The sequence below is a fragment of the Bartonella sp. AP3QHHD genome (assembly GCF_042195765.1).
In the GTDB taxonomy this organism is placed as follows: domain Bacteria; phylum Pseudomonadota; class Alphaproteobacteria; order Rhizobiales; family Rhizobiaceae; genus Bartonella.
The window spans coordinates 288,358-332,073 of record NZ_JBHIPC010000085.1 but is presented as its reverse complement, the minus strand read 5'-3'; the positions used below and the strand labels follow the sequence as shown (position 1 = coordinate 332,073).

Below are 43,716 nucleotides of genomic sequence, written 5' to 3'. Positions count from 1 at the left end.
TATTTTCGGTCCATCAGTAATTACCAGACCTGTTGCATCTAGGGCAGTTGTGCCTGCCTTTAAGCTCGTTAATGTAACATCTTGAGCTAAATCAAATTTTACCTTATTATCCTTATCGCCTTTTGTAATGTTAAGATTTTTACTTCCAGTGGAAAAATCTACTCCACTATCCATAATGACTGTTTTAGCATTTTTACCGTCAACAGACAGTTTCCAACCATTTTTTCTTACGACATCTTCTAAGTCTTGCAATTGTCTTAGATTCACTGCGTCTGCATCTTCACTACCAGCCGCTACACCTGTAATTTGTCGTGTTTTGCCACCATCAACATCACCAACACTAACAGCACCTAATGTAGATTTCCAATAAGATACCTCATTTTTTGCAGGTCCCTGCAGCACAGAAGTATAACCCGGAACACCAGCAGCCCTATTGGCTACAGAATTGCTTCCTATAGCAACACCCCCTACTACCTTCACTTGCGATTTAAAGCCTAAAGCTGTACCGCTGTCCACCTCCACCCGTACAAAACGACCAACAGCAACCGCGTCATTCTTTAGTGCCACTATATCTGCACCAACAGCAACGGATCCACCTCTATGGATCTCAGATTTAGAACCTATGATAACAGATGCCGCTAGCTTTTTATCTCCTTCAGCTAATACCGCCTTCGCTTTATAACCAATAACAACACTGTCCACGGTTTTCGCATCAACATTTTCACCAAAGATGACATTACTTCCCGATACATCACGTTGCATTCCCTCTGTTGAACCACTCCGTAAGATATTAGACACATTAATAATATCTGTATTTTCATCATCCTGTACAAGCTGTTGGTTTAAAGAGCTATCAACCACAAATGACCGTGGACTGACGAGAGACTTTTTATATTGCCCTCCTGCATCTAGGGTTCTTGCCAATACATTTTTGCTATCCGCCATCAAAACATTCACGACAGGACTATAATCACTTACACCAGAGAGGGTTTTAGTTAAAAAATTTGCATAGTCATCGACAGCATTAATCTTTTCTAATCCCGCTTGATTGAGTGCTGTTAAATAATTGTCTTTTGAAACAGAAGAAGCATTCAAACCAGCAACAGAGAGAAGGCTTTGTGGATAAGACACACCGGCACTTTTTATACCTTCAAGAAATGTGTTTTTAAAATCAGGATTTGCTGAAAAAACAGGTGTAACATTCGATAAAAATGTAGCCGCTGTAGCCAATGAAAGAACTTTAACAAAAGAAAAACGAGAAAATTTTAAATCGCTCCCTACTAATTTTGTATATAATTTTTTCATAATGAACTCCCCAATGAAAAAATAACTATAACCACAAAAAAACACATTTAAACGCTACAAAGTTCTCTGAAATTGGTTTTTCTAAATATATTCAAAAGATTAAGGACTGATTGAAAAGATAGAGAAGTTGATGTTTTGTAGTTAACGTGCTTTGTTCTCTTACCTTTCCTAAAAAGGTAAGTTTTCTTGTGGTGGTTGGTTTTTTTAATCTTTAAACCTGTTGGTTGTTTTTTGCAAGGGGTAGAATTGGTTTAGTATATTGTTTTTATAACTTCCTCCAGTAAAATTGAAATACATTTAAATATATACCTTTGTATTACTAGAAAGTTTTTTAATAGATTTTTAGAGAGTGGAAGATTTTTTAGATTTAAAAGTTAAAGCAGAAAATAATGGACTTATAATTTATGAAAAAACTCATTATCTTATTTTGAAATAAGAAGTTCATTTTGTTGAAATCGTCCGGTTTTTCTGTTTTTTAAACCTGTATTTATCGTTATAGCGCTTATCAATTTATATATATATATATATTTTTACATACGTAACAACAATTCACCCCTGCCTCATGAGACAGGGGTGAAAAGGAATTTTTTATGTATTTTGTTTATTATCAATTCAATGTCATATTGAATCCCGCACCTACACCCCAGTGACCTCCAGAAGTTGTTGCGGATATGTTAGAGCGGTATTTTCCATTTTCTGAGGTGTAACCTGCACCAAAGGCAAATGCAGACTGACTACGCCATAAACCAGTACCAAATCCAACGCTTAATTTTCCAGGTGTATCATTGTAGCGTAAGTTAGACACCGCAAGACCAATAGCCGCTGCTTGTCTTGCCTCTTTTTTCACACTCTCAATACTATAGTTTAAAACATCAAACTTCATATCTGTATATTGCTTAGCCCGATCAACAGCATCATCAATCGCATCAATCACAATATTATTAACCCGTTGATCTGTATACTGCTTGGATTCATCAAGAATAATCTTCATCTGTTCTTTAGTATAATCATGAAGTTGACCACCATTTACAGCCTCTTTCGAACCTTTTTCAATTTTACCATCAGCGACATTATCAATCAGAACAGGTTCACTGGCATCCCCCCCCGCTAATGTGATTTTATTGGTTTTTTTGCCGTTTTCATCTCTATCATAACGAACAGCATCCTCTTCAATGCCGTCAACTCTATTATTGATGTTATCAACTTTGGCATCAATATTGATAACTGTATCACCAATATCAGCAATCGTATTGGAAATGGTATCAACTCTGTTGGTAAGATGCTTAACATCTTTTTCAACACCAGTGATACGTTCATTGGTTTCCCAAAGTTGTCCACCATTAACCGCATCTTTCGAACCTTTTTCAACTTTACCATCAGCTACATTGATAATTTTATTCGGCTTTCCATCGCGACCGGCATCATAGGCTTTTTCTTTATCATTCCACTTTAAAACATCTGAATCGACCTTGTTGATAACATCATTAATACGGTTATTTATGTTTACCATACCGCCATTAACACCACCAATCGCCTCAGCAACATTATGGTGCTCTTTCTCAACAGTTGTACCATCAGCATTGACTTGAACAATCTTAAAAGTAGGATCTGTCCATTTGCCATTCTCATATTTGGCACCGCCACCGAAATAATTAGCAAGCTGGTTGCTCATGAAATAAAGCTGGTTACCCGTAATAGCATCTGTTGAACCATCCGCAATCTCACCATCCAAAAGATACTTCAATTTGCTGTTTGTTTTCTTGCCATCTTTTTCATGACGTGCAACAAATGCTTCTTCATCATCATCCCACAGTAAAGCATCTTTAGAGAAATTTTCAATTTTCTGATTAAACTCATTGGATACATTCGTTAAGCGTTGATTCACATCTTGAACATTATTATCAAGACCTGTTAAAGCATCACCAACATTGTAAAAATTAGCCTTCCCTACTTCACCACCTACAATAGCGGATAAAGTATATTTCAGCCCTTCAAAAGCACCGTTAATGAACTTTGCACCACCGCCAAAAAACTTTGCAATATCTGCTGATATTTTATTAATCTGACTACCATTGATTGCATCGTTGGAATTTTCAGAAATGCTACCATCTTTCACGTTACGAAGAGCAACTGGTCCGTTGTTCTTATCGCCGCCCAAAGTTACACTACCATAATTAACACTATTATCGTCATTCTTATCATAGAGAACCGCAGCAGCAGTTACTGTCTCAATATCTTTCGTAATATCCTTTATGCTTTTATCAAGTTGGTCTTTGTTAACAGCTTCATCCCCCTTCTCTGCTGCCTTAACACCAGAAATGGAACGCGCTACACCAGCATATCCCGCAATATTGATCTCAGTACCAGCTGTATCCTTACCTATGGTAATAACATCTGTATTTTTTTCTTGCTTAACAAGACTATTTTTTACCACTTCGGAAATCTTATTATCAATATTTGTGATAGAAGTATTAACACCTGTAAACGCTTCCGTAACATTATGATAGGTCTCCCCCTGAATAAGGAAAGCTGGTTCTATACCGTTCAATACATCTGTACTACCACCAAAATATTTTGATGTATTTTGAGCAACTTTTGATAAATTATCAGTCACAGCAGTAACATTCTTATTCGTAGCAAACAACTGTGAACCATTTACCGCTTCCGTTGATGTTTGAGAAAGTTCTCCATCTTCTACACCGGAAAGTGTACGATCCATACCACTTTTATTTACAATGCTGATTTCAGTACCACCTGTTGCCTTACCGATAGTGATAAGACCTGACCCATTTTCTTGCTTCACAAGACTATTTTTTGTCACATTATTAATCTGATTATAAATATCTGTGATAGAATTATCGACACCTTCAAAAGCATCAGCGACATTATGGTGTTTTTTCTGAGTAATGGTACCATTCGCTTCACGCTGAGAAATTTTGAACGTAGGATCTATCCACTCTCCATTCTCATAGCTCGCACCACCACCAAAATAATTCGCAATCTGATCACCCATCGTATAAAGTTGGGAACCATTTATTGCATCTGTTGAATCTTCTGAAACATCACCATCTAAAAGATACTTCAGCTTGCTATTTGTTTTCTGTCCATCTGTTCCATGACGTGCAACAAATGCTTGATCCTTTTCACTCCACAGTAAAGCATTTTGAGACAATTTATCAAACTCATTGGTTACATGCTGTATATTTTTATTTACATTTTTAACATTTGCATCGAGCCCTGTCAAAGCTTCGCCAACGTTGTAAAAGGTCTTCTGTTCTACTTTACCATCTGTAGAAACTCTAGATAAGTTATATTGTGGACCTGAAAAAACTCCGTTATTAAATTCTGTACCACCACCGAAAAATTCTGCAATATCCTTGGATATTTTATTAATCTGGCTACCATTTATCGCGTCTGTTGACTCTTCTGAAATATCACCATTTAAAAGGTGGGTAATCTTACTATCTGTTTTACGTCCATCTTTTTCATGACGTGCAGCAAATGCTTGTTTACCATCATCCCATAATAAGGCATCTTGAGAGAACTTATCAAATTTATTATCTACATATTTTATACGACTATTCACATTTTTGACATTCGCATCAAGCTTTGTTAAAGCATCACCAACATTTTCAGCTATATACTGAGCTACTTCACCATCTGTAGAAACTGTAGATACGTTATATTGTGGACCTACAAAAGCACCATCCTGAAATGCTGCATCCCCACCAAAGAATTTTGCAATATCTCCAGAAATTGTATTAATCTGGCTACCATTTATAGCTTCTTTCGAGGACTTTCCGATATTACCATCCGCAATACCAGAGATAACTCGATTTTCACTATTAGAATTGGCAACATTGATTTTGGTACCATCTTTTTGCGCACCAATTGTAATGAGCTTTTGCCCTTCATCCCATTTAACAAGACTATTTGCTGTTACATTGTTAATCTGTGTATAAATATCTGTTATAGAATTATCGACATCTTTAAAAGCATCCGTTACATTATGGTGTTCGTTACCCTGAACAGTAAAAGTTGGCTTGAAACCATCAATCACATCTGTACTACCACCAAAATATTTTGATATATTATCAGCATAATTGAAAAGCTGATGACCATTTATTGCTTCTGTTGAATCAGAACTGACTTTTCCAACTGCAACGCCAGAAATAATTCGATCCTTGCCTTCAGAGTTGGCAATATTGATTTCGATACCTTCTTTTTCAGCACCAATGGTAATATTTTTTTTACTTTTACTCCATTTAACAAGACTATTGTCTTCTATCTCAAACTTCATTTTATATAATTGTGAAAGATTAACAGCATCATGCTCATTGCTACCATCTGCGACTCCTGTAATTTTTGTATTGGCGGCATGAATACCACCCTTGGTCATTCTTGGTCCATCTTTGATCATGAAACCGGCATTACTCATTCTGCTATCCCCTGTTTCTACACGACCAACTTTAATATATTCGCTTAAATCAAACTTTACTTCATTGTTATCACCTCTGGTAATTTTTATATTTGTGTTCTCACTCTCATTATTATCATCGTCTTTCTGCTTAACTGCAACAAAATTCACCGTACTATCAGCTTTAACATCTGTAGCATTATCACCATCAACAGAAAGCTTCCAGCCTGTTTTAATTCCTGCTGTAAAATCTTGTAACTGTTTATAATTTACTGCATCAGTATCATCAGTACCAGCTTTCACTTTTGTAATCTTTTTACTACCAGCATCAATACCATTGGCTGTTATGCTTGGACCACCATCAACAAACTTAAAGCCATCGTTGCTCATAATGCTGTTGCCTGTCGTAACACTCGTGAGCTTAAGAGTATCATTCAAAGAAAATGTGACTTTGTTATTGTCTTTTACAATTTTGATATTTTTGCTTCCATCATCACTCGCACCAGCAACAAGATCTACTGTACTCCCAGCTTTAACATCTGTAGAATTGTTACCATCAACAGAAAGCTTCCAGCCATTTTCTGCAAGTGTTCTTACCTCTGTCAACTGCTTATAATTTACAGCATCGGTTTCTTCTTCTCCCTTAGCTACTCCTGTAATTTTTTTATCACCAGCATTAATACCATTCAAAGTTATGCTTGGTCCATTACCATCAATAAACTTAAAGCCATCGTTGCTTATAATGCTGTTGCCTGTCGTGACACTCGTGAGCTTAAGAGTATCATTCAAAGAAAATGTGACTTTGTTATTGTCTTTTACAATTTTGATATTTTTGCTTCCATCATCACTCGCACCAGCAACAAGATCTACTGTACTCCCAGCTTTAACATCTGTAGAATTGTTACCATCAACAGAAAGTTGCCAGCCCGTTTTCATTCCTGCTGTGAATTCTTTCAGTTGCGCAACATTCACTGCATCGGTATCATCTTCTCCTTTTGCCACTCCCGTGATCACTTGCTCTCCAGCATCAATACCATCAATAGTCATGCGTGGCCCCTCATTAATAATAAAGCCATCACCGCTCATAGAGCTTGTTCCTGTAGTGACACTTATCAATTTAAGATTATCACTTAAAGCAAAGTGCATTTTCTGCTTCTTGTTTTCATTGTTTTTTTCAATCGTTAAGTTATCTTGCCCTACTTCACTATTTTTCACTGAAAAATCTACGGTATTGCCTGAATTCACATCTGTAGGATCGGTATCGTTAGCAGAAAGTTTCCACCCCCCTCCCCCTGCTATGATATCTCTCATAGCTTTTAGTTGCGCCACGTTTACCGCATCAGTATCTTCACTTCCAGCTGCAACCCCTGTAATTTGTCGTGTTAGCGTACCATTACCACGACCACCAACTTCACCAACGCTAAAAGCGCCTGTGGTGCTCTTCCATGCTATACTGGTTTTTGTTGTCCCTTTACCTGTTGCAGGATCATAACCAGCAACATTCTTGTTTCTATCAGAGATAGCCCCACCACCTACAGCAACACCATCTCTAACAAGCACTTGCGAATTTACACCAATGGCAACCGAATCTTCTTTTTCAGCATAAGCTTGCGTACCTATAGCAATCGCATTTTCAGCATTCGCGATTACTTTTCTGTTAGGATCATTTTCTTCGGTTCTGTCAGAGCGCCTGCCCCCTATTGCAATAGCACCTGAAGCTTTAGCTTCAGCATCTGTACCTATAGCAATCGTATAACTCTTTTCTGCCTTTACCTTTGTACCTAAAGCAATGCTATTTGTACCTAATGCAGTTGCAAGCCCTCCAATAGAAACTGAAGATTTGCCCGATGCTTCTGAGCCTACACCCATAGCAACACTTGCTATACCACTTGCAAGTGCGGAAACACCAAAAGCTTGTGCACCCCCTGCCTTTGCTGTCGCACCTGCACCAAATACGGTTGAATAATTACCCGTCGCTGCAGATCCACAACCCGTTGCAAAAGAATAAACACCATAAGCCTCAGGCATAGCATTAATGATACCACTAGTGTTTGTTCCCATATAAGTAGCATTGTTGGTTAGAATCCCAGCGCCTTGCCAAGTAACCTTTTCAGTGGTCGTGCCGTAAGGACTACGACCTCCAAAAACTTTCTCACCAATAAATCGCTCATATTGTTCTTGTGCGGTTATTCGTTGATTATCAGCAATTCCTTGTTGTTGTTTGCCGCCACGACCAATAACGTTGTCTACACCACAGAAATCATCATCACCAGCAAAAACAACACTCCCATGACTACCGTGTGCATATACAACACCAGTACCAGTTGTACTTTGACTCGCCCCTCCTACTATCGCAAGATTCGCAGCAAAAACAGGAGAAACACTCGATAAGAGTGTGGCCATTACCGTACTAAGAGAGACAACTTTAATTAAATTTGGTGTGGAATATTTTTTTTTCATAAGAATCTCCTCCTACAGAGTTCAACATCATCACAACGCGCGAAAACACACATGGCAAAACCCTTAGTTTGCGCACTTCAAAAACCAATAAATCAAGACAAAACTCCCCCCTACGATACCGATACTTATCGGGCATCGACCTAAAATCTCTGCAACAACATCGAATCTAGAAAAGTCCCCAACCCTTTTAGCTAGAGGGATTCAAGCTAAAAAATAAATAAAAACACAAGACTTTGAAAATATACCGTAATCTCCATTCAAAAACACTGCGATTTATCTCTTAACAAAAATAGTTTCACTAAAGAGCAATTCTACTTTTCAAATAAAGCGCATCAGAAGAATGGCAAGAGTGTAAAAATAATTTTTTATAAATTTGTAAAAATACTTCTCAATAAATTAGCTGTTCTTATAAGCACAAATTTATGATTTTTTTAACTTATCGCACAATGTAATAATGACGATTATCATGATAATCTCACTTTTTGTTGCGAGGTAAACTGTTTCAATATATTATACATCCCTTTGAAAGAAATCTGTCTTAAATATAATGATGCACGCTCTGTAAAAAGTTTTAACGTACTCATCTTATCATCTTCATAAAAAGACAAAAGTGCATCTATAAATAGTCTTTCGTTCTTCTCTCTTATATATCTGTTACCCTTCTATAGGAACAAAATATCGTCATTGTATTTTCACTGTTGTCAGTATCTTTTCCCTCAACCAACAAATATTTCAGGAATGGCACTATACTAGCTTTTTTTTGAATCAATTTTGTTTGTATTGCTACCCGTCGTTCTTTTTATGAACCGTTTTATCTTTAATCAGAGAAATATATTGATTTATAATGATAGTTTCTCGTTTTTCAGATCGAATAAGAGACTCGAAAATCGTGAGATTTTCACATTCCAGACTTGGTTATACAGCAGAAAATCAAAAAAGTTTTATTTTTTTAAAAGGCTGTTCATTCGTATCTTATGAAATTTCTAGATGTGCTTTTCAGTTTCGATTTTACGCTTTAAATGTAATTTTAAAAGTGGCAAAGTGGCTTCGACTTCTTCTATATCATTGAGGTTTTGAATAAGCTCTTGCAATCTTCCATAAAGCTCTGCTGCTAATTCCGCAACATCTTCAGGAGAAAGTGTTATTTTTGCATCATGATAGGTCGTATAAACTAAATGTCCCAGCTTTTTCATCAGCCCAGCAGGAATCGCCTGCGGTTTAAAACCAGCTGCTTTCGCCTTTGCCACATCTGAAAACATCTCGCCATTTCCCGTTACTAGCCAATCTAATGAAACACCACAAATTTCTTGATATTTGGAGAGCGCAGAGGCTGTAGGCTCACTTATACCAGTTTCATAAGTTCCTATAGAGCCAGCAGTGATACCAAGATGTTCAGCAAACTGCTTACGCTCTGTAAAACCAAGAGCGTGACGCACTTCACGAAAACGTTTTGCCAACTCAGTTTTAGGTTTTGCTTCCGGACGAGCCAAAAAAACACTCCAGAATCAATATAATTGCTGACTAAATAATTATATTGATTTATATCTATTATTACTGCCCCTTAAGAAGAGCAGTTATCACATACATAACCCCACAAAAACGGATGTTACAGCATCCATTTAAGCAGGAGCGAAAATTATGACAATTACAAAAAAATGCAATCGCCGTGGTACTTTTCTGAGCTGCGCCCCTGTAATATAACCTTGGAAAAACTCAAGCCTATCAGAGGCTATTTTCCAGAGTCAAAAACATTTGGACACAGGCCAATGAAAAAACTAAATGCGCCACTGCCAACTCTATCAGTTTGCATGCCAAGCCAATTCTTGCCAACTGCTTTCTCAAAAGTTGCAGTCATATTCTTTCAAAAGCAAAAAGCCTAATACGATTCTCTTCATTTCATGCTGTGCAATATACCACTGAAATCTTATTACAAAAATATGCAAATGCATTTCCCATAGGTTTTTATAAGGTAAAAAGTTTATCAATGTCTAAAAATCAATATAAAATAGGCAAAATAATTGGTATTCTACAAAAAACGAGATTATCACTCGTTATTAAAAAGTTAGACGTTTACAAACCCTGTTTGCTTATTTTATATATTAATGGCACTGATTTAGCTGTAACTGGCAATAGAGATTTCAGGGTGTTTGGTTTATCGTCAGAATACTCTTCCTCTACGCATATTAAAAGCCTTTTGGCAATGTATTTTAAATGCTATAAATTCTATAGTAAACACATTGCCATCCATATTTACAATTGGGCGCTTCAAAATCTTGGAGTAATAAAATCTTTAATAGGCTTTGATTTAAAAGCGCGTATTTTACAGAAAATTGACAAAACCATGAGGTTCGTATACATGGCAATTTTAAGTGATGATAGTGGAGTGATACTTAAAAAAGCTGCATGGAAACCCGCAACGTTGAGGAATTAAGCATGACCTCTTTATGCGATAAAGAATTATCTGATACACTGGTTGGTCTTTATGACGACTATCAACGCGGTTTCGACATTGGAGAAGAGCTTAAATTGTGCGTGGATTTGGCGTTATCTCTTGAATTGGAACTCAGTATTCACCGTTTAAGTGAAACAGATGCTGTTTTAAAAAAAGAGATTGTGCAAACCTTGCATCGTCGTAGAAATACTCATTCCAGTGAAGATGAAATTGATACAATTTTTCATATGGATTTTGAAAAACAAAAATAATACAATACTCTCCCCATATGATACGATATTACCTCATTGCTTTACTTTCTACTACGCTTAAACAAAAAACTTTCAAGAAGATTTAAAGTGTTACGTTTTCGTCTTCTTAACAACAGTGAGATGAATTAAAGAAACGCATCAATTCTTTTAGATCATTATCAAAAAATAGAGAGTATTCTCTAGCATACATCAATTTATGCTTTGTTCATTAAGCACCAACTTTTACATTTTCTCAACTCTCCTTTAAAAGCAAAATATGAAATGTGCTGCAGCGTAAATGTTTAAAAATAGCGTATATTGACCACTCTTAAACGTAATTTATTGTTTTTCATGTTTATAAAACAGCACTATGAGTATTCCAACAAACGCAACAATGCTTTGAAAAAAATATATCGATTGAGGTGATATGTTACTGTTATCGCTTGCCATGATGAGATAGACTCCGAGGATCAAGCATCCAGAGATACCATTAAAACTTGCCTGCAATCTTCCTTGGTATTCAGGATCACAAGAGAGTTGTGATAAAGAAATCGAAAGAGCCCAACTCGAAAGTCCAAATCCAATCATAAAGTAAACAGGAAAAACAACAAAATTGTATGTATTAACAGATAAAATAGCGAGGCCAATAGCCATAAAAGCTAATAAAATGGCTAATGTTTTCCTTATGGACAAAACTTTACAAAGAAGTGGTGAAAAAAACGCACCTGTCAATACGCCCATAGAATAAAGCACCTCCAATATTGCAAAGATCCTGCTATCCGCATGTAAAACCTCTTGTATATAAGGAACGAGAATAACAGGAATGGTCATCAAAAGAGTCATAATAATCATCTGACTTATATAAGGTACAAAAAGAGCCGGATTCTGTTTAAAATAATGAAGGCATTCTGTATAATTTTCCCACCAATTTTGCTGGTTTTGTTTTTTAGATCTTCGGTTTTTAGGTACCTTCATTGCAAAATTAAATAAACCAGCAATGATAAAGAATATACCACCTATTAGAAGAGTTCCTTTTGTTCCTGCATAGGATAGTATAAATCCACTTAAGCCCATACCTACGATAGTGCCAAGTTCATAAACCATATCGATGGTCGCATTTGCATTGATGAGCTGTTCCTTCAGCACAATACTTTGAATTAAAGAAATAGCTGATGGCATATAAAAAGGAATAAAAATACCCAAAAGAGCAGATAAGACCATCAATTCAATTTCTATACCAAAATGCCAAAGCATTACCCAGCCCACGATTACCAAACCTCTCACAAGATTTGAAATAATAATCTGCGTTTTACGGTTATATTTATCTGCCAATATGCCAAAAATAGGCGCAAAAATAATGCCAGGCGTCCAAAGAAAAAGCATCATCAACGCTACACCACGGATTGAGCCCGTCTGATTGTAAGCGATCCATGACAATGTAATATAATTTAGTCCACTTCCAAATGTAGCAAATAAGCCGCTCAAAGTAAAATAGAGAAAAGTTCTATTTTCAAATAAAGCAATGCGTTCCTTCAAATTTGAAGTGAACATAAATTATCCTCTAAAATGAATACCAGTCGATATGCATAATACATCCTGTTTAAAAACAGGCATTCTTACAATTTTCATTTTAGATCATTAAATTTAAGAAAGCAAAATTTCTTTTTTGAGGCTTTTACAATCTTTGTGCTGTTTTATGATTAATTCTTCTATGAAAATGGAACATTTATGGACAAAAACAAATTTAATATTTTATGTGCGTTTTATTCAGAAGCTACACCTTTATACATATGTGAAACAATTTTACGGTATGGAAGCTTCACTCACATTATTGTCCTTATTATTCCGTGCACTAAAATATGTTCGAGTATATCCTTCCATGTCGTTCTTCTATCACCACACTTTGGCTCTAAAAGAATAAACATACTATTATCTTCACGATAAATACTGCTAACTTTTCTACTCCCCTTCTCTAAATCTTTTAAAATAAGCCAATTACAGTTAGTTTTCCAATTAAAATATATAACGTAATATCTTCCTGAGCAGTTAAATTATTGCAATCATATCTCTAAAGTTTCAGATTTAGAGTACAGATACATAAAGGAGGATTTATCGTGGATAACTTGATTAATAAATGATTTTATTCATAATCAAAACAAACCTTATTTATATGATGTCGTATTTGATGATGAATTAAAGAAATAGGAGCAGTTCCATCAATTGTTATAAACTGCTCATCTATTTCCGATAACACTTTGTATACTTTGTAAACTTTTTCAATAAAAGAGAGTTTTTCTTCGTATTTTAAGTTTAAATCATCCCTTTTCTGCAACCGTTCCAGTATAGTAATGGGCGGTAAATGAAGATAAAATGTAATATGAGGTCTTAGAATAGATTGATTTAATTTAACGACACTTTCAACAGAAAGCTCTCGAGCATAAAAATAAGCAAGACTAGAATAAACATATCGATCGCTAATTAATAAATTTTGCGATGACGTTAAGGAAGGTTCAATAATTTCAAGCGTATATTCGCGTCTATTTGTCGCTGATAAGAGTGCTAAAAGCAACGGATCAATTGCTTTTCCATTATCTACATATCTCTAATTTATGGATTATTTCTATACTAAGAACTGTGTTAAAAGTTTGTATTATATGTTTTCTGTTGAGTAATGGCGAGCAATTTCTTTTGTTTGTGTTGTCTTTCCACTCCCATCAAACCCGCATAAGACAATAAAAGAACCAGAAAATTTCTTTGAAGACCACATCGAGTTATAAACTTTTTTATCAAGATACATTTTGTCTATATACTCTCCATAAGTTAAATTTTTTTGTCTAAAATCTTTTAATGTTTAATAAGGTGTTTTTTTACTCGTCTCTAAATAAAAAAACACAATACTCCCGCATTTTATATAACTTATTAACTTTATGATAAATGGCGGTATATAGACTTAGTTTTAAGATAAGGTTATATTTTAGACAACTTAAAATGAGATTAAGTATTTGTAAAAAATATATTTTTTGATCACACTCCATACCCAGCCATTTTTTTAACGAATTCTAGCGAGATTTTGAGGATTACTCCTATAGCGTCGTGTAAGTGTAGCGAAATGAGTTCGATCTCAGTATTTATTGTTCCTAAGAGCTGGTACTGGATTCCGCTACATAGGAATCTAATGAAATCAACTCTATCTTTTCTCAAACCACTGCCCTCGCTATAAGCATTTGATATCCGATTCCGTCAAAAAGTAGCAGAGCAATTCTTGGAAAACATCGCTGAGATATTGAAATATGCCTAGCAAAAGCGTTTGAATCAAATGTTTCACTATATTTTTCGGTATATTCATAAACTGAAACTAAGAATATTATAATAAGCCCTCAAACAACGACGACGCCCAAATCAGCCGTAATAAAGCCTCCTAAAACTGAACCAATAATACCTTCTCTCTATAAAAAGACTACTATGTAAAGGTTTTAATACAATACCTTAGCGCTAATGCCATAAATGTTTCTGATAGATAACGAAGTTTATTGTCACAAAAACATCTAACAACGGTCAATAGAAAAACCTAAACCTTGAGTATAAATGGAGGAAATCTTAAGAGTGCAAACACAGCCCTCCCAAAAACATAGCTATACTGATCATTTAGCGAAGAAACTCCTCATTGGCAAAGCATCTCACAAGAGATACAGCAAAAACACCAACCGCCTCCGCTCTTAGTTTCTCCCAAATTAGCTATCACTATGATAAACGTTATCGTTCAAATCTGTATCATGCTTCTATCGAAAAAACTTGACATGCCTAACAACACATATATTAGCTTTTTGTAAAAATGTATAATGTACAGCATGTGTATTTAACATGGGGGGATAATGTGCATAAACAACTGATGTTTCGGTTTTATGGGCTTGTTGTCCTGCTGTATCTTTCTGATATGGTTCTATTCTTAAGTAATCTTTGGAATGCTTATCGCATAACATCCTCATCGGTTTTCCTGGGCGTAACCATGGCTTTGGGCACCCTTATGCCCTATCTTTTGAAAAAAAGCGGTCTTGTGCGCATTAAAGCCTCATTGCGGTTGGTCGATTTATACAAAAGGCGAATCATTATCTATAGCCTTCTTTTATTGATTGCACTTTTCCATTACGCTGATTCCCCCTTTGGTTTTATCGCTGTCTCTATCTCTATCGGCTATCTCTCTTTGATTACCTTAAGCACACTCGAGACTTATAATACTAAACTAGCACTTAGTGGTTATATTAGCGCCCAAAAGGCTTCCCGCATTATGCAAACAGTGGTGCAAATTGGCGCATTTTTGGGAGCAGCACTGAGTGGTTATCTCTTAGAAGCGACCAGCCCTCGAGGGGCAGCGGCTGAAATTGGCTATAATGGTTTGATTGTGACACTTTGTTTGTTTGACATCATTATAAGCCTTATAGCCGGATATATTATCTTTTGCGATGAATACAACGCTACAGATACCACAGCACCTGCAACCGATAAGAAGACAGCACCTATACCGCAAGCGGATGGACTCTCCCGTGAGCTTAAACTTTTATGCGTCTGTATAGGGCTTATTGGCTTTCATATTTGCGCTTATAATACGCTGGCAACCATTCTTTTTCAGAGTGTGAAAAATTTTGGCTCTGAATATTATGGACTTTGCAGTGCGGTTGCGGGCATGGGCGCTTTTTTGGCTGCTTTTATCAAAATCCCTCGCTTTGAATTTATTCTCCCAGCCCTTATGTTGAGCGTGGCTGATCTTATTTTTAGCACCACACAATCGCCCTATTTGGCTGTGGTCTTTTGCTTTTTTATTGGCTTTTCAATGAATACCATGCGAATTAATGCACGCAAACATACGATTGAAGCGACCAAAACAGAGGCTCAAGCAGAGCTGGTGGGAAGCTATAGCGGTATGCTTTATACTCTCTCCCAATCGGCAGGTTATGTTATCCTTGGTCTTCTTACAAGCTCTGCCCTTATGGGTCCTCAAGCAGCTGTTTATCTTCTCCCCCTTATAGGGCTAATAATCTTTATTTATATTCTTTTCCTTTTATTGCAGCGGAACAAAGTATGAGAAAACCTATTCTTATTGTCGACCCTTTCTCCACGGGTGCCCTCTATGCCCCTGCTTTGCAAAAATTAGGCTATGCTTGCTATGGTGTTGTCTCTCAACAAGCTCCTTTTTCACACTATATGCTTTCTTATCAGGGAGAGGGCATGGCAGAAGCGAAGCTTCATAGTGTAGATGAGATAAAGAAACGCTTTCCTATCGGCGCGATAGAGGCCGTGGTCGCAGGCGCCGAAGGGGGTATTTATTGTGCAGATCAATTGGCGGCTTATTATGGTTGTCTTGGGAATAACCCCTTGACTACCGATTGGCGACGGAAAAAAGCAGCGATGCAAAAACGCCTTTGTGAAAATGATTTATCTTACATCCGATCAAAGATTCTTACAAAAAATGATTGTACTCTCGATGATTTTGAAAGCCACAGCGGCTATGTGGTAAAGCCGAATGATTCTGGTGGAAGCGATGGTGTTTTGTTTTTCTCCAGCCGTGAGAAAGTGGCGGCATGGTCCTCTAGAATCGACTGGACACAAAAAAATATTTTTGGCGCACCTAACGATGCTTATTTGCTCCAAGAAAGATTGGAGGGAGAAGAATACATCGTCGACGCCGTTGTAAATGGAGAGGCTATAAAGATATGTGCTTTATCGCGATATAAAAAAGGTATTCATAATGGAAGTGCTTTTGTTTATGAATCGCTTGATGTGCTTGATGCTCAAGATCCCTCTTATGCCCCTCTTATCTCTTATGCAAAACAATGCATTCGCGCACTGGGGATTGAATATGGACCTGCGCATATGGAAATCATGCAAACAGCTCGTGGTCCAGTAATGATCGAAGTAGGAGCCCGCCTCCACGGAGGAATTGCACCCACCTTGTTCGCGCATTGCTATGAAGATGGTTTACTTGAAAGCTCCGTTAACCTTATTGCAGGCGTGTTTTCGCAAACCCCAAGTCGCTTTAAGAAAAAAGGGCGTATTATCTTCCTTATCAACGAGATCGACGGTCATATTATAAAAGATGTTAACGTATGGCGGCAAAAGCTTCATTCTTGGGAAAATGTGGTTCATTTTACGCTCTTTTTTAAAGAAAACGAGCCCCTCCCCCTAACCATCGATTTAAATACCTGCCCTGCCATTATAGCAATTTGGGGACACAGTGATGATGAATTATCAGCTTTGGAGAGGGTCATTCGTAGCAATTTCTTATAAAATACAACAATTGGGAGGAAAACATGGATTCAGCAGCGCAAATAATTGAAAATATAGACAAATATGAAAAATGGAAGCAGGTCGTTTTTAAAGAATTCAATGCAACCATGAATAACACAATTAGACCTTTTCCCTGTCTATTCGGTGTAAATGGATACTCAAAAAATATGCTTAGATTTGGGTTCTACAATAAGTTGACCGCAAAAAATATGATGGAAGACCTGATAACTTATTGCGATAATTATAAAAGTTTTGGAAAGAACACATCTTTTGTTGCATTCGAGAAGCCTGCCCCCGTACAAAGTATCGAAGTTTATAGAGAAAAATTCTGGTCTATACTTAAAGATTTGCGAACTCTTGATGACCAAGAATGGCCTAAGCATATACCAAAAAATATGGACAATCCTTTATGGGAGTTCTGCTTTCATGGCGAGCCTATGTTTATAGTTTGCAATACCCCATCCCATATAAACAGAATAAGTAGGAGAAGTTCTACATTTATGTTAACTTTCCAGCCTAGGTGGGTTTTTTCTGATCTGCTCGATACAGAACAAAAAGCAAAAAATGCATTCTCCGCTGTAACAAAAAGACTTGAACCTTTTGATATTATAACAAAATCTCCTTTTTTAGGAAAATATGGCAAACCCCAAAATAGAGAATGGACGCAATACTTCCTGCAAGATAATAATATTGAATCCCCACCTTGCCCATATCATATAATGGAGCACGATAATGACTAAATTTTCTAAAATTAAATTAAATAAAAATATCTATGATATATTCAAAATGATGCTTCCAGAGCAAGGATCAATAGAGATACAAAGAGATTTTCCAAAAAAAATACACGATTGGCATATTCACCAGGGCGATGAAACTCTCTTAATTATAGAGGGAGAGTTAGATTTTTTCTATAGCGAAAAACATATAACCTGTACACCAGGAGATATTATACATCTACCTGCCAATACAAGGCACAAATCAATTGCGGCAGATGTAGGATGCATATATGCAATTGCTACAGAAAATCTCACTATTGGAGATATTAGAGATGGGTAACCGCACGCTCTTTAATGGATTCTTTCTCATACAGGATTTTATTCTTTTACTCCTGCTTCCCATAATGCGCCCATAGATTCTGCGGAAAATAAGGCTATGAAGTTTACGTCCTCTACCCAAATCAACGTAGAAGCTTTTCAGAAACGGCATTTTACAGCACAAAATAGAACGTTATTCTTTAGGAAAAAAATGAATCAAGCTTAACGGATTAAACAAAAAGGAAATAATTTTGTTTAAAGCTTTATTGTCGAGCATTCACGAATGGATTCTGGTATTATCTCTATCTGAAACTCCCTACAAGCATGAAGCAGAAAAGTTATCAAGCATATTTAGTATACCTAATGAAAACTGCTATTACCATGCGTGATGGCTCTAAAATGTAGATGGATTTGAATTTTTAAATAATTTTTAACTCTTGCATCACTTTATTTCCATACTTTTTAAATAATATTCAATAACTTAAGTAAAATAAATATTTTTATTTTGGGTTTTGTTGTGTTGTTAATCTAAGCATGTGAAGAGAATATATTAAAGAATTAAAATATTTATATATCGAAATTGAAGATGTCCTATTTTACCCAAAAAAGAACTATTATGACATAGGTGAATTTAGCTATTAATCTTTTGTTGCCAACAAGTGGTAAAATGATGCTGAATGTAGAAAAAATTGCATAAGAACCTTTAACAAAAATGATTAAAATTTAGATAGAATTACAAGGTATAAAATAGAATTTATTCCATCAGCGCTGCAATTTTTTCTGGTTAATTTATTCTACCAATATCATTAAAGCTTTCTTCTAATGACATCGTCTATCATTGGAGGGAGATATATGATTGTTTTTCGAATTGTGACAGCACACAAATTTCGTGATTTATTTTGTCCATTAAAAGATGTTTGTTAGTTGAGTAAGTTAAAAAAATACATAGAATTCCGTATAATGAAGTGTGTATGTATAAAACTTCTCAGGATGATCGTATTAATAGCAATGTTAAAGGGGGCTTTTTTTTGGAAAAATTGTAAAGAAATTATGAGTATCTCTAGGAGAAAAAACTCTGATTTTTAAAACAGAGAGAAACATTGATTATAACAGCTTATTAAGCTAAACGCAGAATATTTATCCTAATAATTGATGGTTAATTGTAACGGGATAGTTTTTTGATAATCATAAAGAAAAAGGTATAGAGCGTGTTTCTTTTAGTTAAGGAAAAGTATTGCTCATTTTTCTTTCTAAAAGTAAGAAAATTCAAAGATAATTTTTTGTTCTTGTAGTGGTGAGAAAATAATTGTCGAAGTCAGTGAAGGGGAGATTCTAATAGATTGTTACAAAGTTTAATAAAAGTTGGAATACTTAAAAATTCTTAGTTCCTATGATGATTTAAGAATACCAGATTAGGATACGGAGAATTCAAGAGCTCAAAACTTTGTGATAATATTGGTTTAGAATTACATCTTGTTCATTCAGACGAGATGAGCCAATTATTATATGTCACAGAGACATATGGGTGGAAAATTTAAAAAAAGCTTATCCAGAATCTGACTTAAAGGTTATTGGAACTTTAGGCTTGGTCTCATGTTTCTCAAAAATTAGCAACCAATCTTGTTGTGACTAGACTAAATTTGGAAGATCTGCTCACTGAGCGTTTTTATAATATTATGAAATGATAAAAATATTAATATTTCTTCTTGTCCGGGACATGAAGCCGGTGCTATTTGTATTTATTATCCGTTGCACCATTGTCCGAAATATATTTTAAGTGGTTGTCACTTGAAATATGCCTTGGAAAATTATTTGGCAAGAGAGCGTACCTATATGTATTGGAAAGTAATTTCCTATTATTTGTCTCAATCTATGGGTACAACGTTGCCAAGTATAGAATTCATGCTGACAGATGACTTGCGAAAAATAAGTGTCTATAACGCATTTAGACTAAACTTTTATGAAAAACTGGAATTTAGTACCGAACCATATTCGACAATGGAGAAAATCATAAAATGGCTTGAGTCTCTGTTTAAGAGGGGGGAGGCTATTGCGTAATTCTGTTTTTCTTATGATTGTGATTGGTTGTTTGACGAGTTTTTGTGCTAGTGGTGTATTATCTATTGGCCTTTCTTTGTTACAATTCCAAGATACAACGGGAGAAGCGTCTGCTACTTTAAATGTCGTTAATTTAATCGCAATTGGAATTGCTGGCTTATGTTTGGGAAATGTGTTGGCGTACTATCAAGGCTTTATAATTGGGTTTTATAGTCAAATTATTTGCGCTTGTTTATTGTCTTTCTTATTATTTATGAACAATCCGGTACTTATTTTATTTGTATTTTTTTTACTTGCTCTCTTGATGGGGGCTGATAACCCAAATAACAATAGTGCCTTGAATCAGCTGGTTCCAGCTCCCAAACAAAAAGCTGGAATTTTTGCATTTTACACTAGTTGCTGTCAGTTTTTTGTTATTATATCCCCATTGCTTATATATTTTATAATTGCGCATTTGGGGCACAAAATAGCCATAGCCTTTATTGTATTTATCTATCTTTTGAATGCCTGCTTATGGTTTCGTATAAAGTCTATACAACAACTAAACAGAGCAAAAGAGCTATTAAAAAAGCCATCTCAAAAAGCTTATGGAGTTGGGTTCAGGTGCCTTTGGCGGATTTCTGCGTTGCGTTTTTTAACGATTAATCGTATTTTGAATAATTCTCTCTATACGGGGCCTATTGTTTTATTGCCACTTGTTCTTGCTTCTATAACATCAGATAATATAAAATTTACAGCTATTCAAAATTCTATTTTTGCTTTGTTAGCACTGGGTTTTGTGATCAATGGTCTTATCTCATCTTATTATTTACGGAAATTTCCATCTTTAATTCGTTTTTTTGTATGGGGGGCACCGGCTTTTGCCGTGATCGCAATCTCTTTTGTTTTATATTTAAATTTTACTCAATATTCCCTTTATATTATGGGTTTTTTATTAGGTATTGGGCAATTTTATTTTAGGATATCGGGAATAACAATTGGACAAGCTATAACACCTAGTGAAAATTTAGCCGAGGTGATTTTGGCAGGCGATGCCAGTGTACGCATCATAACAGCTTTATTTTCTATTGTGCTTTTATATGCAGGAAATTTTTTTTCATTTTCTATATTATACATCCTATGTGTATTTATAGGCTTTTGCGCCCCTTTATTTATTTTGCACGGACTATCTATTTACATACAAAGCTTAAAGATAAAAGAAAGCGCCACATGAATGATATTCAATTATTACGTCAGCCTTTTTTTGATTATCGTATAGATAAAAATTTTGTACAAATATTCATGACATTAATTTTAAATAAGCACATTGCGTGAGAAAAGCTGAGGTGTTCGTTACCTCTCATGTGGATAAAACGCATTTAGCCCGTTAAGCAACGAAATTGCAAATAGCACTATGATCACCATTAATTCTAAAAGCTCTACCAGAAGTTAGTGATAATGGCAAAAATCCTTTAATGATATTTGAAGAGATCGTTTATGCTAGATCAGGTTATCTAAAGATCGAGAGGAGAGGAGCTTAAAAAGTATAAAATTCATGGAAATTCAACAGCAATTTCTAGGTGTACATAATGATAGGCATAGATCGACGCGAACTGGTCAAATTCAAACAATAAAAAATCCTGCAAATGCTGAGCTTTTTAAACTATGTCATATCAAGCATATGAAAGTTCGTTTTAAATTAATGGCGGAGAGAGAGGGATTCGAACCCTCGATATGGTTTCCCATATACACGCGTTCCAGGCGTGCGCCTTCAACCACTCGGCCACCTCTCCAGAAGTTTGCACTATACCCAGAAAGAAATAACGTGCAAGTCTAAACTATACATTCAAAACCCAAAAAACAAATTCATTTATTAAAGTAAGAGCTTTTATCTGTTGAATAACAAGCACATCCCTTCTTTTTAAGAAAAAACTTTTTTCGTGGATAGGTTTGTAGAATACAATAATGAGAATAAAAAGATTGTCACCAGTTATAAACTTTCATGCTCATTTACGCACTTTCTGCTTCACAAAAAAATACTTCTCTTAAAATTGGCATACAGTCCATAGTTTTACACAACCAAATAATTAAAATCACTTACTTATACGTCATAGGAAGGGATGGTATGTGGGGAAAGAACATTTTAAGAGAGGATAAGTGGCTCTTATGCATTTTCTTAAATAGCACGAATTTTTGCAACATTGAGAGCTGTAAAATAGTGTGATGGTGTCAGTTTTCTCTTTCATAGGATTATATAATAAGCCCTACTCTAAATCCTCTATTCAATTTCACACTTCTATATTTAGTTGATACTAAAGAAAATAAAATTCAGAAAAAAACTTTGCATTTTTAATTTAATATGTATGAATATATTTTATTTTCTGAAATGAAAAAATAGTCTCATTTTGATCAAATACAAAATAATAAAAATGCAAACCTGTTTTCATTTTTACCATATACTTTTAAATTCAGCTTTACAGTTTTCAAAATATCTAAAGTAATCTCAATTATTTAAAAGAAATTACGTATTACTTCATACTTTTGATTATCGCATTCTTTAAGCGTGATATGGTCTCATCACAAAACAGAATACTCTAAAAATACTATTTTCTTTCTCATCCACACGTTTGTAAAAAAACATCTCTTAAAGCTTGCCACATCTACCTCATACGGTATCTATGAATGGTATAAAATCTATTGGATAGCATCATCTTTCCTTAAATAAAAAGTAAAAGCCAAGTACTATCAAGCTATTTGTCGCCTAATGTTAAAATATCTATTGCTATTTGAGAGAATGCATAAAAGGAATTTATTCTTTCTTAGAGTGTTTTTATCCATACATTACTCCTCCTTGTAATGTATAAAAGAGTAATTTTTATTAATTAAATATAGAGAACTTTAAAACGAAAAAACCCTACAATATTCAGGGTTCTCATTATGTAAAACGATAAATTACCATTATAAATTAATATACTGTATTAATGTTTTACAGCACTAAAGATCTGATTAGTCTGCAAAATGAGCTCGTTCTTTCCCCTTAATGTTCTTTATCACCTTATATCCTTGCTTAGAGCACGTACAGCTCGTGCAGTTTCACATTGTAATGCTTTTTGTGCTAAAATTTTCATATCTTCAAAACTATGAGTCTGTAAACACGCCTTTACTGGAGAAATATCGCAAGATATCATAGAAAGCTCATTAATTCCCAATCCAGTCAAAATCATTGCACCAAAAGGATCTCCAGCCATACCACCACATACACTAACCCAACACTTATGTTGTGCAGCTCCCTGAATAGTCTGATAAATCATACGCAAAACTGCTGGATCAAGGCTATCAGCTTCAGACACAAGGTACGGATTTTGCCGATCAACAGCCATTGTATACTGTGTTAGGTCATTGGTTCCAATTGAAAAAAAATCAACATGGGCGCTCAATACATCTGCCATAATGGCCGCTGCTGGAACTTCGATCATAATACCAAGTTTTAATTTTGGTGCATTAATATCGTTGCGGATTTCTTCTGCAATCTTTTTTATAGCGACAATCTCTGAAACAGACATGACCATCGGAAACACAATCCATAGATCTCCACCCTCTTTTGCCGCTCGATATAAAGCACGTAATTGAGGCACAAAAAGATCACGTCGACGTAACAAAAGCCGCGTTCCTCGAACACCTAAAAAAGGATTGTCCTCTTTAGATAAATGTAAATGCGTAACCTGTTTATCTCCACCAATATCAAGTGCACGAATAATTAATGGCTTATCTCCTACAGCTGTAATCATCGCCCGATATATATTAAATTGTAGCTCTTCATCCGGAATATATGGATTCTCTAAAAACAAAAATTCCGTGCGCATGAGTCCAACACCTTCAGCCCCTAAATCAAGCGCAACAGGAACCTGATTTGCGTAGTTGACATTAGCCATGATACGAATTCTTTGACCATCTGTCGTTTGCGCTGGTAATCTACATGCATTTATTTCACTGACACGTTTTTGCGCAACAGTATCAATATGCCTTTGAGCATCTTCAACGTCTTCAAGCGTAGGATCAAGATAAATAAACCCGTTATCGCCATCAATAATAGCCTGAATATCAGACTGAATTGCTAAAATATCATCACCTGTAGCAACAACCATTGGAATACCAAGAGTACGCGCCAAAATAGCTGTATGAGATAATGGACCTCCCCATGCTGTTGCTAATCCTTTTACCCTTGTACAATCAAGTTGTGCTACATCAGAAGGAGAAAGGTCATTTGTAACCAGAATTACACCATGTGGAATATCATTTAAAAAGAACGATCTATAGGATGGATTGATTTCACCTAAAACACGTCGACCAACATCAACTAAATTAACAGCACGTGCTGCTAACAAAGGATTATCTACCTTAAAAAACATATCTGAAAATTGACGAACCGCTCTATCCCAAGACCAAGCGACACCATGACCTTCCGCTATAAAACGACAAGCTTGAGCTATTAAATTTTCATCTTCAAGCAAAACCATTTGCGCAGAAAAAATCGCAGCAGAATCTGCTCCCATACGCACTGTAATATCAGAAATCACAGATGCCATTTTATGTTTTGTTTTTGTAAGAGCATTTTCAAGACATGCTGCACCAGCTGCAAAATCAATTGGCTGATCTATTATGGAAATATCATTTTGCCTTAAAACAAAAATCTTACCAAATGCTAATCCTGAACTCGCTCCAACACCAGAAATGCCTTTTTGCATAGAGCGTGGATACCAACCATGAAAAGCCTTTGTTTGAGATTCCATTGCTCTCATCAGACATTTTTCACTAATACTCACTTTTTTTGCAATAGCAATGGCATCATTGAGAAGTTGTGCTCCTTCTGCAGCATCTGTAGAAAAAATCAGAACATCACCATTTTTTGCTCCTAATTGCAATAAACCAACCAAATTTTTCATTTCAACGGTATATTGACCATGGCGAACTCTGATAGAGTTTTGAGCCTTTTTCGCAAAATCAACCCATAGAGAAGCTGGTCGTGCATGAAGACCACTTGGATAATCTAAAGTCCATTCCTGACACACCGAAAGGTCACCAATAAAAGTTTTTTCTATCTTCATCTCTTGGTCAAACAAAGTTGTAACAATTTGCTGTTTGTCCATAGTTGTTGCAAGTACTTCAAGCTGTTTTTTATCAAATAAAAGAGACGTCAATTTTTTACAAATTTCTCTATAGCGATCTGGACACGCTGCAATGGCAATAACCAAATATGCTTTCTTGCCATCCTGCCACTCAACACCAGCAGGCACCTGTATAACAGCAACAGCATCCTTGATAATTAAATCACGATTTTCAGCCATACCATGAGGAATGGCTATACCATTTCCAAGCCAAGTATTGGTTGTTTCTTCACGTGCAAGCATACTTGCCAGATAACACTTATCAACTGCACCAACCTGCACAAGCAATTCAGCAGCAGCATAAATTGCATCATTTTTATGATCAAAAGCAGCTGCAAGTTGTACAGATCTTATAGACAAGATTTCACCATCAGTAAAATCTACATTCATTGTTTCTGCTTTCTCATATCTCATCATGAATTCAAATTGCCTCACATTTGAACACCAATATCTCTGATACATTCCTTTTCAAAGCTGCATTTCCCAAAATACAAGCTATAAATACCACCACAGCTCTCTTTATATTCTACAGAATATAGCTAAGTGAGGTGCTTAAATACCTCAATATAACCGATAAAACAATTAGATATTATTATCCACCTAAGTGCTTAAAACCATCATAAACAAGTCTGCCTCTTACTCTTTTACTTTACAAAGACAAAACCCCATTTTTTACAGCACCAATCACCTGAAAAACTATGCTTTCAAAATGCTCTCATTATCCTAAGTTATCCAACATAACTTTTCATTATTCTCCCTACAAGAAAGCATCCTTCCTAATCATCCGTAACTTCAGCTAATATTTTAATTGATTCCTCAAAGTTTATTTAACCTATTATCCCTCTTTATAAATTCATTACATAATTACAAATTGCTCCATGCAACTTATCATCTTTATTCCGTGCTACCCATCTCTTATGATATCAAACTCTCGATATATAATATTTATATATTTTAAGCTACACCTTTACTTCAATCAATATCGCAAATACACAATGCCCTCTGTCGCACATTTGCAAAGTACGACATCCCCCCCCAAGCACCATCACCAACTACTAAAATCAAGAAAAACTCTACAAATAAGATAAATAAAGTAAAAAATGAAAAGCAATTATTGCCTTAACCCTAGCTCTTATGCTTGTTTATTTTCAACAATACACAATAATAGTGAAATCAGAAAAAATATTCTTGAAGGGCGCTGATTGCACGTTGGTTATTTTTATATCTTTAAACACCGTAATCCTTAAAAATATAATTTCACTCTCGATTTACCGAAAATTCCTTAATGCACGTCACTTTCAAAGTAGTTTTGACTACCTTCTTATGGATTTTTATCCCTATGTCTTTTTAAATGAATATCCCCACCTATCCACACTACCACCTAAAAACAGTATGACAACTCATCAATACCACAATGCCGATAAAAAGACCCATCTTTATCAAAATGATTACATCAATAATGCTCTCATTAAATTTCTCATAATTTTCTGAAAACAAACTGCTTCTCTTATAAGAAATTACTCAACGCTTCTTCATACATAAAAAGAAAGTCTCTCCTCACTGATTATTATACAGAAACTTATCAATAAACTCTATCATAATATCAATATGTTCAGTATTTAAATACTAACATAACAGCGCACAAACTTTTTCCCTCATTGAGAAAAGCCATTTCCCCAATTCTACCTTTTTATCTTCTACATTTATTATAGTACCAACGCAAAAAGGGAAAGATGAGATTCATCTTTCCCTTTGAATACTTATAAAACCACAACTACAATTCAATGAAATCCCGTTGATGGCTAGAGAGTGTTACAGATTACTCTGCTGCCTCCAGCATAGGAATGACTGAAACATAGGAACGATTACCCGCTTTGCGTTGAAAAGAAACCTTTCCATTTGATAATGCAAAAAGCGTATGATCTTTTCCAATACCAACATTGTTACCAGGATGCCAACGTGTACCACGCTGGCGAATAATAATATTTCCGGCAATAACGGTTTCACCACCAAATTTTTTAACGCCTAGACGTTTCGATTCTGAATCACGACCATTACGCGAGGAACCACCAGCTTTTTTATGTGCCATAGACGCTCTCCTTTAATCTTTCTTACTCTTTGATGCTACAGACGCTTTCTTCTGCGGCGCAGTCTTTTTTTCAACCGTTTTTTTAGCCGTCTTCTCAACAGAAGCAGCAGCTTTTGTTTCTTGTGGTGTAGTTTCTTCTTCTTTTATAGGTTTCGCAGCAACTTTTTTAGGTTTTGAACCACCCATTAAAATTTCTAAAACACGAAGCCTCGTAAATTCTTGACGATGGCCACGCGTGCGTTTAGAATTTTGGCGACGGCGCTTCTTAAATGCGATAACCTTGCGCCCACGTGCCTGTTCTAAAATCTCAGCTGTCACCAATGCATCAGCAACGACAGGGGTACCAATAACCGCATTACCTTCTTGCCCAACCATTAATATGTCATTGAATTCAACAACATCACCCGCATTTCCACTAACTTTTTCAACTTTTACCACTTGATTAGCAACAATGCGGTATTGCTTACCACCAGTTTTAATGACTGCGAACATTTTTTATCCTTCCGTTCACTCCAGCTCTTATTTAATTTCTGCCTTGAAATAAGGGAAAATAGGCTGCTTTTTATCAGTCGTAATAGATCCCAAAGAAGGATAAAACCTTCTTCAACACAAATATGCGCAGATTTCCCCACGCTTATATTTTGTATATATGAAGGAATTTCTATTCTCTGTCAATAAAGTCCCATAAAAAAGAAAAAAAGGTTGTACCAAAAACAATTGAAGGTTATCTACCCCTTATACACTCAAATAGTGCCGATTTTTGTTTCACTTTATTATGGAGAGATGGCTGAGTGGTTGAAAGCACCGCACTCGAAATGCGGCATAGGGGCAACTCTATCGGGGGTTCAAATCCCTCTCTCTCCGCCACAGTTTATAAAGCGATATTATTAAAACTGTCTTTAATCGTAGCTTTCCGGTTGTAGCTTGTCAGCAGGTTTTGTACCAATTTATTTTTTTCGAAGGATTTTAAGGGGGGGCTCAAAGGGTCTTCAAAGACCTCTCAAAGGTCTTTATCGTTTTTGCGAATAAATTCTCATTTTTACAATTTTTGCACTTTTTTGATTTTCTGTTACATAAATCTAATCCAGATAATAAGAGAAGGCATAGTAAAATTAAAGAATTATCTCATATTTCTCCTCCTTCTACTTTTGCTTAGTTAGTACAAAACCTACTGTAAAATTATATTATTTTGCACGTCTTGCTTGAATATGTGCTAGCAACCCTAATGTTGAACTATCACGATTATCCGCTTTACTTTCTCCACGAAGAATTGGTAGTAACTCGTTTGCTAATTCTTTACCAAGCTCAACACCCCATTGATCAAATGAATTAATATTCATTAAAATCCCTTCAACAAAAGTACGATGTTCATAAAGCGCAATAAGACGACCGAGTGCAAAAGGTGTTAATAAATCCTGAACCAGCGTAATGCTGGGACGGTTTCCTTTAAAACTTCTATGAATAGCTAAATAACCTGCTTCACGTTCATCAACTCCATTTTTTATCAAGATATGCTGAGCATCTTCAATACTACGCCCCTTCATCAAGGCTTTTGACTGTGCTAAACAGTTTGCTAGCAACATCTCATACATAGAATGTAAATTTTTCTCATGCCCTTTTATAAATAAAATAAATTCTACAGGAATAACATCTGTTCCTTGATGCAGAAGCTGAAAAAAAGCATGTTGACTATTTGTTCCTGAATCCCCCCAAACAATTGGACCACTTGAAAAACTTAATGGTTTTCCATCCAGCGAGACTTGCTTACCATTTGATTCCATATCAAGCTGTTGTAAATAAGCTGGAAAATGTATTAAACGCTGTGCATAAGGAATGATAGAACGTGATGAATAACCACAAATAACACGATGCCAGAATCCTAAAAGAGCAAAACGAATAGGAATATTTTTATGCAAAGGCATTGTTTTAAAATGTTGGTCCATTTGCAATGCACCATTGAGAAATTGGCGGAAATTTCCACCACCTATTGCAAACATAACAACAAGTCCAATGGCTGACCAAATTGAATAACGTCCTCCCACCCAATTCCAAAATTTAAAAACTCTTGTGGAATCTATGCCAAATTCTGCTACTTTATCAAGCGCACTTGAAACAGCAACAAAATGCGTACCAATGGCTTCTTCTCCTAAATGTGAACAAATCCACTGACGTGCAACTTGAGCATTGACCATTGTTTCAGCCGTTGTAAAAGTTTTAGAAGCAATGACAAACAGCGTTGTTGCTGGATTCAAAATAGAGAGAGTATCAGAAATATGGGCACTGTCAGCATTAGAAACAAAATGACACTGTGGACCATCATGATAAGGTTTTAAAGCATATGTGACCATTGCAGGACCAAGATCAGAACCACCAATACCAATATTGACAATATCACTTATTCTCTCGCCACTGTTTCCCTTATAGCTGCCATCACGCACCTTTTCAGAAAATCTTTCCATATCTTCAAGGACGTCTTGAATATCGCGAATAAGATTATGACCATCCAACATGAAAATTTCATCAGCAGGTAAACGTAACGCAATATGAAGAACTGAGCGTTTTTCAGTTGTATTAATAGCCTTACCAGAAAACATTGCGTCACGCCGGCCTAACACATCTGCTGCGACAGCTAAATCATCTAGAAGTTGCAATGTTTTAAATGTCACACCACATTTTGAAAAATCGAAAAGAAGATCATCAAGTCTGAGGGAAAAATGGAAAAAACGCTGTTCATCTTCTACAAAATGCCGACGAATATCATAGACCCCATCCTTTGCGGCATGGTTTCTTAAAGCTTTTAATGTGGCTTCAAAAGCCATTTCATTTCGAATCGAAAAGCTATCTCCCATAAGCTTATCCTATACGGTTATTGATAATGAAATCTATGCCCAAACAATAACAAAGCAGAAAGCATCTCCTTTATTGATCGCTATTTTCACTGCTCACATAAAAATGAAGGAATATACAAAATATAAAGTATAAGATCCGAAAATGATATTTTTACAAGAATAAACTTTCAAATCTTTTCTATCATATACATCATTTAACTTGATTGAGTTCTTTTATTAAGCGTAAATTTTCTTCTGCTTTTGGTCTTATAAAACGCCCTAAAAAAAGATAAACAACCGGTGTAACATAAAGCGTAAAAATAGTTGCTAAACCTAAGCCACCAACGATAACCCAACCTAAAGCTATACGAGCTTCTGCGCCAGCACCTTTGGCCAAAACCAAAGGAATACCTCCTAAAATGGCACAAATCATTGTCATACAAACTGGACGAAGGCGAATGTTTGCTGCTTCTTCTACGGCTTCACGCACGCTTCTTCCCTGATCGCGTAATTGATCTGCAAATTCAACAATGAGAATACCATTTTTTGCCATAACACCAATTAACAAAATTAATCCAATTTGGCTGTAAATATTAAGACTTACACCACTTAATAGCATAGCAATTACAGCACAACCAATCCCTAATGGGACAGTGGCCATGATAATGAATCCTGAAATAAAGCTTTCAAACTGAGCAGCCAAAATCAATAAAATAATCAAAAAGGCAATGCCAAAAACAATCATAAAATTGGAAGATGTTTCATTAAGCGTTTCGGCTTCCCCTAAAGGAACCAAGTAGGTTCCTTTCGATAACAAAGGAGAAGCAATTTTCTGTACAGTTTGGTAAGCTTCCCCTAAAGCAATATCTGGAGCAAGATTTGCGCTTAAAATAACAGCACTCATGCGTTTTTCCCGTTTTAGTTGGGGAGCAATAGCTTTTTCATGTAAACGCGCAATAACCGATAAAGGAACATATCGATTGTCTTTGGTTTTTAAAAAAATATTTTCTAAATCGCTAGGACTCTTCATAGAATTTGTACGCGATATCAATTTAACATCGTAAGAATGATCATCCACGTTAATGGAACCAATCTTTTTACCATCCAACATTGCTTGTAATGTATCGCCCAAATTCGTGATATCAATCCCTAAATCGGAGGCTTTTTTTCGATTGATTTCAATAAAAAATTGCGGTTGTGTTGCATCAACAGTAAGGCGTGGGCGAATAAAACGCGGATCATCTTGTAAAGCACTAACCAGCTTATCAGCAATGGGTTGTAATGTTGCATAATCATTGCCAAGAATTGCAAATTGCAACCCTTGCCCAGTTCCACTCACACCTAGAGAATTTCCCTGCGCAGCAAACACAAAAACTGCGGGAAACTGTTTAACCTTTGCATTAACATCTTTCACGATTTCTTGCTGACTACGTAAACGTTTATTCCAAGATGAAAGCAATAAAATCAAAAAAGCAGTATTGGGTGAACCTCCAATACCCGCGATAGAGTAACTGTTAGCAATCTCCCCTGCATCACGTAATGGCTGTAGACTTGCTTCAATTTGCTCTACCTGCTCGTTCAAATATTGTGTCGAAATACCTTGTGGTCCATTAATGACCAAAAAGATAAGAGCTCTATCTTCTGCTGGCGTTAATTCCTGTTGCAGTTTCATATAGCCCCCAATACAAAGCCCCCCAAAAATAAGTGAAGCAAAAACAACAGCCCAAGGTTTTTCTAAACACTTATGCAAACTGTACGTATATGCCTTATGAAAAAAAGTACCTAATTTATATAAAAAAGTAAAATAATGATGGGACTTTTCCTCTTTCTCCTCAATATGTTCTTTGAGAAAACGTGAAGCCAACATGGGACAAAGCGTTAAAGCAACAATTGAAGAAAGCAAAATAGAAATTGCCAAAACAAAACCGAATTCTCTAAAAAGTCCTCCAACTTGCCCAGGAAGAAAGGAAATAGGAACAAACACAGCCACTAATGTCAATGTTGTTGCTAAAACAGCAAAAAATACTTCACGTGTTCCTATCACCGCTGCTGCTCTGGAACCTAATCCCATGTTGCGCCACCGAACAATATTCTCAAGAACAACAATGGCATCATCCACAACAAGCCCTGTTGCTAAAACAAGTCCTAAAAATGTGAGAATATTCAATGAAAACCCTACAAGATAAATAGCTGCAATGGTACCAATCAAAGCGACAGGAAGAGATAAAGCAGGTATCAGCGTTACACGAATGTCTCTGAGAAAAAGAAAAATGACCAAGATAACGCTCAAAATAGCAATGACCAAAGCAACTTCAACCTCATGAAGAGCGCTTTTAATAAAAATTGCATCGTCATTAATAACGTCTATATTTACAGAAGAAGGAACAATACTTTTGAGATTATCAACAACGGCTCTCACACCTTCAGAAATATTAAGAGTGTTGGATTGTGCTTTACGCACGATACCTAATCCAATACCTGTCTTTCCATTGATACGAAGAATAACTGTTTCTATATCCGGCGATAAAGTAACATGCGCAACATCACCAAGATGCACATGAGGCTTTAAAACAACTTGTTCAAAAGATTCTGGTGTTGTTAAACGTGCAGTAGCACGTACAACTAAAGTTTGCTTAGAATTGCGTAATGACCCTACTGGCACATCTGTTGTCATATCAGCAAGAACACGTGAAATATCTGCTACAGTTAATCCATAACTTGCAAGTTTTGCTTGATCTATATCAATCTGAAAAATCTTTGTGCGAGCACTATCGACCTGTACATCACCAACACCATCAACAGCAGAAATAGCATCAACAATCTGATCGTTTACAATCGTGGTTAAATCATCAACACTCATTGTTGGTGACGTTACAACCAAATACATCATGGCAGCAGCATTCGAATCTGCTTTAATAATCAAAGGCAAATCCGCATCTTTCGGTAAAGAATAGGTAACACGAGAGAGAGCATCACGAATATCAGATGCAGCAACATTCAAATCAACACCGACATTAAAGTTAATCTTCACACGGGAGCGTCCAAAAGAAGACGTTGAAGAAATCGCCTTAACACCTGAAACACGAGAAACAGCATCTTCTATAATTTTTGTAACTTCACGATCAATTGTTTCCGCCGATGCACCAGAAAACATCGTCACAATCGTTGTTACGGGAGTATCAACATCGGGTAATTCTCTTACATCAACATTTAACCATGCTGCAAATCCTGCAATGATGATCATAGCATTCAAAACAAGAGTAAAAACCGGTCTGCGAATAAATAAGGTAATGAGACCACCTTGCTCCACCTTTGACGTAGGCTGTTTTGTGCTCAATTCTTGGCTCATTGTATATCCGTTCCATAACCTACTGATAATTGCTGTTGAAGAGACTTTGGATCATCAATAGTTACTTTACTTCCTGGATAAAGCATTTGCACCCCTTGAATGACAACTTGATCACCATTTTCTAGGGGAGCTTTCACGAAAACCTGATACGCTTTATGCTGAATAATTGTTACGGGAATAGACTCTACTTTTCCTTCTCTCACACGCCAAACGAATGATCCTTTACTATTCCATTGAACTGCAAGAGGATTAACGACAGGAAAAGAACCACCATGAAACTGCAAGGAAACAGAAAAGGACATACCAGACATGAGCGTATCTTTTTCATTATTGATTTCAACCTGAACATGAAGTGTGCGACTTTCTGGATCAACGATATTATCAATCGCATAAATATGACCAACAAAAGATCTATCTGGCTGCGCGATTAACGTTGCCGTTACCTCATCTCCTTTATGGATGCGCGACACATATCGTTCAGGGGCCCATATATCGACCAAAATACGTTCTCTATTCTCAATACGGCCTATTACAGTATTAAGGTCCACGTTATTCCCCGCATCAACGGGCAAAATACCAACAACTCCAGGAATCGGTGCTCGAATTGTTCGCCGATCGAGATCTAATTCAGCATTACGCAAAACTAAATTTGCGTTATCCAATTCTAAGCGTGCCATAATTTCTTGAACTTCCGTTGCTGTATTGCTGGCGCGTAATTTAAGAATGCGCGAAAGCGTTAACGCATTGTTATCACGTTGCACTTTTGCTTTTGCAGCCGCTATTTCTTCTTTTTTAGAATCAAGCTTTGCAATCACATCATCGGCTTGTACTTTTGTACCCGCTGATACAAAAAGCTTATCAATAACACCTGAGGATAAAGGGGTAAGCTCGACTTCTGCAAGAGCTTTTCCACTCCCAAGAACGTTAAGTTGTTCATAAAGATCTTGAACTTTTACAAGATCAACGACAACATTTACCGGTGGCCTTCCCATTTTTTCATTTGAAGCTTTATCCGATACTCTTGTTTTATCCACCATAGAAATGGGTTGGTCCGCACTCTTTTTTCCAGCCCAATAGGTAACCGTTAAAACAACGATTAAAAACACCAATGGAAAGCTCTTTTTTAATAACGCCATACATCCGCCCTTGCTGTGCCATCTTCATCTGAAATAGTTTTCAACAGTAATATCGGCGTTTTACACAAAAACCCAACAGCGGGTGTATATATCTTACCCCCACCGCAAAAAACACATCTCATCTCTGCTTGACTATCTTTCATAGATTAAAACGTCAAGTTAACTATCGTTCATATTGCTTTGTATGGTCATGATAAAAAAATGTTCATATCAAAACCAACTGAAGCCATAATATATTATATCTTTTTTTAAAATATCTCATAAAAAAGAGAAATTTTTTTTATTACTATCCAAGTTTCACTTGCATTTCTTTAATGAAACGATTAGGAACCCTTTGTCTTAGACAATGTAAAAAATTGAAATGTATGCACCCGTAGCTCAGCTGGATAGAGCACCAGACTACGAATCTGGGGGTCAGGAGTTCGAATCTCTTCGGGTGCGCCATCATCAACAATATCTTCTTATAAAGTCAGACTTTTTAAATTCTTTATTTTGTGATTTGTTATTTTGTATTTTGTCATTTCATTTTGTTGTGAGTCGTTTCTTTAGCCATTTTGCTAAAATAAGATGTTATGAGTCCTTCAATTCAGCTCTAAGGTGCTTTTATTAGCTTATAATCGTAGCGATTGCATGAGTAGCGTGTGTTGTTGTTTTCTTTTTTCAATCTATGCGCTTGTTTTTGGTCTCTTCCGGATTATACTCTCTACTCAGTTAGGTAATTTTTTACGTGCTTATTTCTAATTATTCCATAACTGGATGCTTCTGGATATTTTATTCCTAGCAGTCCCATCTTAAGAGGGACTTCAGATGTGCCGCCATAAATTCCGGTTTACCACCATGTGAAACTTTTTCAGTGTGTTGTTGGAAAGAATAAATAAACTACTTCTCAAACGTACTACTATGAAACACTTATGGTATCCATTAATATCATCAGCATTTGTTGCAAACCAAAGATTCTTTTTCCTAAAAAACAATAAAACTCTTCTTGTGCTTCTTTAGCATTATCTCTTGCATGGCATATCATCGATTTCTATGATATCTTAATATTTTTCTGTTCTCTATGAATTTTTCTAATTAATCCATGGGGTACAGATCCCAAACGTTAATAAAAGCTAAGTTTAAAGAATTTTTCCATGCCTAAAACTGATATTGAAATTGCTCGCACTGCTAAAAAGCAACATATTATTGAAATTGCACAAAAAATTGGTATCTCACATGAAAATCTCATTCCCTATGGTCATGATAAAGCTAAAATTTCTTCTGAATACATAAAATCGCTTAATAAAAATCCAGATGGTAAACTTATCCTTCTCACAGCTATCAATCCCACACCTGCCGGAGAAGGCAAAACAACAACAACAGTTGGACTAAGTGATGCTCTTAATCTTATTGGTAAAAAAACAATAGCTACCTTGAGAGAACCATCTTTAGGTCCCTGTTTTGGTGTAAAAGGTGGTGCTGCTGGTGGTGGTTATGCGCAAGTCATTCCAATGGATGATCTTAATTTACATTTTACCGGTGATTTTCATGCTATTACAGCTGCTCATAATCTTCTTGCCGCAATGATAGATAATCATCTTTATTGGGGAAACACTCTAAACATTGATCCACGTCGCATTGTTTGGAAACGCGTTCTTGATATGAATGATCGTGCATTGCGCGATATTGTCATTTCATTGGGGGGCATAACAAATGGTTTTCCACGCCAAACAGGTTTTGATATTACTGTTGCATCAGAAATTATGGCGCTTCTTTGTCTCTCTGAAAATTTAGAAAACCTTACACAAAGACTCAAGAAAATTATTGTTGCTTATCGTTATGATAAAACGCCCATCACCGTTGCTGATCTCAATGCGGAAGGTGCAATGGCAGTTCTTCTCAAAGATGCTATACAACCCAATCTCGTACAGACAATTGAAAATAATCCTGTTCTCGTTCATGGAGGACCTTTTGCCAACATTGCTCATGGTTGCAATTCAGTTATAGCAACAAAAACTGCTTTAAAACTTGCTGATTATGTTGTCACAGAAGCAGGGTTTGGAGCAGATCTTGGAGCAGAAAAGTTCTTCAATATCAAATGTAGGCAAGCAGGTATTGTACCAAATGCTACAGTGATCGTCGCAACTATTCGTGCATTAAAAATGAACGGTGGTCTGGATAAAAATAACCTGACAGAAGAAAATATTACCGCTTTAGAAAAAGGAGCTGCCAATCTTTTACGACACATAGAAAATATGAAGCACTACGGTATTCCTTGTGTTGTGGCTATCAATCATTTTGACAGCGATAGCGATGCTGAAATAAAAACATTACAAAAAATAGTTGCAACAACTGGACACAAAGCTATTATCTGTAAGCATTGGGAACAAGGTGGAAAAGGCGCTATAGAACTTGCACAAGAACTCGTTACCTTGATTGAAAAGCACGATTCTGATTTTAAAGTTCTCTATCAAGATGATATTCCACTCGTTCAAAAAATTAATTGTATTATAACAAAGCTATACGGTGGACGTGGCGCCATCATCCCAGCCCCTATTCTCAAACAACTTGAAACTTGGGAAAAAGAAGGTTTTGGCGTCTACCCTATTTGTATGGCAAAAACACCTTATTCTTTTTCTTCTGATCCCAAGCAATACGGCGCTCCTGTTGATTTTGAAATTCCCATACGAGAAGTTCGTCTCTGTGCGGGAGCCGGCTTTATTGTTGTCATTTGTGGAGATGTTATGACCATGCCGGGACTACCCCATTATCCCACGGCTGAAAAAATTCATCTTGACGAAAATGATCAAATACAAGGACTTTCATAAATTTATAACCGTAAATTCTATCATTCATTATAAAAAGCGTTTTATTATAAAAAAAATAGAATTTTAAAAAGCGATATAGACAAATGTCTTATTTATATGATATAAGCGTTTGTCCTTTTGGATATGCCTTTAAAAGGACGTAGGTTTTTTCCTATCATTTATGACACTGAAAAAAGCAGGATAGATAGTGCAAGTACTCGTTCGTGATAATAATGTTGACCAAGCGCTCCGTGCGTTGAAAAAAAAGATGCAGCGTGAAGGTATCTTCCGTGAAATGAAAATGCGTACTTATTATGAGAAGCCATCTGAGAAGCGTGCTCGTGAAAAAGCTGAAGCTATTCGTCGTACACGTAAGCTTGCTCGTAAGCGTGCGCAAAGAGAGGGTTTTGTTAGTAACGGACGGACTGTTGCGGTAAAGTAATATACTTTATAATATTATATAATTGCATAAGCAATAGATAGTAAGCTACTAGAAAATTTTATCTTCATAGGCGATTGCAATAAATTGCTTGTGTGTGGGTTTTTGTGTACAATGTTATCTAATATGTTAGTTATTTGAAAATAATAAGATTTCTATCATAGAGGTGGTTTTTATTTCACTCTTATATTTCAAAAAATAGATAACAAACTACACTTGAGATATTTAAGCGACTTTTTCCTATGTAAATTGAGTGCGGGGTGTTTTATTATCACTTTTCACTATAATTTTCTCCTTCTGGATATCTATTACATCACTGCTTCTTATGTACAAATTTCATGATGAATTTCTTTTTTGTCATTAAATATTCTACATCTTTCGATCATCCTAGGTCTGATTACAAAACAAAAATAACTATCGCAATATGCGATTGTGTGTAAAATATAATATCAAATTCATAATCCTCTTTCCCTTCAGTTATGTAACGAAACGATATAATTCCATAACTTTTTATATCTCTTGATTCTGTTTCTCTAAAGGATGACGAATTTCAACCACTGCACTATAGATTCTTTTTTCTTGATAAATTTCTTCTATTCATCACTTATGTAATTACCCTCATCAGTGTATCGAATAAGCCTTTCTATTTCATTCAACTTTCTTCTATACTGAGTTAGAGAAAAAAAATTGACAATAAACAGAGAAAACACTGTGTTTTAATATGGATGAATGTGCCTTTTATTACCATTTTTGATGGAAATGTTTTTAAAATTTAAATAACGAGTTAAAGTTTCTCAACACTTTCTCATATTGAATCAATGAAGATTATTTTCTTGTACATCATAAGCGGGATTCGTACGCAAATAGAATAAAAGCTATTTAAGAAAAAACAAAAAGGCTTCTTATGAATACCATAAATAATAGGAATAGCATAACATTGAAAGCTGGTAAATAGAACGATGAAGCCAGCTTATCTACCATACGGATAAGCATTATCATGGCATAAGATTAGAGTGTAGCAAATTTTATAAATGAATTATCACGAAAAAGTATCCTGTTAAAATTAGCCTTCATATATCAATCTACTCTATAAATGTTGCTCATATTTTTACGCTTAAATGTTTTATTTATCGTATTATTTTGTTCATTCAAAACTTCTTTTCAAGCCACACAATAATCCCTTTACTGAACAGCTCTTTGTTCATAATATGCATACATGCACTTTTACTTTGAGAAACAAACTCAGAAAAGAGATGCAATACTTTAGCCCTAATTTCCTGTACAAAAACTGCTAAGGCTCCAGTATACTTTACTGTTTTATCACGCCTACAGCTACATAAAAATCTCATGTTTATTTATATCTACTCCCTCATAAACAAGATAAGCACTAAGAAATACAAACCTTTTGTTTTCCTTATTTTGATATTTTTGTAGCAATTTTTTCATCGTTTAGATCTCTTTAACGAGCAATGTGTCATACTTTTTATCAGTTTCCAGTCTTATCTTTCAGATTTTAAATTTCCAATATATGACGAAATAAAGGAGTTCGGTGTGCAAAATTCTCGTTGGTTTCGCATTTCAATACTCATATCATGTATCTTAATAGCAATAGTCATTGTATTGGGTTCACCTCATTTGTTGCATGCACAAACATTTAATCAAAATTTAGGGCCCAGTGGTTTACCACTTCCGCGATTTGCTTCGATTAAACCCACCAGCGTTAATGTACGCGTCGGACCAGGAAGCAACTATTCTATCATTTTCACCTACAAAAAGAAGGGCTTACCTATTGAAATCATTCAAGAATATGATCAATGGCGCAAAATTCGTGATGCAGAAGGCGATGAGGGATGGGTGTATCAATCGCTTTTATCGGGAAAGCGAACTGCTATAACTATTCCATGGCAAAAAGATAAAACAAAAAGGCTGATGCTACGAAAAAAACCCACCGACAACGCAGAACTTGTGGCGGAAGTAGAACCTAACGTCATTGGTAATATCCTCCAATGTGATGGACAATGGTGCGAACTAAACATTAATAATACACGTGGATGGCTTCAGCAACCCCAGTTATGGGGAATCTATCCTGATGAAAAAGTAAAAGGTTGGTGAATACTCAAACTCAACAAGTTTAATTTTTATTCCTCATTGAATATCCTCACTGCCTATCACAAGATTGATTTTTTGGTTTCAATCGCACGATTAAATCAACATGTGAAATTTCCATACCTTCTGGTGGCTTAGGCAAATTTCTAATAATGGGAGCTTCTTCCAAATTATAAGGAATATCAAGAATACGATTTTCGCCTTCTATATAAAAATGGTAGTGATCAGAGGTATTGGTATCAAACCAAGTTTTTGAGCCTTCTACGGCAATAATCCGTAATAATCCCGCTTCCGTAAATTGATGAAGCGTATTATAAACCGTTGCTAAAGATACAGGTACACCTGCCCTCACCGCTTCCTCATAGAGCTCTTCAGCAGTAATATGACGATTTCCTTGAGAAAAAATCATATGTGCAAGTTCCAACCGCTGACGTGTTGGACGCAGACCATTTTGACGCAAACGTTTTTCTAACATAGAAATGGAATAATATTGCACAATTTTTCCACACTCTTTTGTGAACTGCTGCTCTTCATTCATATCTAAATTGTCTGCACTCACTGACATATTACAAACCCAAATATATTCCTGCTAAATAAGATCAAAATACAAAAAAATGGGAATAGTATGGTGTAATCTTGTATTCCATTTTTAAATAATTACCTATGTAGAATACATAAAAAAAGGCTTTTGTCATTAAAAATGATATAAAATCATTTCCCTCTCTTTAAAATTTGCTCTAAAAGTAGGTTGGGAAAAGCGCAGAAATAGAAATAAAGATATATGCAAATAAATGGAGTAACAATGGCTGAACAAAAGTCTCGCTACACTTATGAAGAGCTTCTAAGCTGCGCTCGCGGCGAAATGTTTGGTAGAGGTAATGCGCAATTGCCAGCACCGCCAATGTTAATGATTCATCGAATCACTCAAATTAGTGAAACTGATGGTAAATACGATAAAGGAATGGTTCGCGCCGAATTTGACATTACACCAGACATGTGGTTCTTTAATTGTCACTTTATAGGCGATCCCGTCATGCCAGGATGTCTCGGACTGGATGGTATGTGGCAATTAACAGGTTTTTTTCTTGGTTGGCTAGGCGAACCAGGCAAAGGAAGAGCAATATCAACAGGTGAAGTAAAGTTATCAGGGATGGTAACTCCACAAACCAAAATTCTTGAATATGAAATAGATTTTAAGCGTATTCGACGTGGAAATTTAGTCTTAGGAATAGCTGATGGGTGGCTAAAAGCAGATGGAGAGACTATTTATAAGGCGAACGATTTACGCGTTGCTTTATTCAAAGAAGATTGAACGTTATTTCCGTCAGAAAGAACTTTTCACTATTCTGTATGGAACGAGGAGGTATGAATGCGTCGAGTTGTTGTAACCGGAATGGGAATTGTCTCCGCAATTGGAAATAACCCTGGAGCTGTTTCAACCAGTTTACGTGAAGCAAAATCCGGAATTTCTTACGCACCTCAATATGCTGAATTAGGCTTTCGTAGCAGAGTTTATGGCAAGCCCGATATTAATATAGAAGAACTCGTAGATCGACGTGCTCTACGTTTTCATGGGCGTGGAACAGCATGGAATCACATCGCCATGGATCAAGCAATTGCTGATGCGGGTCTAGAACCGCATGAAGTGTCGAACGAACACACGGGTATTATTATGGGTTCTGGAGGTGCTTCAACACATTCAATCGTAGAAGCTGCTGACATTACACGCCAAAAAGGTCCAAAACGTGTTGGACCTTTTGTTGTCCCTAAAGCGATGAGTTCTACAGCATCTGCAACATTAGCAACTTTCTTTAAAATAAAGGGGATCAATTATTCAATCTCTTCAGCTTGTGCTACCTCCAATCATTGTATTGGTAATGCTTACGAAATGATTCAATATGGTAAACAGAAGCGCATCTTTGCCGGTGGCTGCGAAGATTTGGATTGGACACTATCTGTTTTATTCGATGCCATGGGCGCTATGTCCAGCAGATATAATGACACCCCTCACAAAGCTTCACGTGCTTATGATGTTAATCGTGATGGTTTTGTCATTGCTGGAGGGGCTGGCGTTTTAGTCCTTGAAGATTTAGAACTTGCTAAAGCACGTGGTGCAAAAATCTACGGAGAAATCGTTGGATACGGTGCGACATCCGATGGACATGATATGGTTGCCCCATCAGGAGAGGGAGCAGAACGATGCATGCGCATGGCTCTTGCAACAGTCAATAATAAAATTGATTATATCAATCCCCATGCGACAGCAACTCCTGTTGGTGATCCTCCTGAGATAGAAGCTATCCGTCGTATCTTTGGAGCAGGTGATCAATGCCCCCCCATTTCCGCTACCAAGTCTCTAACAGGACATTCCTTGGGAGCAGCAGGTGTTCACGAAGCAATTTATACATTGTTAATGATGAATCATAATTTTATTTGTGAAAGTGCCCACATTGAAGAACTTGATCCAGCTTTTGCTGATATGCCAATCGTTCGTGAACGACGTGATCATCAACAACTGAATACCGTATTGTCGAATACTTTTGGCTTTGGCGGTACCAATGCAACGCTTGTTTTCCAACGTTATGTATAAACAAAAGCTCTTAGTAATTGAAAAAAGTACGGTCTTACGGAGAATAATATGAAAGGTTTGATGGAGGGCAAACGCGGCCTTATTATGGGAATTGCGAATGACCATTCAATTGCTTGGGGCATTGCCTGTCAGCTCGCACAAGCAGGAGCGGAATTAGCGTTGACTTATCAAGGAAATGCTTTTGGAAAACGTGTTCATCCCCTAGCAGATAAACTTGGCTGCAAATTAGTGCTAGAGTGTGACGTTGAAAAAAGTGAAAATATTGATTACGTCTTTGAGCAACTTGAAAAAGAATGGAAAACAATTGATTTTATTGTCCATGCCATTGGTTTTTCAGATAAAACTCAGCTAAAAGGGCGTTACGTTGATGTTACAACACGTGAAAACTTTCAACGCACGATGGTTATTTCAGCTTATTCCTTTACTGAAATTGCTCAGCGCGCCGGTAAGCTTATGCCCAATGGAGGAACACTTTTAACTCTTACCTATGGTGCTTCACAGCAAGTTGTGCCTAATTATAACATCATGGGTGTTGCTAAAGCAGCTTTAGAAGCTATGGTACGTTATTTAGCTGCGGACTTTGGTCCTCAAAATATCCGTGTCAATGCGATTTCCGCTGGTCCTGTTAGAACTTTAGCAGGTAATGGTATTGCAGCTGCACGTGCAATATTTTCACATCAACGGCGTAATGCCCCATTACGGCGTACCGTAAATATTCATGAAATTGGAAAATCTGCTCTTTATCTACTCTCTGACTTATCATCAGGTGTTACAGGTGAAATTCATTATGTTGATTCAGGATATAACATCATGTCTATGCCAATACTTGAAGAACTGAAAAAAAGTGACGATTCCCAAGAAGGATAAATTTTATTTCATTGCACTAAAAAATAAAATCAATCATGTGCATAGTGCTTTAATCGGGTATTGAGTACTTTCTCAGCTATATAATAGTGTATTGACTTATAATAATATGACGTAAGGAATATGTGCAAATATTTGTAAGAATAA

25 protein-coding genes, 3 tRNA genes and 1 pseudogene are annotated in these 43,716 nt (G+C 36.2%); 15 read left to right on the top strand and 14 right to left on the bottom strand.

What is annotated here, in order from left to right:
* The 3 genes and pseudogenes from ACFIL7_RS06440 to ACFIL7_RS06430 all read right to left on the bottom strand — a co-directional run.
* Positions 1-1,305: pseudogene (locus tag ACFIL7_RS06440) on the bottom strand (hypothetical protein); the annotation flags it as partial.
* Between the two features lie 607 nt (positions 1,306-1,912).
* Positions 1,913-8,182, bottom strand: coding sequence for a Vomp family autotransporter (locus ACFIL7_RS06435; protein WP_375683452.1), 6,270 nt, complete (start codon positions 8,180-8,182; stop codon positions 1,913-1,915).
* A gap of 983 nt (positions 8,183-9,165) precedes the next feature.
* The gene (locus tag ACFIL7_RS06430) at positions 9,166-9,672 is read right to left on the bottom strand and encodes a helix-turn-helix domain-containing protein (RefSeq protein ID WP_375662676.1); all 507 of its coding nucleotides are present in this window, start codon (positions 9,670-9,672) and stop codon (positions 9,166-9,168) included.
* A gap of 494 nt (positions 9,673-10,166) precedes the next feature.
* On the opposite strand from ACFIL7_RS06430, the gene ACFIL7_RS06425 reads away from it, so the two are divergent.
* Complete coding sequence (locus tag ACFIL7_RS06425) at positions 10,167-10,613, top strand: hypothetical protein (protein WP_375611456.1); 447 nt, start codon at positions 10,167-10,169, stop codon at positions 10,611-10,613.
* A gap of 2 nt (positions 10,614-10,615) precedes the next feature.
* Positions 10,616-10,885 (top strand): hypothetical protein, encoded by a 270-nt coding sequence (locus ACFIL7_RS06420; protein WP_375634046.1) that lies wholly within the window; start codon positions 10,616-10,618, stop codon positions 10,883-10,885.
* A 318-nt stretch (positions 10,886-11,203) separates the two neighbouring features.
* Here ACFIL7_RS06420 and ACFIL7_RS06415 read toward each other — a convergent pair whose 3' ends face one another.
* From ACFIL7_RS06415 to ACFIL7_RS06405, 3 genes are all read right to left on the bottom strand, one after another.
* Positions 11,204-12,415, bottom strand: coding sequence for an MFS transporter (locus tag ACFIL7_RS06415; RefSeq protein ID WP_375683451.1), 1,212 nt, complete (start codon positions 12,413-12,415; stop codon positions 11,204-11,206).
* Between the two features lie 589 nt (positions 12,416-13,004).
* Positions 13,005-13,442: a dTMP kinase gene (tmk, locus tag ACFIL7_RS06410; RefSeq protein ID WP_375683453.1), complete on the bottom strand. Its 438-nt coding sequence runs from the start codon at positions 13,440-13,442 to the stop codon at positions 13,005-13,007.
* Positions 13,443-13,514: 72 nt separating this feature from the next.
* Positions 13,515-13,661: a hypothetical protein gene (locus tag ACFIL7_RS06405; protein ID WP_375639608.1), complete on the bottom strand. Its 147-nt coding sequence runs from the start codon at positions 13,659-13,661 to the stop codon at positions 13,515-13,517.
* A gap of 1,035 nt (positions 13,662-14,696) precedes the next feature.
* Between ACFIL7_RS06405 and ACFIL7_RS06400 the strand changes: the two genes are divergently transcribed.
* The 5 genes from ACFIL7_RS06400 (at position 14,697) to ACFIL7_RS06380 (ending at position 21,451) form a co-directional block, all read left to right on the top strand.
* Positions 14,697-15,944: a hypothetical protein gene (locus ACFIL7_RS06400; RefSeq protein WP_375683450.1), complete on the top strand. Its 1,248-nt coding sequence runs from the start codon at positions 14,697-14,699 to the stop codon at positions 15,942-15,944.
* Positions 15,941-17,146: an ATP-grasp domain-containing protein gene (locus ACFIL7_RS06395; RefSeq protein WP_375683449.1), complete on the top strand. Its 1,206-nt coding sequence runs from the start codon at positions 15,941-15,943 to the stop codon at positions 17,144-17,146. The genes ACFIL7_RS06400 and ACFIL7_RS06395 overlap by 4 nt, the downstream gene beginning before the upstream one ends.
* A 23-nt stretch (positions 17,147-17,169) precedes the next feature.
* Entirely contained in the window at positions 17,170-17,886 is a 717-nt protein-coding gene (locus ACFIL7_RS06390; protein WP_375683448.1) for a YqcI/YcgG family protein, read from the top strand.
* Positions 17,879-18,202, top strand: a complete 324-nt coding sequence (locus ACFIL7_RS06385; protein ID WP_375683447.1) for a cupin domain-containing protein — start codon at positions 17,879-17,881, stop codon at positions 18,200-18,202. Before ACFIL7_RS06390 ends, ACFIL7_RS06385 begins: the two co-directional genes overlap by 8 nt.
* Positions 18,203-20,230: 2,028 nt before the next feature.
* A complete protein-coding gene (locus tag ACFIL7_RS06380; RefSeq protein ID WP_375636329.1) occupies positions 20,231-21,451 on the top strand; it encodes an MFS transporter in 1,221 nt (406 codons plus the stop codon).
* 469 nt (positions 21,452-21,920) lie between these two features.
* On the opposite strand, the gene ACFIL7_RS06375 is transcribed toward ACFIL7_RS06380, so the two are convergent.
* From ACFIL7_RS06375 to rplU, 4 genes are all read right to left on the bottom strand, one after another.
* Positions 21,921-22,010, bottom strand: a tRNA-Ser gene (locus ACFIL7_RS06375).
* Positions 22,011-23,267: 1,257 nt separating this feature from the next.
* On the bottom strand, positions 23,268-25,799 hold the full coding sequence (gene ptsP / locus ACFIL7_RS06370; RefSeq protein WP_375633222.1) for a phosphoenolpyruvate--protein phosphotransferase: 2,532 nt from the start codon (positions 25,797-25,799) through the stop codon (positions 23,268-23,270).
* Positions 25,800-27,201: 1,402 nt separating this feature from the next.
* Entirely contained in the window at positions 27,202-27,471 is a 270-nt protein-coding gene (rpmA, locus tag ACFIL7_RS06365; RefSeq protein ID WP_100130483.1) for a 50S ribosomal protein L27, read from the bottom strand.
* 12 nt (positions 27,472-27,483) lie between these two features.
* Positions 27,484-27,963 (bottom strand): 50S ribosomal protein L21, encoded by a 480-nt coding sequence (rplU, locus tag ACFIL7_RS06360; protein WP_375629522.1) that lies wholly within the window; start codon positions 27,961-27,963, stop codon positions 27,484-27,486.
* A gap of 285 nt (positions 27,964-28,248) precedes the next feature.
* Between rplU and ACFIL7_RS06355 the strand changes: the two genes are divergently transcribed.
* Positions 28,249-28,338: transfer RNA gene (locus ACFIL7_RS06355), tRNA-Ser, on the top strand.
* Between the two features lie 317 nt (positions 28,339-28,655).
* Here the strand turns inward: ACFIL7_RS06355 and pgi are convergent.
* The 3 genes from pgi to ACFIL7_RS06340 all read right to left on the bottom strand — a co-directional run bounded on the left by pgi (position 28,656) and on the right by ACFIL7_RS06340 (position 34,784).
* The gene (gene pgi / locus ACFIL7_RS06350) at positions 28,656-30,320 is read right to left on the bottom strand and encodes a glucose-6-phosphate isomerase (RefSeq protein ID WP_375634032.1); all 1,665 of its coding nucleotides are present in this window, start codon (positions 30,318-30,320) and stop codon (positions 28,656-28,658) included.
* Between the two features lie 190 nt (positions 30,321-30,510).
* Positions 30,511-33,648: an efflux RND transporter permease subunit gene (locus ACFIL7_RS06345; protein ID WP_375642746.1), complete on the bottom strand. Its 3,138-nt coding sequence runs from the start codon at positions 33,646-33,648 to the stop codon at positions 30,511-30,513.
* Positions 33,645-34,784, bottom strand: coding sequence for an efflux RND transporter periplasmic adaptor subunit (locus ACFIL7_RS06340; protein ID WP_375634028.1), 1,140 nt, complete (start codon positions 34,782-34,784; stop codon positions 33,645-33,647). The genes ACFIL7_RS06345 and ACFIL7_RS06340 overlap by 4 nt, the downstream gene beginning before the upstream one ends.
* Before the next feature lie 367 nt (positions 34,785-35,151).
* Here ACFIL7_RS06340 and ACFIL7_RS06335 point away from each other — a divergent pair.
* The 4 genes from ACFIL7_RS06335 to ACFIL7_RS06320 all read left to right on the top strand — a co-directional run bounded on the left by ACFIL7_RS06335 (position 35,152) and on the right by ACFIL7_RS06320 (position 40,121).
* A tRNA-Arg gene (locus ACFIL7_RS06335) sits at positions 35,152-35,228 on the top strand.
* A 689-nt stretch (positions 35,229-35,917) separates the two neighbouring features.
* Positions 35,918-37,591 (top strand): formate--tetrahydrofolate ligase, encoded by a 1,674-nt coding sequence (locus ACFIL7_RS06330; protein ID WP_375617551.1) that lies wholly within the window; start codon positions 35,918-35,920, stop codon positions 37,589-37,591.
* 187 nt (positions 37,592-37,778) lie between these two features.
* Positions 37,779-38,012, top strand: coding sequence for a 30S ribosomal protein S21 (rpsU, locus tag ACFIL7_RS06325; RefSeq protein ID WP_375617550.1), 234 nt, complete (start codon positions 37,779-37,781; stop codon positions 38,010-38,012).
* A 1,548-nt stretch (positions 38,013-39,560) separates the two neighbouring features.
* Positions 39,561-40,121 carry an SH3 domain-containing protein gene (locus ACFIL7_RS06320; RefSeq protein ID WP_375634026.1) on the top strand — a complete coding sequence of 187 codons (561 nt, stop codon included), beginning with the start codon at positions 39,561-39,563 and terminating at the stop codon, positions 40,119-40,121.
* A 46-nt stretch (positions 40,122-40,167) separates the two neighbouring features.
* Here ACFIL7_RS06320 and irrA read toward each other — a convergent pair whose 3' ends face one another.
* On the bottom strand, positions 40,168-40,680 hold the full coding sequence (gene irrA / locus ACFIL7_RS06315) for an iron response transcriptional regulator IrrA (protein WP_375610040.1): 513 nt from the start codon (positions 40,678-40,680) through the stop codon (positions 40,168-40,170).
* 237 nt (positions 40,681-40,917) lie between these two features.
* On the opposite strand from irrA, the gene fabA reads away from it, so the two are divergent.
* Genes fabA through fabI form a run of 3 tightly spaced genes read left to right on the top strand, consistent with a single transcriptional unit; the run spans position 40,918 to position 43,572 of the window.
* Positions 40,918-41,427: a 3-hydroxyacyl-[acyl-carrier-protein] dehydratase FabA gene (gene fabA / locus ACFIL7_RS06310; protein ID WP_273722474.1), complete on the top strand. Its 510-nt coding sequence runs from the start codon at positions 40,918-40,920 to the stop codon at positions 41,425-41,427.
* Between the two features lie 57 nt (positions 41,428-41,484).
* Complete coding sequence (fabB, locus tag ACFIL7_RS06305; RefSeq protein ID WP_375634024.1) at positions 41,485-42,705, top strand: beta-ketoacyl-ACP synthase I; 1,221 nt, start codon at positions 41,485-41,487, stop codon at positions 42,703-42,705.
* A 48-nt stretch (positions 42,706-42,753) separates the two neighbouring features.
* Positions 42,754-43,572 carry an enoyl-ACP reductase FabI gene (fabI, locus tag ACFIL7_RS06300; protein ID WP_375634021.1) on the top strand — a complete coding sequence of 273 codons (819 nt, stop codon included), beginning with the start codon at positions 42,754-42,756 and terminating at the stop codon, positions 43,570-43,572.
* Positions 43,573-43,716 lie beyond the last annotated feature (144 nt).

Bases quoted from the DNA above. Each gene is read 5' to 3' on its own strand.
- ACFIL7_RS06435 (WP_375683452.1), bottom strand. From the start codon at position 8,182: ATGAAAAAAAAATATTCCACACCAAATTTAATTAAAGTTGTCTCTCTT.
- ACFIL7_RS06425 (WP_375611456.1), top strand. From the start codon at position 10,167: ATGTCTAAAAATCAATATAAAATAGGCAAAATAATTGGTATTCTACAA.
- ACFIL7_RS06420 (WP_375634046.1), top strand. From the start codon at position 10,616: ATGACCTCTTTATGCGATAAAGAATTATCTGATACACTGGTTGGTCTT.
- ACFIL7_RS06415 (WP_375683451.1), bottom strand. From the start codon at position 12,415: ATGTTCACTTCAAATTTGAAGGAACGCATTGCTTTATTTGAAAATAGA.
- ACFIL7_RS06405 (WP_375639608.1), bottom strand. From the start codon at position 13,661: ATGTATCTTGATAAAAAAGTTTATAACTCGATGTGGTCTTCAAAGAAA.
- ACFIL7_RS06400 (WP_375683450.1), top strand. From the start codon at position 14,697: ATGTATAATGTACAGCATGTGTATTTAACATGGGGGGATAATGTGCAT.
- ACFIL7_RS06395 (WP_375683449.1), top strand. From the start codon at position 15,941: ATGAGAAAACCTATTCTTATTGTCGACCCTTTCTCCACGGGTGCCCTC.
- ACFIL7_RS06390 (WP_375683448.1), top strand. From the start codon at position 17,170: ATGGATTCAGCAGCGCAAATAATTGAAAATATAGACAAATATGAAAAA.
- ACFIL7_RS06385 (WP_375683447.1), top strand. From the start codon at position 17,879: ATGACTAAATTTTCTAAAATTAAATTAAATAAAAATATCTATGATATA.
- ptsP (WP_375633222.1), bottom strand. From the start codon at position 25,799: ATGATGAGATATGAGAAAGCAGAAACAATGAATGTAGATTTTACTGAT.
- rpmA (WP_100130483.1), bottom strand. From the start codon at position 27,471: ATGGCACATAAAAAAGCTGGTGGTTCCTCGCGTAATGGTCGTGATTCA.
- rplU (WP_375629522.1), bottom strand. From the start codon at position 27,963: ATGTTCGCAGTCATTAAAACTGGTGGTAAGCAATACCGCATTGTTGCT.
- pgi (WP_375634032.1), bottom strand. From the start codon at position 30,320: ATGGGAGATAGCTTTTCGATTCGAAATGAAATGGCTTTTGAAGCCACA.
- ACFIL7_RS06345 (WP_375642746.1), bottom strand. From the start codon at position 33,648: ATGAGCCAAGAATTGAGCACAAAACAGCCTACGTCAAAGGTGGAGCAA.
- ACFIL7_RS06340 (WP_375634028.1), bottom strand. From the start codon at position 34,784: ATGGCGTTATTAAAAAAGAGCTTTCCATTGGTGTTTTTAATCGTTGTT.
- ACFIL7_RS06330 (WP_375617551.1), top strand. From the start codon at position 35,918: ATGCCTAAAACTGATATTGAAATTGCTCGCACTGCTAAAAAGCAACAT.
- irrA (WP_375610040.1), bottom strand. From the start codon at position 40,680: ATGTCAGTGAGTGCAGACAATTTAGATATGAATGAAGAGCAGCAGTTC.
- fabA (WP_273722474.1), top strand. From the start codon at position 40,918: ATGGCTGAACAAAAGTCTCGCTACACTTATGAAGAGCTTCTAAGCTGC.
- fabB (WP_375634024.1), top strand. From the start codon at position 41,485: ATGCGTCGAGTTGTTGTAACCGGAATGGGAATTGTCTCCGCAATTGGA.
- fabI (WP_375634021.1), top strand. From the start codon at position 42,754: ATGAAAGGTTTGATGGAGGGCAAACGCGGCCTTATTATGGGAATTGCG.